Consider the following 55,655-nt stretch of genomic DNA (forward strand, 5'->3'; position numbering starts at 1 on the left):
GCGGTGCGCCAGGTAGGCCTCATCCAGCAGGCAGTCCAGGCCCACATGCCCTTGCATCACGCTGGGCGGCTGCAGGAAGTAGGCTTCGGCGATTTTCAGTACAGGTTTGATCTGCGATTCGATCCCGGCCTCGCGGGCGACCTCATGGGCGGCCTCCAGCAGTTCCGGAACCTGTTCGATGTAGGCGCTGACGAAGCGCGCCAAAGTACCCTGGGCGTCCTGCTCAGGCAGTTGGATCGAGGGGTGCAGGTGGGGCAGTTGCAGCTCGAGACGCTTTTTCAGTTGGCCGGTCTGGCCTTCGTGTTGATGGGCTTGGCTTACCTGCTCGCGTACAGCAGCGATGTTCATGACAACTCCAGGGACATTACGTTTCAAACGGAAGACACTAAATTAGCTCGGTATACAGAATACCTAAGACGTATTTGTTATAAGTCGCACAAACGTGTGCATGCTCAGGTATATCGAAATGCCATTATTGCGCCATACCCTATCAAGCGCGCGGTTTTCGGGGCGTTCGGCCCTTTCATGAAGTTCATTTCACGGCCTTCGTTGCGTGCCGTTGGTCGCTGTCTATACTCCCGGTGAACGTGATTCGTTGATGAGGCCCAACTGCTTTTAGCAGGGGCTCGGTCGTCGAAGCCAGGCAGTCTTGACCACCGTTCCCTCTTGCCGCAGGCCACGCCTCCGGGACTACAAGAACGAGAAGGGGAACCCGCAATGATGCGACATCCACATGTCTGGATGGGCCTCCTGTTGTGGTCGGTTTTTGGTCAGGCGAACGCCGCCTGGACCGTGAACATGCACCCAGGGGCGACGGAAGTCTCCAACGCCGTCTTCGACCTGCACATGACCATCTTCTGGATCTGCGTGATCATCGGCATCGTTGTCTTTGGCGCGATGTTCTGGTCCATGGTCATCCACCGCCGTTCCACCGGCCAGCAGGCTGCGCATTTCCATGAACACACCTGGGTAGAAATCCTCTGGACCGTGGTCCCCTTCCTGATCCTGGTGGCCATGGCCATCCCGGCCACCAAGACCCTGATCGACATCTACGATGCCAGCGAGTCGGACATCGATATCCAGGTTACCGGCTACCAATGGAAGTGGCACTACAAATACCTGGGCCAGGACGTGGAGTTCTTCAGCAACCTGGCCACCCCCACCGAGCAGATCCACAACAAGGCACCCAAGGACGAGCACTACCTGCTCGAAGTCGACCAGCCGCTGGTGCTGCCGGTGGGCGCCAAGGTGCGTTTCCTGGTGACTGCTGCCGACGTCATCCACTCCTGGTGGGTGCCGGCTTTCGCGGTCAAGCGTGATGCCATCCCCGGCTTCGTCAACGAAGCCTGGACCCGTATCGAGAAGCCCGGCATCTACCGCGGCCAGTGCACCGAGCTGTGCGGCAAGGACCACGGCTTCATGCCGGTGGTGGTCGAGGTCAAGTCCAAGGCCGACTACGACACCTGGCTGGGCGAGCGCAAGGCCGAAGCTGCCAAGCTCAAGGAGCTGACCAGCAAGGAATGGACCCTGGAGGAGCTGGTGGAACGTGGTGACAAGGTCTACCACACCACCTGCGTGGCCTGTCACCAGGCCGAAGGCCAGGGCCTGCCGCCGATGTTCCCGGCGCTCAAGGGCTCGAAGATCGCCACCGGGCCGAAGGAAGCCCACCTGGGCATCGTCTTCCACGGCAAGCCCGGCACTGCGATGGCCGCGTTCGGCAAGCAGCTCTCGGAAGTCGACATCGCCGCCGTGGTCACCTACGAGCGCAACGCCTGGGGCAACAACAAGGGTGACATGGTCACGCCGAAGGACGTGCTGGCGCTGAAGCAGGCAGAAGCGCAATGAACCGGGTTACTCGCGGCAATCAATGGATTGCAGGAGACAGGACATGAGTGCAGTGATCGACGACCACGCCCACGGCCATGACCATGCGCACGGCCCGGCCAAGGGCCTGATGCGCTGGGTGCTGACCACCAACCACAAGGACATCGGCACGATGTACCTGTGGTTCAGCTTCATCATGTTCCTGCTCGGCGGCTCGTTCGCCATGGTGATCCGCGCCGAGCTGTTCCAGCCCGGCCTGCAGATCGTCCAGCCGGAGTTCTTCAACCAGATGACCACCATGCATGGCCTGATCATGGTGTTCGGTGCGGTGATGCCGGCCTTCGTCGGCCTGGCCAACTGGATGATCCCGCTGATGATCGGCGCGCCCGACATGGCCCTGCCGCGGATGAACAACTTCAGCTTCTGGCTGCTGCCGGCGGCTTTCCTGCTGCTGGTCTCGACCCTGTTCAGCCCCGGCGGCGGGCCCAACTTCGGCTGGACCTTCTATGCCCCGCTGTCCACCACCTACGCGCCGGCCAGCGTCACCTTCTTCATCTTTGCCATCCACCTGATGGGCATCAGCTCGATCATGGGCGCGATCAACGTGATCGCCACCATCCTCAACCTGCGCGCCCCGGGCATGACCCTGATGAAGATGCCACTGTTCGTCTGGACCTGGCTGATTACCGCATTCCTGCTGATTGCGGTGATGCCGGTGCTGGCCGGCGTCGTGACCATGATGCTGATGGACATCCACTTCGGTACCAGCTTCTTCAGCGCCGCCGGCGGTGGTGACCCGGTGCTGTTCCAGCACGTGTTCTGGTTCTTCGGCCACCCCGAGGTGTACATCATGATCCTGCCGGCCTTCGGCGCGGTCAGCTCGATCATCCCGGCGTTCTCGCGCAAGCCGCTGTTCGGCTACACCTCGATGGTGTACGCCACCGGCGCCATCGCCTTCCTGTCGTTCATCGTCTGGGCCCACCACATGTTCGTGGTCGGTATCCCCGTGGTCGGCGAGCTGTTCTTCATGTACGCCACCATGCTGATCGCCGTGCCTACCGGGGTGAAGGTGTTCAACTGGGTCAGCACCATGTGGGAAGGCTCGCTGACCTTCGAAACGCCGATGCTGTTCGCCATCGCCTTTGTCATCCTGTTCACCATCGGCGGTTTCAGCGGGCTGATGCTTGCCATCGCCCCGGCGGACTTCCAGTACCACGACACCTACTTCGTGGTGGCGCACTTCCACTATGTGCTGGTGCCTGGGGCGATCTTCGGCATCTTCGCCTCGGCCTACTACTGGCTGCCGAAATGGACCGGCCACATGTACGACGAAACCCTTGGCAAGCTGCACTTCTGGCTATCGTTCGTCGGCATGAACATGGCCTTCTTCCCCATGCACTTCGTGGGGCTGGCCGGCATGCCACGGCGGATCCCCGACTACAACCTGCAGTTCGCCGACTTCAACATGGTGTCGTCGATCGGCGCGTTCATGTTCGGCGCCACGCAGATCTTCTTCCTGTTCATCGTCATCAAGTGCATCCGCGGCGGCGCGCCGGCACCGGCCAAGCCATGGGATGGCGCCGAGGGCCTGGAGTGGTCGATCCCTTCGCCTGCGCCCTACCACACCTTCCAGACGCCACCGGAAGTGAAATAGGAACCGTGCCATGAACGGCCTTTCGCTGAAACGCCTGGTATTGCGCCTGTTGATGCTGACGGTGGTGATGTTCGCCTTCGGCTTCGCCCTGGTGCCTATCTATGACGTGATGTGCAAGGCCTTCGGCATCAACGGCAAGACCGGAGGGCAGTACGAAGGCAGCCAGGTCAGCGACCCGACGCGTTCGGTGCGGGTGCAGTTCATGTCGACCAATGCCAGCGACATGGTCTGGGACTTCTATTCCACCGCCGACCAGTTGGAGGTCAACCCGGGTGCGGTGAACCAGATGATCTTCATCGCCCACAACCCGACCGATCGGCCGATGAGTGCGCAAGCCATCCCCAGCATCACCCCCGCCGAGGCTGCGGCGTACTTCCACAAGACCGAGTGCTTCTGCTTCACCCAGCAGGTGCTGCAGCCCGGCGAACGCATCGAGATGCCGGTGCGCTTCATCGTCGACCGCGACCTGCCGGCCAGCGTGAAGCACCTGACACTGGCCTACACCTTGTTCGACATCACCGCTCGCCACCCGCCGGTCGCGCATGTCGCGGCCCAGGACGTCCAGGGCGCCCGTTAAGGGAAGGAGAACAGCAATGGCAAGTCATGAGCACTACTACGTTCCGGCGCAGAGCAAGTGGCCGATCATCGCCACCATCGGCATGTTCATCACGGTGTTCGGCCTGGGTACCTGGTTCAACGACATGAAGGCCGGCCACCCCGAGTCGCACGGGCCGCTGATCTTCTTCATCGGCGCGTTGTTCCTGGCCTACATGCTGTTCGGCTGGTTCGGTTCGGTGGTGCGGGAGAGCCGCGCGGGGCTGTACAGCCCGCAACTGGACCGCTCGTTCCGCTGGGGCATGAGCTGGTTCATTTTCTCCGAGGTGATGTTCTTCCTGGCCTTCTTCGGTGCGCTGTTCTACGTGCGCGTGCTGGCCGGGCCGTGGCTGGGCGGTGAAGGGGCCAAGGGTGTTGCGCACATGTTGTGGCCGACCTTCGAATTCACCTGGCCGCTGCTGCACACGCCCGACCCGAAACTGTTCCCGCCGCCCAAGGAAGTGATCGACCCGTGGCACCTGCCGCTGATCAACACCATCTTGCTGGTCAGCTCCAGCGTGACCATCACCATCGCCCACCATGCCCTGCGTCGCGGCCACCGTGGCCCGCTGAAATTCTGGATGGCGCTGACCATCGTCCTGGGCGCCAGCTTCATCGCGTTGCAGGCCTACGAGTACCACGAGGCCTATACCAAGCTGGGGCTGACGCTGGGGTCGGGTATCTACGGCGCGACGTTCTTCATGCTCACCGGCTTCCACGGCGCGCACGTGACCTTGGGCACGATCATCCTGATCGTGATGTTCGTGCGCATCTTGCGCGGGCATTTCAACCCGGAGAAACACTTTGGTTTCGAGGCGGCCAGTTGGTACTGGCACTTCGTCGATGTGGTGTGGGTGGGATTGTTCATCTTTGTCTATGTGCTGTGAATAGAGAACCCTGTGGGAGCGGGCGCGCCCGCGAATGCGTCGGTACATTCAACATCGCATTCGCGGGCATGCCCGCTCCCACAGGGTCAGGTGAAAACTTCAGAAAGGGGCATGAGAAACGAGCTGACCGCTGATGAAGCCCCAGGCGACAAGGCCGATGGTGAGGGCCGCCAGGGTCACTCGCACGGTCAGCGCTTTCAGTAAACGGGTCGAGTTTTCATCGTCCTTGACCAGAAACACCAGGCCGCTGAACAGGCTGGCAATCGTGGCCAACAGCATCAGGACAATCGCGGCCTTGAGCATGGCGATACTCCGGGGGGATGCGGTGATGTGGATAAGTATAGCGATCGGCCCGACGAGGCTCCGATGAGGCCGTTTCGTCCGGGCTGGGTACCAACCCTGGTGGTGCTTGCGCTGCTGCCGGGGCTGATCGCGCTTGGCTGCTGGCAACTCGGCCGTGCCGAGGAAAAGCGCGTGCTGCTGGCCGCCTATGCCGAGCGGCGGGTCGAAGCGCCCGTGGCCACGGGCCAGCTGACAGCGAACCAGGACAATGCCTTCCGCCGCGTGCATCTCTATGGCCGCTTCGACGCCGAGCACAGCCTGCTGCTGGACAACCGCATGCGTGATGGCCAGGCCGGTGTCGAGCTGCTGCAACCCTTCCATGATCAGCCCAGCGGCGTGTGGCTGCTGGTCAACCGCGGCTGGCTGCCCTGGCCCGACCGCCGCGTGCCGGTGCATTTCGATACCCCTGCCCAGGCGTTGGCGCTGGACGCTTCGGTGTATGTCGCGCCTGGCAGCACGTTCCAGCTGCACCCCGACCCTGCAGGCGGCCAATGGCCGCACCTGCTGACTGCCGTGGATGCCGCGCAGCTATGGCAACAGCTCGATCGCGAAGGCTTCGCCCATGAGCTGCGCCTGGAACCCGGCCCGGCGACCTATCGCCTGGACTGGCCGGTCGTTGCCATGGGCCCGGAAAAACACCTGGGTTACGCCGTGCAATGGTTTGCCCTGGCAACCACTTTGGTACTGCTCTACCTCTACTTCGGCTGGCACCACAACAAGGAGAAACGCCATGGCCACCGCCACTCCACTGGAAGTGCCTGAACGTAGCAAACCCAGAGCCCGCGGGCGTTTGCAGCTGCTGCTGATTCTGCTGGTGGTGCTCGGGCCGATGGTTCTGGCCACCAGCATGTACAAGCTCAAGTTCTGGGTGCCGGACGGCCGCAGCTACCACGGCGTGATGATCGGCAACGGTGAGAGCCTTTCCGATCTCGGCGTGGCGGGCCAGGACGAGCGCTGGCAGCTGCTGGTGAGCGCACCCACAGCCTGTGCCGAGGATTGCCAGCGGCTGGTGTACCTGGCCCGGCAGATCCAGGTCGGCCTGGGCCGTGATGCCAGCCGTGCCAGCCATGCCCTGACGGCCGCCCAGCCGGCAAGTGCCGACTTCCAGGCGTTGCTCGGCCGCGAATACCCACAGTTGCAGCGTTACCCGCTGGATGCGCAACGCTACCTGCAAAAGGTCGGCGAGGCCGGCCCGCAGCTGTGGATCGTCGACCCACACGGCAACCTGGTGCTGCGCTACGACGCCAAGGTCAACGGCAAGCATGTGCTGGACGACCTGCGCCACCTGCTCAAGCTGTCCAACATCGGCTAGGAGCCTGCCATGGCCAGACCCGGATTCCGCCTTGCTGTGTTCGCCACCTTGCTGGCACTGCTGGTCGTCCTGCTCGGTGCCTATACCCGCCTGACCCACGCCGGCCTCGGCTGCCCGGACTGGCCGGGTTGCTACGGCTTCATCAGCGTGCCCAAGAGCGAAGCGCAGCTGGCTCATGCCGAGCTGCATTTCCCCGAACACCCGGTGGAAGCCGCCAAGGGCTGGGCCGAGATGGTCCACCGCTATTTCGCCGGCACCCTGGCGATGGTGATCGCCCTGCTCGCCTTGCAGGCGCTGCGCCGGCATGCCCGCGATGGCCAGCCTTACCGCCTGCCCTTGCTGCTGCTGGGCGTGGTGCTGGCCCAGGCAGCCTTCGGCATGTGGACGGTTACCCTCAAGTTGTGGCCGCAGGTGGTCACCGCGCATCTACTCGGCGGCTTCACTACCCTGAGTTTGTTGTTCCTGTTGTCCCTGCGTCTGTCCCGGGCCTTTGCGCCCTTGCCAAAGCTGCCATTGAGCCTGCGCCGGATCGCTGCGCTGGCCTTGCTGGTGGTGATCGGCCAGATCGCCCTGGGCGGCTGGGTCAGTGCCAACTACGCGGCCGTCGCCTGCATCGACCTGCCCACCTGCCACGGCCAGTGGTGGCCGGCCGCGGACTTCAGCAACGGGTTCCACCTGACCCAGCACGTCGGGCCCAATTACCTGGGCGGGCAACTGGACAGTGATGCGCGCACGGCCATCCACATCAGCCACCGCCTGGGCGCATTGCTGGTGACCTGCGTGCTGCTGATGCTCAGCTGGAAGCTGCACCGCTGCGGCCTCCCTGGCCTGGCGCGGCTGGTGCTGCTGGCGCTGGTGGTGCAAGTCGGCCTGGGCATCAGCAATGTGCTGCTGCACCTGCCGCTGGCCGTGGCCGTGGCGCACAACGCTGGTGGGGCACTGTTGCTGCTGAGCATGGTGCTGGTGAACTACCGCATCCGCGTGGTCGACAAGGTTCGCGTGGGTGTCGGCCATGGCTGGCGCCTGCGGCCAGTGGCTGGCGTGGGCATCTCACACCACATGAGGAATGATTCGTGGCGACGCTTCTGAGCACACAGAGGGCCAGTTGGCGTGATTACCTGGAGCTGACCAAGCCCAAGGTGGTGGTGCTGATGCTGATCACCTCGCTGGCGGGCATGTTCCTTGCCACCCGTGCGGGTGTCAGCTGGAGCGTGCTGCTGTTCGGCAACCTGGGCATTGGCTTTTGTGCAGGCGGCGCGGCGGTGGTCAACCATGTGGTGGACCGGCGCATCGACGCGCTGATGGCGCGTACCCACAAGCGGCCGCTGGCCCAGGGCCGGGTCGAGCCGCTGCCGGCGCTGCTGTTCGCCCTGGCGCTGGCGCTACTGGGCATGGCCCTGCTGCTGGTGTTCACCAACGCCCTCACTGCCTGGCTGACACTGGCTTCCCTGCTCGGCTATGCGGTGCTCTACACCGGTTTTCTCAAGCGCGCCACGCCGCAGAACATTGTCATCGGCGGCTTGGCTGGCGCCGCCCCGCCGTTGCTGGGCTGGGTGGCGGTCAGCGGCCATGTCAGCGCCGAGCCCCTGTTGCTGGTGCTGATCATCTTCGCCTGGACCCCACCACATTTCTGGGCCTTGGCCATCCACCGCAAGGAGGAATACGCCAAGGCCGATATCCCGATGCTGCCGGTGACCCACGGCGAGCGCTACACCAAGCTGCATATCCTGCTGTACACCCTGGTATTGCTGGCGGTAAGCCTGCTGCCGTACGCCATCCACATGAGCGGCCCGCTGTACCTGGCCTGCGCCCTGGTGCTGGGCCTGCGCTTCCTGCAATGGGCCTGGGTGTTGTACCGTGGCAGCCGGCCGCACGCAGCGATCGGCACCTTCAAGTACTCTATCGGCTACCTGTTCGCGCTGTTCATCGCGTTGCTCCTCGACCACTATCTGTTGCTGAACCTATGACCCGAACCCAGAAAACCGTCTTCATCCTCGTTGCCCTGGTCGCGTTGATCCTGGGCCTGACCGTCAACAAGGTGCTCAATGGCCGCGACCAGCCCAACCCCACCGAGCTGATCGATGCCGGCATCATCCTGCTGCCGCAGAGCCGTACCGTGGCCGATGTGACCATGACCAACCAGGACGGCCAGCCGGTGCAACTGGATGACCTGAAGGGCAAATGGTCGCTGCTGTTCTTCGGCTACACCTACTGCCCGGACATCTGCCCGACCACCCTGGCCCAGCTGCGCCAGGTGAAGAGCGAGCTGCCCAAGGAGGCCGTCGACCGGCTGCAGGTGGTGCTGGTGAGCGTTGACCCGAACCGCGACACGCCGAACCAGCTGAAGCAGTACCTGGGTTATTTCGACAAGGATTTCGTCGGGGTGGCAGGGTCGATCAAGGATACCCAGAAGCTGGCCAATGCCTTGAGCATTCCGTTCATTCCGGCCGATACCAGCAAGCCGGGGTATACCGTGGATCACAGCGGCAACCTGGCGGTTGTGGGGCCGGATGGGCGTCAGCGCGGGTTCATTCGGGCGCCGTTCAACAACCAGAAGCTGGTGGCGCAGTTGCCCGGGCTTGTGAAGCGGGATTGAGATTTTTGGGCCTGCTGCGCAGGCCTATCGCGACACAAGGCCGCTCCTACAGGGGAATGCGATCCCATGTAGGAGCGGCCTTGCGTCGCGAATGGGCCGCAAAGCGGCCCCGGGGGTTTCGGATCAGAACGCCGGAACCACAGCGCCTTTGTACTTCTCGTTGATGAACTGCTTCACCTCAGGCGAGTGCAGCGCAGCAGCCAGCTTTTTCATGGCGTCCGAGTCCTTGTTGTCCGGGCGGGCAACCAGGATGTTCACGTAAGGCGAGTCGCTGCCTTCGATGACCAGAGCGTCTTTCTCCGGGTTCAGCTTGGCTTCCAGCGCGTAGTTGGTGTTGATCAGGGCAGCATCGACCTGGGTCAGCACGCGCGGGATGGTGGCTGCTTCCAGCTCACGGAACTTCAGGCTTTTCGGGTTCTCGGCAACATCCTTCACGGTGGACAGGATGTTCTTGTTGTCCTTCAGCTTGATCACACCGGCCTTGTCCAGCAGCAGCAGCGCGCGGCCGCCGTTGGTGGCGTCGTTGGGGATGACCACGGTGGCGCCGGAGGACAGCTCGTCCAGCTTCTTGATCTTGGTCGAGTACACGCCCAGCGGCTCGATGTGCACGCCGGCAACGCTCACCAAGTTGGTGCCCTTGGCCTTGTTGAACTCATCCAGGTACGGCTGGTGCTGGAAGAAGTTGGCGTCCAGGCGCTTTTCGGCCACCTGCACGTTCGGCTGGATGTAGTCGGTGAATTCCTTGACCTTCAGTTCCACGCCCTCTTTCGCCAGTGCAGGTTTGACGAAGTTGAGGATCTCGGCGTGCGGTACCGGGGTAGCGGCAACGGTCAGGGACTCGGCGTGGGCCGAGAAGGCCGCGACAGCGGCGACAACAGCAAGCAGCTTCTTCATTGATCACTCCTTGTGAGGGCCGCGACGGCCCCCGAACGGGTCGGCCGGGCCGACCCCATTGGGGTTACTTACGGGAAAAATGCACGACCAGTTTGTCGCCCACGCTCTGCAGGACTTGAACCAGTACCAGCAACAGCACCACGGTGACGACCATCACGTCGGTCTGAAAACGCTGGTAGCCGAAGCGGATGGCCAGGTCGCCCAGGCCGCCGGCACCGACCACACCGGCCATGGCGGTGTACGACACCAGGGTGATGGCGGTCACGGTAATGGCGGCGAAGATGCCCGGGCGGGCCTCCGGCAGCAGTGCGCTGGTGATGATCTGGCGGGTGGTGGCGCCCATCGACTGGGTGGCTTCGATGATGCCGCGGTCCACTTCACGCAGGGCGGTTTCCACCAGGCGGGCGAAGAACGGCGTGGCACCTACCACCAGCGGCGGAATGGCGCCGGCGACGCCCAGCGAAGTGCCGGTGATCAGCACGGTGATCGGGATCATCACGATCAGCAGGATGATGAACGGCAGCGAGCGCAGGATGTTGACGATCAGCGACAGCAGCGCATACACACCCTTCTGCTCGAACATCTGTTTCGGCCCGCACAGGAACAGCAGCACGCCCAGTGGCAGGCCGAGCAGCACGGTGAAGAACAGCGAGCCGAACAGCATGATCATGGTGTCGACGCTGGCCAGCCAGATTTCGGCCCAGTCGACGTTGGCAAAGAAATTCAGGGCGTCCATCAACGCAGTACCTCCATATGTACATCAGCTGCCTTGAAGCGGGCGAACGCCGCTTCCATGTCACCGCCGATCAGGGCGAGGGTGAGCTGGCCATAGGGGACATCCTTGATGCGGTCGATACGCCCGGCGAGGATGCTGTAGTCCACGCCGGTTTCGCGGGCCACGGTGCCCAGCAGCGGCGCGTAGGTGGCATCGCCCTGGAAGGTCAGGCGCACGATACGGCCCGGCACATGGGCGAAGTCGTCCCGCTGCTCGCCTTCGTCGACCTGCTCGTCTTCCTGGACGAAGCGCTTGGTGGTGGGGTGCTGCGGGTGCAGGAACACCTCGGCCACCGAGCCCTGCTCGACGATCTGGCCGGCGTCCATCACTGCCACGCGGTCGCAGACCCGGCGGATCACGTCCATTTCGTGAGTGATCAGCACGATGGTCAGCTTCAGCTCACGGTTGATTTCGGCCAGCAATTGCAGGACCGAGGCGGTGGTTTGCGGGTCGAGGGCGCTGGTGGCCTCGTCGCACAGCAGGATCTTCGGGTTGGTGGACAGGGCGCGGGCGATGCCGACGCGCTGCTTCTGGCCACCGGACAGCTGCGCCGGGTACTTTCTGGCGTGGTCGGAAAGGCCGACGCGGGCCAGCAGCTCGGTCACGCGCTTGTCGATTTCGCTGCGCGACAGCTCGCCGGCCAGGGTCAGTGGCAGGGCGACGTTGTCGGCGACGGTCTTGGAGGCCAGCAGGTTGAAGTGCTGGAAAATCATCCCGACCTGCTGGCGGAAACCGCGCAGCTGGCTGGCGTTGAACGCGGTAACGTCTTCGCCGTCGACGATGATCTTGCCACCGGAAGGCTCTTCCAGGCGGTTGATCAGGCGCAGCATGGTGCTCTTGCCGGCGCCGGAATGGCCGATCAGGCCGAACACCTGGCCATCTTCGATGGTCAGGCTGGTCGGATTCAGTGCGGGGATTTCCCTACCGGCGACGCGGTAGGTCTTGTGTACCTGTTGGAACTCGATCACGTAGCGAACCTTGTGGGGCGCATGGAATTTGGGTCAGCGGTTGGCTGGGGTCGCGCATTTTAGCCTTTTCCCATAGCTGTTCTTAGCATTTATTTCGTAATGCACCAATCCTTCGGGCATATCGCGACAACCGGTAATCCTGATTGAACGCTCGGCAAAGCCTCCCGGTCACTACTTGCACAAGCCCGAAACGGGTACGCCTGAAGACTGACGAGGAGAGCCGACCATGCCCAGCAAGAACACGGACGCGCCGAAGCACAGCGAAGCCGCTGGCACCCAGACCCCGGACCGGGCCAACACCAACGCCAAGTTACAGAGCCTGGAGGCTGACCGTAGCGATGCCACGGGTCATGCGCTGCGCACCAACCAGGGGGTGCGCATCGCCGACAACCAGAACACGCTGAAGGCCGGAGATCGAGGCCCCTCGCTTCTCGAAGATTTCATCATGCGCGAGAAGATCACGCACTTTGACCACGAACGCATCCCTGAGCGCATCGTGCATGCGCGAGGGACGGGGGCGCATGGCTATTTCCAGAGCTATGGCAACCACGCCGAACTGACCAAGGCGGGCTTCCTGCAGGACCCGGAGAAAATCACGCCCGTGTTCGTGCGATTTTCCACGGTACAGGGCCCGCGTGGCTCAGCCGACACCGTGCGTGACGTGAGGGGCTTTGCGGTCAAGTTCTACACCGATGAAGGCAACTTCGACCTGGTGGGCAACAACATGCCGGTGTTTTTCATCCAGGATGCGATCAAATTCCCGGATTTCGTCCACGCCGTAAAGCCAGAGCCGCACAACGAGATCCCGACCGGCGCTTCGGCCCATGACACCTTTTGGGATTTCGTCTCGCTGGTACCGGAGTCGGCCCATATGGTCATGTGGGCGATGTCGGACCGTGCTATCCCGCGCAGCTTGCGGATGATGGAAGGTTTCGGGGTGCATACCTTCCGCCTGATCAACGCCCAGGGCGTAGCCAGTTTCGTCAAATTCCACTGGAAGCCGCGCCAGGGTGTGCACTCCTTGCTATGGGACGAAGCGCAGAAGCTGGCAGGCAAGGACGCTGATTTCCAGCGTCGCGACTTGTGGGAGGCTATCGAGACGGGCGATTACCCTGAATGGGAATTGGGTGTGCAGATTGTGCCGGAAGCTGACGAGCACAAATTTGATTTCGACCTGCTGGACCCGACCAAGATAATCCCGGAAGAACTGGTGCCGGTCACACCTTTGGGCAAGATGATCCTGAATCGCAACCCGGACAACTTCTTTGCTGAAGTGGAACAGGTGGCGTTCTGCCCGGGTCATATCGTGCCTGGTATCGACTTTACCAACGACCCCTTGCTGCAGGGGCGGCTGTTCTCCTACACCGACACGCAGCTTAGCCGCCTGGGCGGGCCCAACTTCCACCAGATACCGGTCAACCGCCCCGTCGCGCCCAACCATAACAACCAGCGCGACGCCTTGCATCAGCATGTGGTTCACAAAGGTCGCGCATCCTACGAGCCCAATTCCATCGACGGTGGCTGGCCGAAGGAAACGCCACCAGCCGCGCAGGATGGCGGCTTCGAGAGCTACCAGGAGCGTATCGATGCACACAAGATCCGCCAACGCAGCGATTCGTTCGGCGACCATTTTTCGCAGGCGCGGTTGTTCTTCCAGAGCATGAGCCCGACCGAGCAGCAGCACATCATCAAGGCTTACAGCTTTGAACTGGGCAAGGTGGAGCGGGAGACGATCCGTGCTCGGGAAGTGAATGAGATTCTCGCCAATATCGACCTGAAGCTGGCGGCTGCGGTTGCTGCCAACCTCGGTTTGCCTGCTCCGAGCGCGGGCACTGTTCAAGTGAAGGGAAGCCAGCTTGCGCAGTCGCCTGCCCTGAGCCAGATGAACCACCCGGGTTCGGTTGGCATCAAGGGGCGCAAGATTGCCGTGCTGGTAGCAGATGGCGTAGACGCTGCCAGCGTGGACAAGTTGGTCAAGGCCCTGGAAGCACAGAGTGCCCGGCCATTGCTCCTGGGGCCGACCTCAGCACCGGTGAAGGCTGCGGACGGCAAGCAACTGCCGGTGGATGCTTCCATGGAGGGGATGCCATCGATCATGTTCGACGGAATTGTCGTGCCGGGTGGCAAGGCTTCGACCGATGCGCTGGCGACCAGCGGGTTGGCCAAGCATTTCCTGCTGGAGGGCTACAAGCACCTGAAGGCGATTGTGTTGACCAAAGAGCTTTTGGGCAGCTTGGGGCTGAAAGAAGACAAGGGGTTGCTGCTGGGGGATGAGCAGAAGACCGTGGATGCCTTCGTCAAAGCGGTAGAAGGGCATCGGGTGTGGGAGCGGGAGGCGGCTGCGGAGGCTGTGCCTGCCTAAGGGGCTGCTTTGCAGCCCATCGCGACACAAGGCCGCTCCTACAGGAGATCGCATTCCCTTGTAGGAGCGGCCTTGTGTCGCGAAAGGGGCGCGCAGCGCCCCCAGATTCTTAACGCTGATGCGGAACCAGGACCACCTGCGCCGGCAGCGACCGCTGAATCTCGTGCTTCTGCTTCAGCTCGAACCCGCTGTCGATCTTGCGCACGCGCTTCTCCAGCAAGGTCTTCAGCCAAGGCGCATCCTCGGTGCGCGGCACCTGGAACACCACGTCGCACTGGTAGCTCACCACATCGGCGGCAATGTCATCCAGCTGGCGACGCATGGCGCGGCTGTCGGTAGTCTTCAAGGCCACGACGGTGCTCGGTGCAGCCGGGTCGATGATGCGCGCCTTGGGCTTGGCCTCGGCCGCTTTCAACGCCGCTTCAGCCTTCTCCAGCTCGGCTTTGCGCGCCTGGGTCACGGTATCGCCACCAGTCACTGCCGGGGCCTGCGGCATCAGCGCGCGGGCACGGGCCAAGGCGGTGGCGGCAGCGTTCACATCACCCTTCTGCAGGAAGATCTGGCTGCGTTGCAGGTAGGCTTCGGCAAGCTGGCGCTGGTATTGCTCCAGGCGCGCGTCGTCCGGCGCCTGGGCCTGCAGGGCTGCCAGCTGGTCTTCGGCGGTGGCCAGCTCGTTGCTGGCGATGTTCTGTTGCAACTGCTGCCAGGCATCGGCTTGGGCAGGTGCGGTGGCCTGTTCGACCGGCGCGCTGGAACACGCAGCCAGGAACAGGGAAAACGCGGCAACAAGCAGATAACGGGAGGCGAACGGCTTCATTCCTGCGACTCTCTATTTGCGCAAAAAGCGAGCAAGTCTACACCCAGGTGCGCACGCTCGAAAACAAGTCTTACAGACCCTTTACGTGCGAAAAGGTTGCAGGGCGCGCCTTCATGCGCCCTGTTTTTCAGCGTTTTGGCAGGGCCAGGCTCAGCAAGAATAGCACCGCCGCGCAGACCACGATCGACGGGCCGGCGGGGGTGTCCTTGAACCAGGACATGGCCAGGCCACCGCATACCGCGGTCACGCCGAGCAGGCTGGCGCCCAGGGCCATCTGCTCGGGAGAGCGGGCGTGACGTTGCGCCGCAGCGGCAGGAATGATCAGCAGCGAGGTGATCAGCAGCACGCCGACGATCTTCATGGCCACGGCAATCACCACCGCGATCAGCAGCATCAGCGCCATGCGCAGCCCGGCCACCGGCAGGCCTTCGACCATGGCCAGCTCTTCGTGCACGGTGACTGCCAGCAACGGCCGCCACAGCGCAGCGAGCAGCAGCAACACCAGCGCGCTGCCGCCGAGGATCCAGGCCAGGTCGGTGGTGCTGATGGCCAGCAGGTCGCCGAACAGGTAGGCCATCAGGTCGATGCGTACATCATGCATGAAGCTCAGCACCACCAGGCCCAGCGACAATGTGCTGGGGGCGAGTATGCCGAGCAGGGTATCGGAGGCCAGCGGTTGGCGTTGCTGCAAGGTCACCAGCAAGATCGCCAGCAACAGGCAGCCCACGGTTACCGCCAGCGCCGGGCTGACGTCCAGGGCAAAGCCCAGGGCCACGCCGAGCAGGGCGGCGTGGGACAGGGTGTCGCCAAAATAGGCCATGCGCCGCCACACCACGAAGGATCCCAGTGGGCCGGCCACCAGCGCCAGGGACAAACCGGCAAGCAGGGCGTAGAGAAGAAAATCAGCCATGCTTGCAGTGCGCTCCGTGAACATGGGTGCCAGGGGCGACCACCGAGCCGTGCAGGTCGTGGCTGTGGTCGTGATGGTGGTGGTAGATGGCCAGGCTGGGTGCGGCGGTCTGGCCGAACAGCTCGACGAACGCCGGGTCGCCGCTGACCTGCTCGGGGTGGCCCGAGCAGCACACGTGGCGGTTCAGGCACACCACCTGGTCGGTGGCGCTCATCACCAGGTGCAAGTCGTGGGAAACCATCAGCACGCCGCAGCCGTGGCGGTCACGCAGGCGGGTAATGAGGTTGTACAGCTCGGTCTGGCCGACCACGTCTACGCCCTGCACCGGCTCGTCGAGCACCAGTAGCTGGGGTTCGCGCAGCAGGGCACGGGCCAGCAGCACGCGCTGCATCTCGCCGCCGGAAATGGTCTGGATCGGGCTGTCGATGACCTGCTCGGCACCCACTTCCTGCAACGCCGACAAGGCTGCCGCGCGGTCTACACCGGGCACCAGGCGCAGGAAGCGCAACACCGACAGCGGCAGCGTGGCATCGACCTGGATCTTTTGCGGCATGTAGCCAATGCGCAGTTTCGGCTTGCGCCATACCTTGCCGCGGTGCGGCTTGAGCAGGCCGAGCACGGCGCGCACCAGGGTGGTCTTGCCCGCGCCGTTCGGGCCGATCAGGGTGACGATCTGGCCAGGTGCGACCGACAGGTCGATGCTGTCGAGCACCGCCTCGCCACCGAAGGTGACGCCGACCTGCTCCAGGCGGATCAGTGCATCGCTCATGCCGCGCTCCGGCAATTGCTGCACAGACCGACCACTTCCACCGTCTGGGTCTCGACCGTGAAGCCCACGCCCTTGGCGCTGCTGATGATGGCGTCGCTGATACTGTCCTGTTCCAGTTCGATGGCCACATGGCAGGCCCGGCAGATCAGGAACTGCCCCTGGTGCAGGTGTTCCGGGTGGCTGCAGCCGATGAAGGCGTTGAGCGAGGCGATGCGGTGCACCAGGCCGTTTTCCAGCAGGAAGTCCAGCGCACGGTACACCGTGGGGGGCGCGGCGCGGCGGCCGTCCTGCTCACTGAGCACGGCGAGGATATCGTAGGCGCCCAGCGGCTTGTGGCTTTGCCACACCAGTTCCAGCACTCGACGGCGCAGCGCGGTCAGGCGCAGGCCCTGGCGGGTGCACAAGGCGTCGGCTTCAGCCAGTGCGCTGTGTACGCAATGGGAATGATCGTGAGGACGGTTGGCCAGCGGCGTGATGGACATGGGCAGCGACGGTTCTGGATGGAGACGTTATTATGTTACCTGTTTCTGACGACTCGAGTATTCACCGTGTCCCGATTCCTAGTCCTTTTTGTCGCTTTCATCGCATTTTCCGCCCAGGCCGACGTGCGCGTGCTGACCAGTATCAAACCGCTGCAGCAGATTGCCGCCGCCGTGCAGGATGGTGTTGGCAACCCCGAGGTATTGCTGCCGCCGGGTGCGTCGCCGCACCACTACGCGTTGCGCCCGTCCGACGTACGGCGGGTGGGCGATGCCGACCTGCTGTACTGGATCGGCCCGGACATGGAGGGCTTCCTGCCGCGGGTACTGGGCAATCGCAGCAAGGCCACGGTGGCCGTGCAGGCGCTACCGGGCATGAAGCTGCGGCATTTTGGCGAGGACAGCCATTCCCACGAGGAAGAAGACCACGACGACCATGATCATGACCACCGCCCGGGCAGCCTGGACGCGCACTTGTGGCTATCGTCGGTCAACGCGCGGGTGATTGCAGCGAAAATGGCGGCTGACCTGGCGCAGATCGATCCGGCCAATGCGGCGCGCTACCAGAGCAACCTCAAGACCTTCGACGAACGCCTGGACGCACTGGATGGACGGATCAAGGCGCGGGTGGCCGGGATTGCCGGCAAGCCTTACTTCGTGTTCCACGAAGCGTTCGACTACTTCGAGGCCGAGTATGGCCTGAAGCACACCGGAGTGTTCAGCGTGGCGTCCGAGGTGCAGCCGGGTGCGCAGCACGTGGCAGCCATGCGCAAGCGCCTGCAGGAAGTGGGCAAGACCTGTGTGTTCAGCGAACCGCCGCTGCGGCCGCGGCTGGCCGAGACCTTGACCGCCGGGCTGCCGGTGCGCCTGGCCGAGCTGGATGCCCTGGGCGGTACCGACCCGGTGGATGGCAAGGGCTATGAGCGCTTGCTGGAGAAGCTGGGTGGCGACCTGGTTGGGTGCCTGGAGCAGTTGTAAGCCTGGACCGGCCTCTTCGCGGGTAAACCCGCTCCCACAGGGATAGCGCCAGCCTCACGCCTGTGTGGGAGCGGGTTTACCCGCGAAGAAGCAGACACGCTCTAGAGGGCGAACGGCAGGTGCAAAGCCACCTGCTGACGCTGCGCCAAACGCACTTCGAACTCGCTCGGGTCGTGGATCATCACATCCATCCCGGCAAACGATTCCGCTGCAATCAGGCGCGACAGCCAGAAGCGCACGCAGCCTACCCGCAACATCTCCGGCCACAGCTCGGCTTCGGCCGCGGTGAACGGCCGCAGCGCCGCATAGGCCGCCAGCAATGCCTGGGCGCGTGGCACATCGATCGCGCCGTGTTCATCCAGGCACCAGTCGTTCACGGTGATGGCGATGTCATACAGCATCGGCCCGGAACAGGCGTTGTAGAAGTCGATCACACCGGTCAGGTGGGTGCCTTCGAACATCACGTTGTCGCGGAACAGGTCGGCGTGCAGGTTGGCCCGTGGCAGGGCCAGGATCTGTGCCTTGTGCGCGCTGATTTCATCCAGCGCCGGCTGCAGCAGCGCGGCTTGCTCGGCGGTAAGGCGCGGCAGCAGCTCGGCACCCGAGGCCAGCATCCAGTCCAGGCCGCGGTCGGTGCGGCGCTCGATGATGTGCTCGCGGGTAGCCAGGTGAATGTGCGCCAGCAGCTCGCCGACCTGGGCGCAGTGCTGGGCGTTCGGTGCCTTGATGTGCTTGCCCGACAGCCGTGGCTGCAGCAGCGCCGGCTTGCCGCACAGCTCGCGCAGGCCATTGCCGTCGCGGTCGCGTATGGCATAGGGCACCGGCATGTCGGCTGCGTGCAAAGTGTCCAGCAGCTCGATGAAGAACGGCATGTCCTCGCTGGGCCCGCGCTCGATCAGCGTCAGGACGAACTCCCCCTGTTCGAGGCTGACGAAGAAATTGCTGTTCTCTGTGCCGGCGGCGATGCCCTGGAAGTCGAGCAGACGACCCAGCGCGTACGGCGCCAGAAAGGTTTCCAGCTCAGGCCGGGTCACGGGGGTGAAGACTGACATGATGAAAAATTGCCCATACGGGCACTTCCGCCGGGAAGTGCCGGGTTGATGTGAACGGTGCGCGTCAGATTACCACTCGAAGATCTTCCAGGACGGAATCAGCATGTCCGGCTGGTCGGATCGAATGAAATTGCCATCAGAGCCATCGGCGCGTACCAGGAAATAAGGCTTGCCGTTTTTCGGCGTGATCTTGATCGCATACAGGAACCCGTTCTGCCGGTACTCCTGGATGGTTTTGTCGCCTTCCGTGCGAATGGTCACCTCGGGATCGGCCGAGGGGGCGTCGTCCGCCGCCAGGGTGACGACAGGCATGGTGGCCAACAGACCGAGCAGTAACAGGCGATTGAGTGTACGCATGATAACCTTGTCCCTTTGTCGTCAATGATTCTGGCTATTCTAGCGCCGGACCCGTCGAAAAGGTTGATTCTGCTCATGAGCCAAGCGCCCCTCGTCCTGGTGGACGGTTCCTCCTACCTGTACCGCGCCTTCCACGCGCTGCCGCCGTTGACTACCTCCAAAGGCATGCCGACCGGCGCGGTGAAGGGGGTGCTGAACATGCTCAAGAGCCTGCGCAAGCAATACCCCGACAGCCTGTTCGCGGTGGTGTTCGACGCCAAGGGTGGCACCTTCCGCGATGCCATGTTCGCCGAATACAAGGCCAACCGCCCAAGCATGCCGGACGACCTGCGGGTGCAGATCGAGCCGCTGCACGCCAGCGTCAAGGCGCTGGGCTACCCACTGCTGTGCGTCGAGGGGGTCGAGGCCGACGACGTGATCGGCACCCTGGCGCGCAGCAGCGCCGCGCTGGGCCGCCCGGTGATCATCTCGACCGGTGACAAGGACATGGCGCAGCTGGTGGACGGGCACATTACCTTGGTCAACACCATGACCGGAAGCGTGCTCGACGTGGCTGGCGTGCACGAGAAATTTGGCGTCGGCCCGGAACATATCATCGACTTCCTGGCGCTGATGGGCGACAAGGTCGACAACATTCCCGGTGTGCCGGGCGTGGGCGAAAAAACCGCGGTGGGCCTGCTGACCGGTATCGGCGGCGGCCTCAGCGACCTGTACGCCAACCTGGACAAGGTCCCGACGCTGGCCATTCGCGGCGCCAAGACCCTGCCGGCCAAGCTGGAAGAGCACCGCGACGCGGCGTTCCTGTCTTATGAGCTGGCTACCATCAAGGTCGACGTGCCCCTGGATATCGAAGTAGATGCCCTGGTGTGCGGCGAACCTGATCGCGACGCGTTGCTGGCGCTGTACACCGAGATGGAATTCAAGAGCTGGGTCGCCGAGGTGCAGCGTGACGCTGCCAAGGCCGGTGACGACATCGCGCCGATCGCGGAGCCGGTGGCCAAGACCGAGCCCAGGTACGAAACCATTCTCGACCAGCAACGTTTCGACTTCTGGCTGGAGAAGCTGCGTCAGGCGCCACTGTTTGCCTTCGACACCGAGACCACTGGCCTGGACGCACAGCAGGCGCAGCTTGTCGGCCTGTCGTTCGCCGTCGAGCCGCATGAAGCGGCCTATGTGCCGCTGGCCCACGACTATGAAGGCGCGCCGGTCCAGCTGGACCGCGCCGCCGTGCTGCTGGCGCTGAAGCCGCTGCTGGAAGACCCGGCCAAGGCCAAGGTCGGGCAGAACGCCAAGTACGACATCAACATCCTCGCCAATGGCTCGCCCGCCATCGAAATGCGCGGCGTTGCCTACGACACCATGCTCGAGTCGTACGTGCTGAACTCCACCGCCACCCGTCACGACATGGACAGCCTGGCACTGAAGTACCTCGACCACACCACCATCGCCTTCGAGGACATCGCCGGCAAGGGCGCCAAGCAGCTGACCTTCAACCAGATCCACCTGGACAAGGCCGGCCCCTACGCTGCCGAAGACGCCGACATCACCCTGCGCCTGCACCAAGCGCTGCAGGCGCGCCTGGCGCAGACGCCGAGCGTGCAGCCGGTGCTGATGGACATCGAGATGCCGCTGGTGCCGGTGCTGGCCAAGATCGAGCGCCAGGGGGCGCTGGTCGATGCCGCGCTGCTGCAGGTGCAGAGCGGTGAGCTGGGGGTGAAGATGGCCGAGCTGGAGCAGCGCGCCTATGAGCTGGCCGGTGAGGAGTTCAACCTCGGCTCGCCCAAGCAGCTGGGCGCGATCCTCTACGACAAGCTGGGCATGCCGGTGCTGAGCAAGACCACCAAGGGCCAGCCATCCACGGCAGAGGCGGTGCTCGACGAACTGGCCGAGCAAGGCTACCCGCTGCCGGAGGTACTGATGCAGTACCGCAGCCTGAGCAAGCTCAAGAGCACCTACACCGACAAGCTGCCGGGGCAGATCAACCCGCGCACCGGGCGTATCCACACCTCCTACCAGCAGGCGGTAGCGGCCACCGGCCGGCTGTCGTCCAGCGACCCGAACCTGCAGAACATCCCGATCCGCACTGCCGAAGGCCGGCGCATCCGTCAGGCCTTCGTCGCCAGCCCGGGCTACAAGCTGCTGGCGGCGGACTACTCGCAGATCGAGTTGCGCATCATGGCCCACCTGGCCAAGGACGAAGGCTTGCTGCATGCCTTCCGCAACGACCTGGACGTGCACCGCGCCACGGCGGCGGAAGTATTCGGCGTAGCCCTGGAAGACGTCACCACCGACCAGCGCCGCAGTGCCAAGGCCATCAACTTCGGCCTGATCTACGGCATGAGCGCCTTTGGCCTGGCCAAGCAGATCGGCGTCGACCGCAAGCAATCGCAGGATTACATCGACCGCTACTTCGCCCGCTACCCGGGCGTGCTGGCCTACATGGAGCGCACCCGCGCCCAGGCGGCGGAGCAAGGCTTTGTCGAAACCCTGTTCGGTCGCCGCCTGTACCTGCCGGATATCAATGCCAAGAACCCGGCCCTGCGCAAAGGCGCCGAGCGCACGGCGATCAACGCCCCGATGCAGGGCACTGCGGCCGATATCATCAAGCGGGCCATGGTCAATGTGGATAACTGGCTGAGCGAGAGCGGGCTGGACGCCCGGGTGATCCTGCAGGTACACGACGAACTGGTGCTGGAAGTGCGCGAGGACCTGGTGGAGCAGGTGAAAGATGAAATTCGCCAGCACATGAGCAAGGCCGCGCAGCTGGATGTACCGCTGCTGGTCGAGGCAGGAATTGGTGCGAATTGGGACGAAGCTCACTGATCGGGCGGGGAAAGCTGTGTAGGATCCGTGATGTAGGGATGCGGATCCTGGCACTGCTCAGTGCCAGTGGTGCTGAGGTTTCATGAAACTATCGCAAATAGTTTTCAGGGCTTTGGAACTAAACCGGTGAAGCGGAACTCAGAGTAACTGAATGGCTGGTGAAGCCTTTCGATGCTCCTATGTTGTGTTAAGTGTTGGCAGATATCTGGACCCCGCCCTAGCGGTCCGGACTTGGACCCCGAACTTCCCCCTCCCCATACGAAGTCCGGGGTTTTTTTTGCCCGGAATTTGACTTATGGCTAATAGAGAGCCCTGTGGGAGCGGGTTTACCCGCGAATGCGATGTCGGATGCACCGCCGCATTCGCGGGTAAACCCGCTCCCACAGGTTACGAGCAAACCTTCAAATGACTGGCTTGTCTTCCAGCTCCATCCAGTCTGCCAGCACTCGGTAGGCCTCTTCCACGCCCAGGCGCTTGGGCGCCGAGAACAGCTGGATGGTCACGCCGTCGCCCCAACCCTTGCGGATTTCCGACTGCACCTTGAGCAGAGTGTTCTTGCCCGCGCCGTGGGTCAGCTTGTCGGCCTTGGTCAGCAGGATGTGCATCGGCATGCTGCTGGCCTTGGCCCAGTCGAGCATCATCTTGTCGAAGTCGGTCATCGGGTGGCGCACGTCCATCATCAGGATCACGCCACGCAGGCACTCCCGGCTGCCCAGGTAGGCTTCCAAGTGTTTCTGCCAGTGCTGCTTGAGCGGAATCGGGACTTTTGCATAACCGTAGCCTGGCAGGTCGACCAAACGCCGTTCATCGTCCAGACTGAAGAAATTCAACAGCTGGGTGCGCCCGGGGGTTTTCGAGGTGCGCGCCAGGCTGGCATGAGTCAGGGTGTTGAGGGCGCTGGATTTGCCGGCGTTGGAGCGGCCGGCGAAAGCCACCTCGTAACCCTGGTCGTCCGGGCATTGTTCGACCTTGGCAGCGCTGAGGGCGAATTTGGCTTTCTGGCAGAGGCCGAGGATGGGGTTCTTGACTTGCATGGGATATCCGATGTGGGTGTTGCCTGACTCTATAGGCCCGAGCCTGGCAAGCGGTGTCGTTTCCGTTTGGATGGCGGAAGTATATAATGCCCCAGTTTTTGTGTGCTCATTCTCCCGGCGAAGGAGAACGGGCATGGGGTGTCGAACAATAGCTCGCGCAACAGAACGCAGCGCGGCCCCCAACCCTGAAGGTCGTTCCGCATGGCGAAATGGCTGCTTGCTGTCGGTATGTTCCTGCCGTTTTTCAGCGCACAGGCTACACAGGATCCCGAGGTGTTGTACAACCGCACGTGTGCGGCCTGTCACACCGGGCAGTTGCCACAGGCACCCAGGCAGGGTGACCGGGCAGCATGGGAGCCAAGGCTGGCGCAAGGCATGGATGTACTGGTGAAGCACGTGACCCAGGGTTTCAAGGCTATGCCGCCGCGTGGATTGTGCATGGACTGCAGTGCCGAGGACTACCGTTTGGTCATCCTTTGGATGAGTGGCAGTCCCGATACATAACATTTCACCCTTAGCCGTGTTGGATTAGCTGATGAACAAACTAGTCGTGAGTCTGCTGTTGACCTTGGGTGTCGCAGGTGCGGCCACTGCTGCGCAACCCGTCAAAGGCGATGCCGCCGCCGGCCAGGCCAAGACGGCCGTCTGTGGCGCCTGCCACAACCCCGACGGCAACAGCCTGGCACCGAACTTCCCGAAACTGGCCGGCCAAGGCCAGCGCTATCTCGAAAAACAAATGCACGATATCAAGTCGGGCAAGCGTACCGTACTGGAGATGACCGGCATGCTGGCCGCATTCAGCGACCAGGACCTGGCCGATATCGCCGCCTACTTCTCCAGCCAGAAAGGCAGCGTGGGCGCGGCCGATCCCAAGCTGGTCGAACGTGGCCGGGCGCTGTTCAACGGCGGCGACCTGGAAAAAGGCATGCCTGCCTGCACCGGCTGCCACTCGCCGAACGGCGCGGGTATCGCCCTGGCCGGCTTCCCGCACCTGGGCGGGCAGCATGCACAGTACGTGACCAAGCAGCTCACCGACTTCCGCGAAGGCAACCGCACCAACGATGGCGATGCCATGACCATGCGCACCATCGCCGGCAAGCTGAGCAACCACGACATCGAGGCGCTGGCCAGCTACATCCAGGGCCTGCACTGAGGCCCTTCGGCCGCCTGTGATGGCCCTATCGCCGGCAAGCCAGCTCCCATAGATGCTGCATATGGCTTGAGGTCGATGCGCTCGAGGTGGGAGCCGGCTTGCCGGCGATAGGGCCATCACAGGCGGTGCATTAACCTTCAGTTAATGTTGTAGGCCAATGATGAAAGGGCGGCCGGACCGCCCTTTTTTCCGTCCGCAGCCGTTACACTACAGAACTCGGCCCCTTCCCGGCCTGTCTCAGTGCAGGTCGCGTCGTGGCGACCAATGACTGCCCAGGAGTAAAGCATGCGTAAACTGATTCTCAGCGCCGCGCTGGTCGCTGCCAGCGTATTCGGTATGACTGCCGTCCAGGCCGCCGAGCCTGTCGCCGGCAAGGAATACCTCGAGCTGAGCAACCCTGTTCCGGTTTCCGTGCCTGGCAAGATCGAAGTGGTCGAGCTGTTCTGGTACGGCTGCCCACACTGCTACCACTTCGAGCCGACCATCAACCCGTGGGTCGAAAAACTGCCCAAGGACGTCAACTTCAAGCGCGTACCAGCCATGTTCGGTGGCCCATGGGACGCCCACGGCCAGATGTTCCTGACCCTCGAAGCCATGGGCGTCGAGCAGAAGGTACACGCCGCGGTGTTCGATGCCATCCAGAACCAGAAAAAGCGCCTGACCGACCCGCAGGACATGGCCGACTTCCTCGCCACTCAGGGCGTGGACAAGGACAAGTTCCTCGCCACCTTCAATTCGTTCGCCATCAAGGGCCAGGTCAACCAGGCCAAGGAACTGGCGAAAAAGTACGAGATCACCGGCGTACCGAGCATGGTGGTCAACGGCAAGTACCGCTTCGACCTGGGTACCGCCGGCGGGCCGGAAGGCGTACTGAACGTTGCCGACCAGCTGATCGCCAAGGAGCGCGCCGCTAAGTAAGCGGCGTAACCCATGCGCCGCTTCAGAACCGCGCGTGGCATTGGCCTGCACCAGCCGCAGGTCAACGAGCATCACCTGCACGCCCCTGGCCTGCCCGAGGATGGTCGTCTGCGGCTGCTCAGTTTCAACATCCAGGTGGGCATCAGCACCGAGCGCTACCGGCATTACGTGACCCGCAGCTGGCAGCACCTGCTGCCGCACAACGGGCGTGCAGGCAACCTGCAGAAGATTGGCCAACTGCTGGGCGACTTCGACCTGGTGGCCTTGCAGGAGGCCGATGGCGGCAGCCTGCGCTCGGGCTATGTCAACCAGGTCGAGCACCTTGCCCACCTGGGTGCCTTCCCCTACTGGTACCAGCAACTCAACCGCAACCTTGGGCGTTTTGCCCAGCACAGCAATGGCGTGCTCAGCCGCCTGAAGCCACAACTGCTCGAGGATCACCCATTGCCCGGCCCGGCTGGGCGTGGTGCGATTCTGGTGCGCTTTGGCGAGGGCGAAGATGCGCTGATCGTGGTGATGATGCACCTGGCCCTCGGCGCCAAGACCCGCGCCCTGCAACTGGGTTACATCCGCGAGCTGATTGGCGGTTACCGCCACCAGGTGCTGATGGGCGACATGAATACCCATGCCACCGACCTGCTGGAGCACTCGCCGTTGCGCGACCTGGGCCTGATTGCCCCACAAGTCGAGGCCACCTTCCCCAGCTGGCGTCCACAGCGTTGCCTGGACCACATCCTGCTCAGCCCAAGCCTCACGCTGGAGCGTGTCGAGGTGCTGGCGCAGCCAATTTCCGACCACCTTCCCGTTGCTGTCGAGATTCGATTGCCTGATGCATTGACTGTGGATACGCTGCCGGTCCTGAGCTAATTGCCATCACCGTTTGCGGACCCGGGCATGACTGAAGACGCTGAGCGCTGGAAAGAAAAATACCTGAAAAGCATCGAGCAGCAGGAAAAGCTCGAGCGCCGTTGGGACGCCCGTCTCGACCTGCTGCGTCGCGGCCTGGTACGCAGCACCCTGGCTGCCGAAGGCAGTGACAAGGTGGTGGACCAGTGCATGAAGGAAATGCGCGAGGTTATCCGCAGCGACAACATGGACGCTGGCCTTGCCGGGCTGATTCCGCGTCTTGAGAAGGCGGTGCTGGACTCCGAACAGCGCCGGGAAGCTCGCATGAATCAGGTCAGCGATGCGCTGACCGCGCTGGTCGACCAACTGCAAGGCCTGCCATTGCCGAACGATGTGTCGCGGCCGTTGAAAAAGCTGGCGAAGAAGCTCGACGGTGGCGTGGCCCAGTCACGCGACCTGCCACCGTTGCTGGGCGAGTTGAGCGGCTTGCAGGGCCGTGCGCTGTCAGCCCTGGGCAAGTCGGGGGAGGACGCCCGACCCGGCTTCTTGCAGCGCTTGTTCGGTAGCCGCGAGGATGACGCGCAAGGCGAGCCAGCGCTTGTGCCGCTGACGCTGCCGGTTGCCGAGGCGCAGCCCTTGGCAGCACCGGCCAACGTCGGTGCTCCGCAGCCCGACGACGTGGACGCGCTGCAGCCGCTGCCAGTCTCTTCAGCATCTGTTGTCGAGGCGCCCGTAGTGCCAGAGCCCGCGCTGGAGACACCTGGCCCGGCGCTGATCGAAACAGCCGAACTGTCACCAGCCCCGCTGCCGCAGCCGCTACCGGACGATGTGCCGGCACCGGAAGCTGTCGCCAGCGAGCCTCCGGCTGAAGCAGGACCGGCGCAAACACTCGAAGAAACCTTCGGCGAAGACGGCCCCTATGCCCTGCCCTACGCGGTGGAGCCGCCCTACAGCCAGGTTGCCGAGCACATCGAGCACACCCTGATCGGCCTGCTCGATGACCTCAGCCTGCCGGAGCGACACAAGGCCCAGGCGCTCGAGATGCGTGAGCGGGTCGCCCGCGGCTTGAATTGGTATGAGCTGATCCCGGTGCTGGATGACCTGGCTGTGCTCATGCTGGCGATCACCGACAGCGGCCAGCACGAATTCGAAACCTACCTGCAGCAGCTCAACGAACGCCTGGAAGGTTTCCAGAGCCACCTGCACGAGGCCAGCGCCGGTCACGCCGACAACAGCTCGGCCGCCCGCGAGCTGGATACCCAGCTGCGTGAGCACGTCGACGGGCTGCAGAGCAGTGTGCAAGGTGCCGCCGACGTCGACAGCCTCAAGCACATCCTGGAAAACCGCCTGGAAGGCCTGTTGGTGACTATGGACGAGCACAAGCATGAGCGTGATCGCCGCGAGCAGGAGCTGGCTGGGCGCCTGCAAGGGCTGTCGGAGCGGGTGGCGAACATGGAGCAGGAGGCGCTCGGCTACCGCGAGCACCTTGAAGAGCAGCGCCAGAAGGCCTTGCTCGACCCCCTCACCGGTTTGCCCAACCGTGCGGCCTGGAGCGAGCGGGTCGAGCGCGAAATGCTCGAATGGCAGGCACATGGCGGCCATCTGGCGATGGCGATCCTCGACCTGGACCATTTCAAGCGTATCAACGACAGCTATGGGCACCTGGCCGGGGACAAGGTACTGAAGATCGTCGCCGACCAGTTGCGCAAGCGCCTGCGCAGCGGTGACTTCATCGCCCGCTTCGGCGGCGAGGAGTTTGTCCTGTTGCTGCCGCAGACCTCGCCGGCCGCCGCTGCCCAGATAGCCGAGGTGCTACGGGCCACGGTCGAGGCGTGCCCGTTCCACTTCAAGGGCGAACGGGTGGTGATCACCACATCCATCGGCCTGGGTGCATTCCGTTCCGGCGAGCGCGGCGACCAGGTACTCAAGCGCGCCGATGCGGCGCTGTACCGGGCCAAGGAGTCGGGGCGCAACCGCGTCGAGCAGGCGTAGCCGGCAGCCGCTGACTCGCGGCAAGCACGGCCCTTGGGGAGCACGTTATACTGTAGCGCTCATACGCTGAGGCTACTGACGTGCTTTCCACGCTTAAAAAAACCCTGATTTCCTTCCTGCTGTTGTCTGTCGCCGGTTGCTCGACAGGCCTGCGCATCGACCGTAGCCACCCTTCGGTCAACCAGGACAACCGCATCCAGTTCGTGGTCTTGCATTACACCAATGCTTCGCTGGAGCGTTCCCTGGCGTTGCTGACCCATGGCGAAGTCAGCAGCCACTACCTGATTGGCGATGGCCCGGCGACGGTGTATCAGCTGGTGGATGAAAACCGCCGCGCCTGGCATGCCGGTGATAGCCAGTGGCAGGGTCGGACCTGGCTGAACTCCTCGTCCATCGGTATCGAAATCGTCAACCCGGGCTTCACCGATACGCCGAATGGCCGGGTCTGGCACCCTTACAGCGAAGCGCAGGTCCAGTCGCTGATCGCGCTGCTCAAGGACATCGTCAAACGCAACAACATCGAGCCACGGCACATCATTGGCCACAGCGATATCGCGCCGCTGCGCAAGCTTGACCCGGGGCCGCTGTTCCCGTGGAAGCGCCTGGCCGACGCCGGATTGGGTGTCTGGCCGGATGCAAATGCCGTGGCACGGCAGCAAGCCTATTTCAGCGTCAACCCGCCGAGCGTTGGCTGGTATCAGCAGGAGCTGGCGCGGTTTGGCTATGCGATCGAGCAGACCGGGGTACTGGATGTTGCCACCCGCCATGTGATCGCCGCGTTCCAGATGCGTTTCCGCCCGCAGCGCTTCGATGGCATGCCGGATGCGCAGACGGCGGCGATGCTGCAGGTGCTCAACCGGATGCGTTGAGCTGCCAAGGTGGGACGGGCTCTTGTGTAGGAGCGGCCTTGTGTCGCGACGGGCTGCACAGCAGCCCCAGGATCTTGGTTCCAGCACAGACTGCCGGGGCCGCTTTGCGGCCCTATCGCGACACAAGGCCGCTCCTACAACAGGCCCCGGCGATTGTAGCGAAACGCCAAACGGCGAGGTGATTCCTGATTCAGTTGCTATACCTTAGTTATCAACTGGATGCCCTCGATGTCAGCCTTCATCGCCTTGATGCGCCAAATTTTTTACCGTCCCTGGATGCTGGCCACATTGGCAGCACTGGCCAGCGCGGCACTGTTGCTCTCTGCCAGCATCGGCATTGCCCTGCAACAGATGAAGCAAAGCGAGAGCGCACAGATGAATGCCCAGGGCGAGCGCTTTCTCGAGCGCCTCGAGCAGGTGTTCGGCCAGTTGCGCGAAGGGGTCGACCTGCTGCAGGCGCAGCCCTTGCGCGGCTGCAGCCCGGCGATGCTGACGGCATTGCAGCAGGTAGGCCTGAGTTCACGCTTCATTTATGAAGCGGCATACGTGGATGGGGATATCGCCTGTTCGAACCGCGGTGATGAGCGGGCGTTCGAACCCTTGCGGGTCCCCGACATCCAGGGGCCGACCTACAGCTACTGGCTGAACACAACGACCGAGCCGAACGAAAACCTGGCCGCGTTGATGCTGGGGCGGGGCAAGTTCGTGGTATCCACCTCTCGTGGCCACCTGACCGATGTGGTCGACCTGCCCCCTGGCGGCAGCCTTGTGGTGGTGCTGGACAACGGTACCCGGGCCATCCCTGTGCTGGGCCCACCACAGGTATGGCCGCCACCCTCGGCCTGGTCGACCAGCCACAAGTCGCTGCTCGAGCTCAGCGACCGCCTGATCTACCGCATGCCGACCAAGTCACCGGACTACCAGCTTGTGCTGATTGCCCCGCGGGCGAGCCTGCCGTTGAGGATGAATGGCATGCTCTGGCTCCTGTTCCCCGGCAGTGTGCTGGCGGCCTGCTGCATCGGCTGGCTGGTGCTGCAACTCATCCTGCAGCGGCGGTCGATGAGCTCGGAATTGCAGAATGCCTTGCGCCGCGGCGAACTGCAGGTGCTCTACCAGCCGATCTTCGAGCTCGACAGCCGGCGCTGTGTCGGAGCCGAGGCCCTGGTGCGCTGGCGTCGCCCGGACGGCACCCTGACCAGCCCGGACCTGTTCATCCCGCTGGCGGAAAACACCGGGCAGATTCGCCAGATCACCGACTTTGTCCTGCAGCGTGTGCTGGAACAGTTAGGGCAACTGCTGCGCTCGCACCCCAACTTGTACATTTCGGTGAACCTGGCAGCTTGCGATGTGATGGTGCCGCGTATTGGCCGGGTAGCTGCGCGCTTGCTGGCAATGCACCGGGTGGCGGCCAGCCAGATTGCCTTCGAAGTGACCGAGCGCGGCCTGATCGACGTGGTGGTGGCGCGCGACAATCTGCAGGCGTTGCGCGCAGTAGGGCATCAGGTGCTGATCGACGACTTTGGTACGGGTTATTGCAGCCTGGCCTACCTGCAGACCCTGCCGGTGGACTGCCTGAAGATCGACAAGGCCTTTATCGATGCCCTTGGGCATGACGCCGCCAGCAGCGGTGTTGCCCCGCATATCATCCGCATGGCCCACGACCTGCACCTGCGGGTGATTGCCGAAGGCATCGAGTGTGAAGACCAGGCGGTGCTGCTGAACAGCGAAGGGGTCAATTATGGCCAGGGCTGGCTGTTTGCCCGGCCACTGAATGCCCGGCAGTTTGCCGAGCTGGTGACCCGCGGACGGCTGCCGCGGCGGGTTGAGCATTGAGTGATTACTGCTGGACTGCGAGATCTCTGTAGGAGCGGCCTTGTGTCGCGATAGGGCTGCGGAGCAGCCCCAGCAATTTGTGCACTGGTGCTGAAATCCTGGGGCCGCTTTGCGGCCCTATCGCGACACAAGGCCGCTCCTACAGGGGGCGCGTCACAGGCCGTCAGACCGGCAGTGCCATGTAGAACTGGGTCCCCTGCCCCGGTCGGGAAAACACGCCCATGCGCCCGCCATGCAACTGCACGATTTCTTTGCACAATGCCAGCCCCAGCCCCGCGCCGCCTTTCTTGCGCCCTACCTGCACGAAGGGCTCGAAGATGCGCCCCTGTTGCCCATAGGCAATGCCCTCTCCGTTGTCCTCGACACTGATGATCACCCGCTCCGCATGCCGTCGTGCATGCAAGCGGATACGCCCGCCGCTGGCGGTATGGCGGATGGCGTTGTGCAACAGGTTGTCCAGCACCCGGTCGAGTTGGGAGACGTCGGCCTGGATACGCGGTAGCGGCGGCTCCAGCTCCGTGATCAGCTCGATCTGCTTGTTCACCGCCGGCTCGGCAAAGCGCTGTTGTGCACGCTCCAGCAATTCGTCGATGGCGCAGGGAGCCAGCTCGAGCTTCTGCATCCCGCTCTGGTAGCGGCTGAAGTTGAGCAGATCGTTGATCAACTGGGTCAGGCGCTGCATTTCCTCGCCGATGGTTTCCAGCAGGTCATGTTCGCGCGCCTCGGGCGGAAACTTGAGCCGCTCGCGCAACAGGCCGAAGGCCATGTGCATGCCGGTCACCGGGGTGCGCAGCTCGTGGGAAGCGCGCAGCACGAATTCGCTGCGCACGCGTTCGAAGGCTCGCTGCTCGGTTACATCGTGCAGCACCATCACCGCGCCAAGGATCGGCCCTTGCGGGTGGCTGACCGGAGTCAGGCTGTAGGCGAGCAGGCGCGTTTCGTCATCGACCTCCATGTTCAGGTCGTCCGGCTGGCGGTCGAGGTTGCCGCCGCGCAGTACCTGGCGTAGCTGCTGCTCCAGCTCCGGGCGCTGCAGGGCTTCGGCCAGGCTGCTGCCCACGCGGCTATCGGTCCAGCCCAGCTGGCGTTGCGCCACCGGGTTGAGGTGCTCCAGCCGGCCTTGGCGGTCGATGATCAGCAGGCCATCGTCAATGCTGTCCAGTACCGCCTGCAAGCGTTGCTGGCCGGCCAGCAGTTCATCAACGTTGGTGGCCTGGTGCTTGCGCAAGGCATCGGCCATCAGGCCGAAGCGGCGGGTCAACTGGTTAAGTTCGGTGGCCTGGGTGACCGGCAGGGTTACGTCGAAATTACCCTTGCCGAGTTGGTCGGCCGCTATGGCCAAGGCTTCGATTGGCTGGCCGAAGCGCCGGGCAATGTTGTGCGCGGTGATGAAGCCCAGCACCAGCACCACCAAGCCCATCAGGCCAAGTACGCCGCTGACCAGCAAGGCGTGGTCGCGGGTGTGCTCCTCGCTGCGGGTGATGTGCTCCAAGGCCTGCTTGTGGGAATCGATCAGGTCGGTGCGGACCTGGTTGAACGCGGCCCCCAGTGGTTGTTCAACCCCCATGCTGCGCGAAGGCGCCGGGCTGTCGCGGTAGGCCTGGAGAAAAGCCTGGTAATTGCTGCTGGCCTTGCTGAAGCCGGTGCGCTCGCCACCTTGGTCCAGCCCTTGGTTGAGCAGGGTCTGGAAGTTGTCCTGCAGTAGCCGCAGGTTTTCCGGGGCGGTCTCGTCATCGAGGATCAGGGTCAACTGTTCGCCAAGGTTCTGGCGCAACTTCAGCCCAATTTCCAGGGCGTGGGTGGTATCGCGCACCAGTCGCTGTTGCACCGTGGCCATCTGCAGCACGCTGACCAGGCCCAGCAGCAGCCCGAGCAGGGCCACGGTGACCAGCGCCGAAATGCTGAGGAAAAGCCGCGTGCGCAGCTTCATGGGCGGCCACCTCATAGGTTGTACTGCTTGCGCTTGCGGTACAGGGTGGAGGCATCGATCCCCAGGGTCTTGGCGGCTTGGTCCAGGGTGTCGCTTGCGGCCAGCACCGCACCGATGTGGGCGCGTTCCAGCTCATCCAGGCTCAGCGCGGCGCCAACCCGCGGGGCATTGCCTGCGGGCTGCTCGCCCATGCCCAGGTGGCTGATTTCCACACGTTCCTGCGGGCAGATGATGCTGGCCCGCTCCACCACGTTGCGTAATTCGCGAATGTTGCCGGGCCAGCGGTAGTTGAGCAGGGCCGTACGGGCTTCGTCACTGAAGCCGCGGGCAGGCCGGGAGTATTCCTTGACGAAGCGGGCGAGAAAGCGGTCGGCCAAGGTCAGGATGTCTTCACTGCGCTCGCGCAGGGGCGGCAGGTGCAGGGTGATGACGTTCAGGCGATACAGCAGGTCTTCGCGGAAGCGGCTTTCACGCACCATCTCTTCGAGGTTGAGGTTGGTGGCGGCGAGAATCCGCACATCGGCGCGACGGGTGACCGGGTCGCCGACGCGCTCGTATTCCTTGTCCTGGATGAAGCGCAGCAGTTTGGGCTGCAAGGTCAGTGGGAAATCGCCGATCTCGTCGAGGAACAGCGTGCCCCCATCAGCCTGGTTGACTCGCCCCAGGGTGCTTTCGCTGGCGCCGGTGAAGGCGCCGCGGGTGTGGCCGAACAACTCGCTTTCCATCAGCTCGGCGTTCAGTGACGGGCAGTTGATGGTCACGCAGGATTTGCGCGCGCGCTTGCTCCAGCCGTGGATGGCCCGGGCCAGCTCACCTTTACCTGTGCCCGACTCGCCAAGGATGAGGATGTTGGCGTCGGTGGTAGCGACCTGGCGGGCGGTTTCCAGTACCGCCATCATGGCCGGGCTGTGTGAGTCGAGGCCGTCCTTGGGTTTGCGTACTTCACCTTCCAGGGCCTCCAGGCGCGCGGAAAGCTGGCGCACTTCCAACTGCTTGGAGGTAGCCAGGCGCAGCTGGTCGGGGCTGCACGGTTTGACCAGGTAATCGGCGGCGCCTGCCTGGATCGCGTCTACCGCCGTATCGATCGCCGAGTGTGCGGTGACGATCACCACCCGCATCCATGGGGCCTGGATACGCATCTGCGCCAGCACATCGAGGCCGTTGTCCTCGCCCAGGCGCAAATCGAGGAAGCACAGGTCGAATACCTGGCGCTGCAGCAGGGCTTCGGCCTGAGCAGCGCTGTTGGCCGTCGCCACGCTATAGCCCTCGTCCTCCAGGCAGTAGCGGAAGGTGCGCAGGATCGCGGACTCGTCATCCACCAGCAGAATGCGGCCTTGGTTGTCCTGGGCTGACTCCATGTGCTGCGCTCCTTTAGGAAAGATCTTCATTTAGTGTGGGAAAAATCGGGCAAGTTGCATGGTCCATTGTGAAGGAACCTGTCCTTTGCATGCTAGCCAATGGCCAATCAACGCCTGGAAGGCCGCGATATCCCGATGATTTCCTTAGAGGTCCACGGTGGCACATTGGTTGCGAGGATTTTTAGCTTTTGCTCTACAAAAGGAGGCACTGCCATGTCCTTTTCCATTCGCACCGCCGTGTTGGCAACCACCCTGCTGCCGATGTTCACCCCGGCATTCGCCGGCCCGGTGCAGGACGCCCGCCTGGAGGGGGCCCTGCAAACTGCCCTGTCGCTGAACCGCATGCTCGACCCGTTCCGTATCCAGGTCGAGGTGGACGGCAAGCAGGCGCGGCTTTCCGGTGAGGTGGAGAACGACGTCGAACGCCAGCTGGCCGAGCATGTGGCGCTGGCTACCCGTGGCATCGAGCAAGTCGACAACCAGCTGCGGGTCAATGCCCAGCTGGTGGAGCGCCCGCTGGCGCTGCGTGCCTATGCCCAGCGCCTGGAGGATGCCACTCTGGCCGCGGTGATCCGTGCGCGGCTGTTATGGAGCCGCACCACCGAGAAGGCGCCTATAGATGTACAGAGCAGCGAAGGTGTGGTGACCCTGCGTGGCAAGGTCGACAGTGCCGAGGCCAAGGAGCTGGCCGGCGTGGTGGCGCGTACCACCGAGGGTGTGCACCTGGTCAACAACCTGGTCAGCCTCGATAGCGCCGCCATGGCCAAGGCCCGGGAAACCCCGGTGGGGACGCCGACTGGGCCGCAACCGAGCGACAGCTGGATCATCGACAAGATCCAGAACAGCTACCGCTTCAGCCGTAACCTCGATGGCCTGAACCTGAAAGTGGCCAGCGAGGAGGGTTTGGTGCGGCTTTCGGGCGAGGTGGTCAGCAGCGAGCAGAAAACCATTGCCGTGGAAATCGCCCGGCAGATCATCGGCGTGCGCGGGGTGGATGCCGACCTGCTCAAGGTGGCGACCAAGGTCGAGGGCTGATCGTGCAATTCGCACGACGGCCCGGGCGGCATCGTGCAGGATACGTCCTTGCCGGTTTTGCAGAATTCACATAACTATATGATTTAAATGAAGTTTATTTGATTCGTAAGGCTGGCATGCAGGCTGCAATTACCTGTTCAGGTTTGAACAAGAATTACAGCAGGAGGAGCCGGCATGACCCGCCAATCCGTCAACCGCTTGCAGAGCGCTGCACTGCCCCTGAGCCAGGTGCTTTCACTCGGCCTGGCGCTGTTGCTGACCTTGGCCGCTGGCCTCTTCTATTACAGCTGGCAGACCGCGCGCCTGACCGAGCAAGTGGCGGCGCAGACCGCCCTGTTGACGCAGATTCAGGCAACCCGTGCCAATACCTTGGTCAAGGCCGCCGACCCGCTTCCAACTGGCCAGGCCACCGCGTCACCGGCCACCCTGGAAAGGGTCGTACCCCAGGACCGCTGGGTGTTCTGACCGCTGGCCTTAACGATTTCAAAAAAGAAAGGAGAACCACCATGCTGAGTTGGGCTATCACTTTCCTCATCATCGCCATTGTCGCCGCCGTACTGGGCTTCGGTGGTATCGCGGGCGCTGCCACCGGTATCGCGAAGATTCTGTTCATTGTCTTCCTGGTGCTGTTCGTAGCCTCCTTCTTCTTTGGACGTGGACGAGGTTGAAGATGGGCAGGAAGCGTTGGACATCCCTGGCTGCCGCCCTGTTACTGGGCGGCAGTGCGGCGGCGATGGCGGCCAATGACGGCCAGGTCCGGGTCGACCAGCTGCTCGGCTCGGACCCGGAGTACCGGGAAACCTGGCAGGACACGATTGAAGGCGAGGAACGTCTGCCTGATTGGGTGGTCAATCTGACCGGCAGTGCCCAGCAGCAGATGTCTGCCGTTACCGAAGACGGCGACAAGTACCTGGTCGGCCCATTGTGCGAACGCCAGGACAACTGCACCTACAAGCGCCTGATCGTGGCGTTCAGCTGGGACAAGGACGATGCCTACGGGATGCTCGTGGAGGTACCCGAAGGTTTGCCGAGCGACAAGTCGCCCACCCGTCACGCGCAGTACCGCTGGCTGGGTAAGCCGGACGACGGCATGAAGGCGATGCTGCAGGAGCAGCTCAAGCGTGACCCGAACTGGTACTGAGCATTTGCACCCGGTACGGAGTAAAGGTCATGCACTGTCACGAAATAGAAGCTGAACCTTTCTATATTTCAGCCTTCTATGATGCGCCGCCCCGAGGAGGGGCTGCACATGACCAAGGGGCCGGGCTGTTCTGATTGTTGCAGGATCGGAGTGGCCTAGGGGTACAGGGAGTGCCTCCAGCAATGGGCCGGGTCAGGAAAGGCGGAATCGGAAGTTTCAGGTCGGCGGTGCCATAGGGGCACCTGACCAGACCTGACTTCCGAGGAGCCATGTAGGAAACGTCTCTTCCCTGCGCGATTTCCTCTTCGAGACACATTTTGTCTCGACCGTACATCAATTTTTTTTCGATCAGCCTGGCGCTTGTTCAAGAGGCATTTCGGCCATTCGGATTGTCGAACAAGCCATCGCCCCTGTCCTTTTTACCCTGCCAAATCTGCCTAAATATGGCGGTTTGGTCTTGTTCGGGATTCCGAACGTTGTAAATCAAGCACTTGCGAACCTCCCGTTTTGGTCAGAAATGTTATGCACAAACGGCATGGGGTATGCGCTTCCGGCATTAGATTTCCCCCTTTGCCATCGCAATAGTTGCCGCCTTTTTCGCCGGCCCGAGCGCCCTGTCGCTCGCCTGCGGTGTCCTTACATGAAGTCGCCGGACGGAAGCATCTGCTGCTCGTGACCTTGCCAACGGCTCTGTTACGCGCGTTTCCGTTGGGTGCCCATGACCACTAGAACAAAGGGTAAAGACATGAAGAAGGCAAAACTGAGCCTCGCCTGGCAGATCGTCATCGGTCTGGTCCTGGGTGTTGCAATCGGCGCGCTACTGAATCATTTCAGTGCAGAAAAGGCATGGTGGATCAGCAACGTCCTCCAGCCCGCTGGTGACATCTTCATTCGCCTGATCAAGATGATCGTCGTCCCGATCGTGATTTCGTCGCTGATCGTGGGTATCGCCGGGGTTGGCGACGCGAAGAAACTGGGCAGCATCGGCCTGAAGACCATCATCTACTTCGAAGTGGTGACCACCATCGCCATCGTCGTAGGCCTGGTGTTGGCCAACCTGTTCCACCCGGGCGCCGGCATCGACATGAGCACCCTGGGTACCGTGGACATCTCCAAGTACCAGGCTACCGCGGCCGAAGTGCAGCATGAGCACGCGTTCATCGAAACCCTGCTGAACCTGATCCCGTCGAACATCTTCGCAGCGCTGATGCGTGGCGAAATGCTGCCGATCATCTTCTTCTCGGTGATGTTCGGCCTGGGCCTGTCGAGCCTGCAGGCAGAGCTGCGCGACCCGCTGGTGCGTACCTTCCAGGCGGTTTCCGAGACCATGTTCAAGGTCACCCACATGATCATGAACTACGCCCCTATCGGCGTGTTCGCCCTGATCGCCGTGACCGTCGCCAACTTCGGTTTCAGCTCGCTGCTGCCGCTGGCCAAGCTGGTGCTGCTGGTGTACTTCGCCATCGCCTTCTTCGCCTTCATGGTGCTGGGCCTGGTTGCCCGCCTGTTCGGTTTCTCGGTGATCAAGATCATGCGCATCATGAAAGATGAGCTGATCCTCGCCTACTCCACCTCCAGCTCGGAAACCGTGCTGCCGCGCGTGATCGAGAAGATGGAGAAGTACGGTGCACCGAAGTCGATCTGCTCGTTCGTGGTACCGACCGGCTACTCGTTCAACCTCGACGGCTCGACCCTGTATCAGAGCATCGCGGCCATCTTCATTGCGCAGCTGTACGGTATCGACCTGTCCTGGAGCCAGCAGCTGCTGCTGGTGCTGACCCTGATGGTCACTTCCAAGGGTATCGCTGGCGTACCGGGTGTTTCCTTCGTGGTGCTGCTGGCCACCCTGGGCAGCGTGGGCATCCCGCTGGAAGGCCTGGCCTTCATCGCCGGTGTCGACCGCATCATGGACATGGCCCGTACCGCCTTGAACGTTGTGGGTAACGCCCTGGCAGCCCTGGTCATCGCTCGCTGGGAGGGTATGTACGACGCCGCCAAGGGCGAGAAGTACTACGCCTCGCTGATGGCCGGCAAGCAGGAAGCGGCCATGGTTGGCGAAGCTGCCAAGCGCTGAGCCTGATGAGCTGAACAAAAAGCCCCGACCTGTCGGGGCTTTTTGTTGCCTGTGAGATCTTGGGGCCGCTTTGCGGCCCTTTCGCGACGCAAGGCCGCTCCCACAACGGCCGGCGTACACCGACCTCTGTGGGAGCGGCCTTGTGTCGCGATACGAGGGCGCAGCCCTCGCCTGCGGTCTCCAGCCTTACGCCCCGATACGCTATCATTCGGGCATTTTTCAGGGGGAACACACGGATGCTCAACGGCCTTTGGCTTGGCTTTTTCCTGGTGGCGGCAGTGTCCGCCCTGGCCCAATGGCTGGTAGGCGGCAACGCCGGCATCTTCGCGGCGATGGTCGAGAGCATCTTTGCCATGGCCAAGCTGTCGGTCGAGGTGATGGTGCTGCTGTTCGGCACGCTGACCCTGTGGCTGGGCTTTCTCAAGATCGCCGAGAAGGCTGGCATCGTCGAGTGGCTGGCCAAGGTGCTCGGCCCGCTGTTTGCCCGGCTGATGCCGGAAGTTCCGCCCGGCCACCCAGCCCTGGGCCTGATCACCATGAACTTCGCCGCCAACGGCCTGGGCCTGGACAACGCCGCCACGCCGATCGGCCTGAAGGCCATGCGCGCACTGCAGGAGCTGAACCCCAGTAGCACCACGGCGAGCAACGCGCAGATCCTGTTCCTGGTGCTCAACGCCTCGTCGCTGACGCTGCTGCCGGTGACGATCTTCATGTACCGGGCCCAGCAAGGCGCGGCGGACCCGACCATGGTGTTCCTGCCCATCCTGCTGGCCACCAGCGTCTCGACCCTGGTCGGCCTGCTGTCGGTGGCGGTGATGCAGCGCCTGCGCCTGTGGGACCCGGTAGTGCTCGCCTACCTGATCCCCGGTGCATTGCTGCTGGGCGGCTTCATGGCCTTTCTCGGCACCCTCTCGGCGGCCGCGCTGGCGAGCCTGTCGTCGATCCTGGGCAACCTCACTTTGTTTGGCGTGATCATCCTGTTCCTGGTGATCGGCGCCTTGAAGCGGGTGAAGGTGTATGAAGCCTTTGTCGAAGGCGCCAAGGAAGGCTTCGATGTGGCCAAGGGCCTGTTGCCTTATCTGGTGGCGATGCTGGTGGCGGTGGGTGTATTGCGGGCCTCAGGCGCCCTGGAGCTGGCCTTGGACGGTATTCGCCATGCGGTGACCTGGCTGGGCCTGGACACCCGCTTCGTCGAAGGCCTGCCCACGGCGCTGGTCAAGCCGTTCTCCGGCAGCGCGGCGCGGGCGATGCTGATCGAGACCATGCAGACTCACGGTGTGGACAGCTTCCCGGCGCTGGTGGCGGCGACGATTCAGGGGAGTACCGAAACCACCTTCTACGTGCTGGCGGTTTACTTTGGTGCGGTGGGTATCCAGCGCGTGCGCCATGCCGTCGGTTGCGCATTGCTGGCGGAGTTGTCCGGTGTGATCGCAGCGATCTTCGTCTGCTACTGGTTCTTCGCCTGACTTATCTGCTTGGCATGCGCGGGCATTTGTAGGAGCGGCCTTGTGTCGCGACGGGGCGCGAAGCGGCCCCCGAATGTTAGCGTCAATGCAGAAATCGTCGGGGCCGCTTTGCGGCCCATCGCGACGCAAGGCCGCTCCTACAAAAGCAGGCAGGGCTTCAGTGAGCAGGAACGCTGGCTGCTTGCGCAATGGTCCAACTGACCACCTGCCCGGTCAGCTGGTCGCAGGCCTTCCCGAAGCCGGCAACCACCGCTGATACCTGCTTGTCGGCCAGCGGCTGGCGGATTTCGAAGCGTTTGCTGGCCAGAATGCGTTGGCTGCGGCCCTGGACCAGACGTGCGTCATAGCGGATCACTACCTCTACCGCCCCGCCCTCGCGGTATTCGGCCTGGAACGCCTGCAGCTCGCCAGCCAGCTCGTAGTCGGCCTGCAGGTTGCTGTCGTCGGCGCTAAGGCGCTGTACCTGGCCGTCACGCTGGAAACCGTCGAGCAGGCGGTTGCGCAGCAGCACCGGTACTGCGTCGCTCCAGCGCGCGCCTTTGTAGCTGCTGACCACATCGCCCTGGGGAATCACGGCAATCCGTGGCCCGGCCAGCACTTCGCTGGCCAGCGGCTTGTTAAGGCGCAATGACCAGTCCAGCGCCGACGCCGTCCGGCCGGGCTGGTCCACCGGCAGACGGTACAGGTCGACGGGCTCGCTCTGCGGCAGGATCGAGCAGGCACTGGCCAGGCTCAGTGCGGCCGCCAGGGCCAGCAGGCGCAGTGACGGTTTCATGGTTGGAACTCCTTGTTGTTGTCGCGGCCGAGCAGGTAGCCGCTAGGGTCGGCCTCCAGTTGCCGGGAAATGCCTTTGAGTGCGTTGAGGGTTTCGCGCAGCTCGCGAATCGCCGGGGTCAGCTGGTTCAGGCCCTGGGCACCGTCGCCGATGGCCTCGCGGTTGTCCTCGAGCAGGCGGTTGATGGTGGCGGTGCTCTCGGCCAGTGACTGCATGGCCTGCTCGGCGCTGCCGATTGCCTGCTTGCCTTCGCTGCCCAGCAGGCCGTTGGCATTGCGCATCAGTGCCTGGGTTTCGGCCAGGGTGGCGCTGGCCTGCTTGCCCACCTGCACCAGTTGCTCGATGGCCTGGGTGATGCTGCCGTGCTGGCCAGCGAAGGCGCCGGTGGTCTTGTCGAGGTTGGACAGGGTGTTGCTGAGGTGGCCGATGTTGTCCTCGGAAAACATCTGGTTGGCGTTGTGCAGCAGCAGGTTGATGTTGGTCACCAGATCGCTGCTGTCATTGAGCAGGCGCGAGATTGGCGAGGGCGATGCGATGATCACCGGCAGCTTGCCGTCCTTGCCTTTCAACTCGGGGCTTTGCGGGGTGCCCCCGCTGAGCTGGATGAACGAGTTGCCGGTCACGCCGGCCAGGGTCAGCTTGGCCTGGGTGTCTTCCTTCACCGGGGTGTCAGCGCTCAGGCGCACCCGTGCCAGTACCCGGCGCGGGTCTTTCGGGTCCAGGCGCAGGGTGGACACGTCGCCTACCTTGATGCCGTTGTACTGCACCGGGCTGCCACGGGACAGGCCGGAGACGGCTTCGTTGAATACCACTTCGTAGTCCTTGAAGGCGTCGTCGACACTCGACTTGGCCAGCCACAGGCCGAACAGCATGGCGCCGGCCACCACCAGGACGGTGACCAGGCCGATAAGAACGTGATGGGCTCGGGTTTCCATTGTTCAGCGCTCCTGCCCGGCACGGGTGGCGGCCTGCTCGGCTGCGCGCCCGCGTGGGCCATGAAAGTATTCTTGAATCCAGGCGTCGTTGGTCTGCTCGACCTCGGCCAGTGGGCCGGCCACCAGGACCTTCTTCTGCGACAGCACGGCGATGCGGTCGGTAATGGTGTACAGGGTGTCGAGGTCGTGGGTGATGAGGAACACCGACAGGCCCAGGGCATCGCGCAGGGTCAGGATCAACTGGTCGAAGGCGGCGGCGCCGATCGGGTCCAGGCCGGCGGTGGGTTCGTCGAGGAACAGGATGTCCGGGTCCAGTGCCAGGGCCCGGGCCAGCGCGGCGCGCTTGATCATGCCCCCCGACAGCGAGGCCGGGTACTTGTCAGCGGCCGAGATCGGCAGCCCGGCCAGGGCCAGCTTCACTCCGGCCAGGTGCTCGGCATCGGCGCGGGACAGCCCGGCGTGCTCGATCAGCGGCAACGCCACGTTTTCGGTGACGGTCAGCGAAGAGAACAGCGCGCCCTTCTGGAACAGCACGCCGAAGCGCCGCTCGACCAGTGAGCGCTGCTCTTCGCGCAGGCCGGCCAGGTCCTGGCCGAACACCTTGATCTGCCCTTCGTCGGGCCGCCGCAGGCCGACGATGCTGCGCAGCAGCACCGACTTGCCGCTGCCCGAGCCGCCGACCACGGCGAGGATCTCGCCGCGATACAGGTCGAGGTCGAGGTTTTCGTGCACGCTCTGGCGGCCGAAGCGGTTGCAGATGCCGCGGGCCTCGATCACGCGTTCCTGGCCACTCACCAGCCCATCTCCATGAAGAACAGTGCGGCCACCGCATCCAGCACGATGACCACGAATATCGACTGCACCACCGCCGAGGTGGTGTGTGCGCCCACCGATTCGGCGCTACCACTGACCTTGAAGCCTTCCAGGCAGCCGATGGCGGCGATCAGGAAGGCGAAGAACGGTGCCTTGGCCAGGCCGACCAGGAAGTGCTGCACGCCGATGTCGCTTTGCAGCAGCGACAGGAACATGGCTGGCGAGATGTCCAGTGACAGCGCGCACACCACCGCACCGCCGACGATGCCGCAGATCATCGCGATGAAGGTCAGCAAGGGCAGCGAAATCAACAGCGCCAGTACGCGCGGTACCACCAGCATCTCCATGGGGTTCAGGCCGAGGGTGCGGATGGCATCGATTTCCTCGTTGGCCTTCATCGAGCCGATCTGCGCGGTGAACGCGCTGGCGGTGCGGCCGGCCATGAGGATAGCGGTGAGCAGCACGGCGAACTCGCGCAGGAACGAGAATGCCACCAGGTCGACGGTGAAGATGGTCGCACCGAAATCGGCCAGCACCGTGGCGCCGAGGAAGGCCACCACCGCGCCCACCAGGAAGGTCAGCAGGGCGACGATGGGCGCGGCGTCCAGGCCGGTCTGTTCGATGTGTGCCACGACCGGGGTGAAGCGCCAGCGATGAGGTTGCAGGGCGCGGCGCAGCAGGGTTTCGAGGATCAGGCCAACGAAGCCGAGCACCTGCATGGTGTCTTGCCACAGGGTACCGACGGCGCAGCCGATGCGTTCCAGCAGCAACAGCAGCACGTTACGCTCGGGTTCCTTGACCGGGATGCAGTAGTCCTGCACCGAGCAGTAGACGTTCTTGAGCAGAGCGCGGCTGGCTTCGGGCAGGCCGTGGGTGCAGCGCGACAGGCGCTCGGAGCCGAGCAGTTCGGCCAGCAGCGAGGCACCGGCGGTATCCAGGCGGCCCAGTTGGCTGAGGTCGGCGACGGTATCGGCAGCGTATTGCGCGCGCAGGCGCTCGCTCTCACGCTTGAGGCTGGCGTAGTGCGCCAGGGTCCAGTCACCGGTAATGCGCAGGCAGGCCGGTTGGCTACTGGTGTCCAGGGTGGCGCTGGGGGTGGTCATCGGCTCCATGCTACTGACTCGGCGCTAAGGCTTAGGGCCTGATCATAGCGCAGCGGGCATGGGCTGTTTGGTGATTATGTGCTGTCTTCACGGACCTTGGGGGCCGCAAAGCGGCCCCTTTCACTCACCCCGCGGGCGCTTCGTCGACCACCTTGAAGCGCAGCACGCCGATGACCTGCCCATCTTCGGTCAGTACCCTCACCTGCCACTTGCCCACCGGGTTCGGCGGGAAGTTCTGCTTGTGGGTCCAGGCCCGGTAGCCTTCCTTGCGCCCGCCGTGGATGTCCAAGGCAATACGGTCGACTTCCTGGCCGTCCTTTTGCCACACATGGTAGATCCGCTCGTTCAGGCCGCGTGGCGCGTTGATCGCGGTGTAGGCGTACAGGCCGCTGCTACGGATGCGGCTGGCAGCAACTTCGTCCAGCGAATCGCCCGGCTGGCGGTTCAGCACTTCGGTGCTGACCGCCACTTCGGTCATCCACAGGGTCGCTGGCGGCACCCAGGAACGCAGCAGCCAGCCCCCGCCGCCGACCGACAGGGTGACCAGCACCAGGGCCACGGCGCGGCGCCAGTTGTTGATCGGGAAGCTGCTGGCCAGGCTGGGGAACGACAGGGCCATGGCTGCAATCAGGGCCAGCTTGAAGCTTTGCGCTGTGGTCAGGTGCAGGATGATCGGCAGCGCGGTCAGCAGGGCGGCGAACAGGGTCAGGGTATGCAGCGCCAGGAACAGCCAGCGCCGCGGTGCCAGCCACTTGTAGTACAGCGGGTCGATGATCGAAATCAGCCCGGCGGCGCCGAGCAGGCCGGTGAACACCAGTTGGCCGCTGTTCCAGGTGGTGGTGATGAAGAAGAACGGCAGTACGAAGAACAGTGATTCCTGGTGGATCATCTGCGTCGCGTAGCGCAGCAATGGCTGCGGTATTTCGCGGTTGAAGGTGCGCGCGAACAGGCCGGTGAGGGTGTTTTCCAGCATCAGCCAGAGCCAGCTGACCAGCATGAGCACAGCTACCCAGCTGGCCAGGCCAGCCTGACGGTCGACCAGGATGAAACTGCCGATGCCGGAGAGGAAACCACCGAGCGCGATGATGCCGGGGTAGCGTTTGAGCAGTTCGATGATGCGCTGGACGATGTGGGGGATTTGGGGCATTGGGGGCTACAACAGAATGGGTGAGGTGACTGTGCTGGGCTCTTCGCGGGCGGGCCCGCTCCCACAGGGTCCGGGTTGTCACTGACCTTTGTGGGAGCGGGCGTGCCCGCGAAGAGGCCGGTACTGGCAAAAGGATACCGTCGTTTCACTGCTCGCGTGTAGCACCGCTCGGTTTTTCCGGACCATGCCGACGCCAGCGCAGCAGCCCCGCTGCCAGGATCAGCCCCAACAGCAAGGCAACCAGCCCGTAGAGCTCATCATAGCCAAGCAATGGTTTCTCGATACGCACATAGCCATCTTCCTTGAGCAGTTCCTTCAGCGCCTCGTTGGCCTGCACCAGACTGACCTGGCGCAGCTTGCGCACCGGGTTGACGAAGCGCCCGTCGCTATAGTCGTTCAGCGCGCCCCAGTAGTAGTCGGCCAAGGCACTGTTGCCCTGAGTGCTCCAGCTTTCCTTGGCGACGCTGGCGTACTTGATGCGCTCGAAGGTATCCGGGTCGAGGCCTTCCTTGCGCAGGTGGTCGAACAATTTCTGCATCACCTCGACCGCCTGGTCGATATCCTCGCGCTCCAGGTCGGCATTGAGGCTTAGCAGGCCGGTGTCGCCAAAGCTTTCGCGTTTTGCCGAAGGGCCGTAGGACAAACCGTTGCGCAGGCGCATCTGGTCGTACAGCGCCCAGTCCAGGTAGTGCGACAGCAGGTCGAGGGTGGCCTGGTGGTCGTTGTCCAGCACCGGCTCGACGAACAGCCAGTGCAGCTTGACGCTGTCACCCAGCCAGCCGCGGGTCAGGTCGCGGCGCTGTGCAGCTTGCTGGCCGATGCTTTCCAGGGTGCGGCGCTCCTCCGGCTCGGTGGCGGGCAGTTCGCCAAAGGTGCGCTCCAGGTAGGCCGGCAGCAGGCGGTCGAGGCCGCCGACCACGATCAGGGTCATGTTGTTGGCCGCGTACCAGCGGTCACGCAAGGTGTTCACCTGCTCCAGGGTCATGTCGTCGAGGTTGGAGCGCTCCGGGCATTTCAGGCCCAGCTCGGTGGCCAGTTGGTCACTGGCGGGGTGGCCGATGTCCTGGCGGTCGAGCCAGCGCTGCAGGTGGCCATAGTGGCCGCCATCCTCGCGCTCGATGATGCGCTTGGCGGTGGCCAGGGCCTTGGCATCGATGCGGGTGTCGTGGATCACCGCCAGCAGCAGGTCGAGGATTTTGCGCTGGTTGCGCGCCGGGGCTTCGATGACGAAGGTGGTGTCGGCGCTGCTGGTGTAGGCGTTCCACTCGCCGCCCAGCGATTGCAGGCGCTCTTCCAGGCCGCCCTCGCCAGTTTCGTCGATGCCACTGAACAGCAGGTGCTCGAGCAGGTGCGGCAGCTCTTTCTGCTCGCAATTGAAGTCATCCAGGCCGACGCCGACCACCAGGCGAATCGCCACATGGTCACGTTCATAACCGTTTTTCAGGATGACCTGCAGGCCGTTGGGCAACAGGTAACCTTCAACCCGCGAGCGGTCGAGGGCGAATGAGGGCAGGCTGCAGATCAGCAGGCAAACGAACATCAGGCAACGCATGGGCGAGCTTGGGTCCTCAGGTAGGCGAAATCACGGCAGACGGGCTTCGTCCGGCACGCTGTCGAGCATCAGCCCGCCCGTGTCCGAGCCGCCCAGTACCACATAGGCACTGCTACAGAACAAAGAGTTCAACCGTTTCATGTCGGCGATCAGCTCCAAGTGTAGCGAACTGGTCTCGATACTTTGCAATACCTTGCGCTGCAAGCGGCTGACATGGGCGTGGGCAAGGCGCCGTTCCTGGGCGCGAAAACGGCGTTTTTCCCGCAGCAGCAAGCGGGCGCTTTCCGGGTCGGCACTGAGGAACACCGACAAGCCCAGGCGCAGGTTGGCCAGCAGCTGTTCCTGCAAGCCGGTCAGCTCTTCCAGGCCCACCTGGGAGAACTCCCGGCGCTGGCTGGTTTTCTGCTGTTGGACCTTGCGCAGCATGCGCTCGATCAGGTCGCAGGCCAGCTTGAGGTTGATCGCCAGTTCGATGATTTCCGCCCAGCGGCGGTTGTCCTGTTCGCTGAGGTCTTCACGCGACATCTGCGCCAGGTACAGCTTGATCGCGCTGTACAAGGCTTCGGCGTCCTCGCCGAGGGCGCGGACCTGCTGCGGCAAGGCGGCCTGGGTACCGCGCAGGGCACCGAGCATGGCTTCGAGCAGGCTGTCGACGATATCGCCCAGGCGCAGGGTTTCGCGGGAGGCGTTGGCCAGGGCCAGGCTGGGTGTTTCCAGCGCCGAGGTGTCGAGATGGCGCGGGCGAATCTGGCCGTTGCCGTTTTCCCGTTCGGGGAGCAGGGTGTTGCACAGCCGGCCCATGGGTTTGACCGTGGGCAGCATGATCAGGCAACGCAGTGTGTTGTAGAGCAGGTGGAAGCCGATGACCAGCTCCTGTGGGCTGAAGCTCAGTGAGTCCATCCAGCTCACCAGCGGGTGCAGCACAGGAATGATCAGCAGCAGGCCGATCAGCTTGTACAGCAGGCTGCCCAGAGCCACTCGGCGCCCGGCGGCGTTTTGCATGCTGGTGCTGAGGAAGGCCAGCAGCCCGCTACCGATATTGGCGCCCACCACCAGGCCGATGGCCACCGGCAGGCTGATCACTTCGGCACCGGCCAGCGTTGCGGTGAGCAGCACGGCCGCCAGGCTGGAATAGGAAATCATGGCGAACAGAGCGCCGACCAAGGCGTCGAGCATGATGTCACCGGTCAGCGAGGCGAACAGCACCTTCACGCCTTGGGCGTGGGTAATCGGCGTAGCTGCCTGCACGATCAGCTCCAATGCCAGGATGATCAGGCCAAGCCCGATGCCTACCCTGCCCAGCTGGCCGGCCCTCGTCTGTTTGCGTGAGAGGAAGAAGATAACACCCAGGAAGATCAGCAGCGGCGACAGCCAGGACAGGTCCAGGGTCAGCACCCGGGCCATCAGCGCGGTACCCACGTCGGCGCCGAGCATGATTGCCAAGGCCGGGGTCATGGCCATCAGGCCCTGGCCGACGAACGAGGTGACGAGCATGGCGGTGGCGTTGCTGCTTTGCACCATGGCCGTGACCAGAATGCCGGCGACGAACGCCAGCGGGCGTTTGCTCATGTTCTGGCTGATGATGCGCCGCAGGCTCGAGCCGAATACCCGAAGGATGCCGGTACGCACGATGTGGGTGCCCCAGACCAGAAGCGTAACGGCCGAGAGCAGGTTGAGCAGGGTCAGCATGGCGACGGCCCCCTGTTGCATTGGCCCAGAGGGCCAAGAGACGAAGCGTGAGCGTTTGAAGAATTTTCAGTGCTCACTCAAAGCTTTAGTTGTTTTGCGTAGCTGTCGCCAGCTTCGCATGGCTGCCATTTATTTGAAACACACTGGAAATGAATGATTGCTTGTGCCGGCCTCTTCGCGGGTGAACCCGCTCCCACAGGATCACCATAATCTCAAGGCCTGTGTGGCCCCTGTGGGAGCGGGTTTACCCGCGAAGAGGCCGGCACAGGACAGCTCCATTTCTGATACCCAGAAATGAAAAAAGGGCCCCGAACAGAACGAAGGGCCCTTTATGTCCTGCACTTCCTGATCTTATTGACCCGGAATGTCCTTGCGCAGTTTCACCGGCTCATGCTCTTTGCCGTTCTTGCGGGCCAAGGCAGTGCGCATGCGGATGTTGATGGCTTCCACCGCCAGCGAGAACGCCATGGCGAAGTAGACGTAGCCCTTTGGTACATGCACGTCGAAAGCTTCGGCGATCAGCACGGTACCGACCACGATCAGGAACGATAGTGCGAGCATCTTCAGCGACGGGTGCTTGTCGATGAAGTCGCTGATGGTGCCGGCGCACAGCATCATCACCAGCACGGCGACGATGATCGCGGCGATCATCACCGGTACGTGGGACACCATGCCCACCGCAGTGATCACCGAGTCCAGCGAGAACACGATATCGATGATGGCGATCTGGATGATGGTGTAGAAGAACTTGCCACCCGCGCCTTTCGGCTCTTCCGGGTTCTCGTCCTCGCCTTCCAGGCCGTGGTAGATCTCTTGCGAGCTTTTCCACAGCAGGAACAGGCCACCAAAGAACAGGATCAGGTCACGCCCGGAGATGCCCTGGCCCAGGACCACGAACAGGTCGGCGGTAAGGCGCATGACCCAGGTGATCGACAGCAGCAGCATGATACGGGTGACCATGGCCAGGGCCAGGCCGAAGATCCGGGTGCGCGGCTGCATGTGCTTGGGCATGCGGCTGACCAGAATCGAGATCATGATGATGTTGTCGATACCGAGGACGATCTCAAGCGCGGTAAGGGTGAAAAAGGCAACCCAGATTTCCGGGCTGGTCAGCCATTCCATGTGTTTTCCTTCGAACGGTAAAGGCGACGCGCCCGGATCAGGGCGCGTCGCGTTAGGGAAATACGCGTTTATTAAAGACTACTGAACAGCGGGAAAATGCCCATCAGCAGCGCGGCGAGCATTATGCACAGGCACACCAGCACTGCCCACTTCAAGGTGAAGCGCTGATGATCGCCGAACTCGATGCCTGCCAGGGCCACCAGCAGGTAGGTGGAGGGTACCAAGGGGCTGAGCAGGTGTACCGGTTGCCCGACGATCGACGCACGGGCCATTTCCACCGGGCTGATGCCGTAGTGGCTGGCAGCTTCGGCCAGCACCGGCAGCACGCCATAGTAGAACGCGTCGTTGGACATGAAGAAGGTGAACGGCATGCTCACGATCGCGGTGATCACCGCCAGGTATGGGCCCAGCGCCTCGGGGATGACCGACAGCAGGCTCTTGGACATGGCGTCGACCATGCCGGTGCCCGACAGGATGCCGGTGAAGATGCCGGCGGCAAAGATCAGCCCGGTTACCGCCAGCACGCTGCCGGCGTGGGCGGCGATGCGGTCTTTCTGCTGCTGCAGGCACGGGTAGTTGACGATCATGGCGATGCTGAAGGCGATCATGAACAGCACTGGCAGCGGCAGCACGCCGGCAATCAGCGCGACCATCAGGGCAGCGGTCAGGGCGCCGTTGAAGTACAGCAGTTTTGGCCGGCGCGCGTCCGGGTACTGCGAAACAGTGATTTCGCTGTGGTCGATGTCGTCGGTGGGCAGGTGCAACTCGCCCAGACGGGCACGTTCGCGCTTGCCGTACATGTAGGCGATGGCCAGGATTGCCAGCACGCCGAACAGCATGGCCGGGATCATCGGCACGAAGATGTCCGACGGGTCCACGTGCAGGGCGCTGGCGGCACGGGCGGTCGGGCCACCCCAGGGGGTCATGTTCATCACCCCGCCGGCGAGAATGATCAGGCCGGCCATGATCCGCGGGCTCATGCCCAGGCGGCTGTACATCGGCAGCATGGCGGCGCAGCAGATCATGTAGGTGGTGGCGCCGTCACCGTCGAGCGAGACCACCAGGGCCAGTACTGCGGTGCCGACGGAGACTTTCAGCGGGTCACCCTTGACCAGCTTGAGGATCTTGCGCACGGCCGGGTCGAACAGGCCGGAGTCGATCATCAGGGCGAAATAGAGGATGGCGAACATCAGCATCACGCCGGTAGGTGCGAGCTTGCTGATGCCCTCGAGCATCATCGGGCCGATCTTGGCGGAAAAACCGCCGAACAGGGCGAACAGGATCGGTACCAGGATCAGCGCGATCAAGGCCGAAAGGCGCTTGGTCATGATCAGGTACATGAAGGTGATGACCATGGCAAAGCCGAGGAAGGTCAGCATGGCAATACTCCAGGCGTGGCGCGGCGAAAGGAACGTCGATTCGGGCGGATCAGCGCGTTTGGCGCTGTGCGGGGAGCATGCGGAGGGGGGCTACGGAAAGTCGGGCACAGGAATACATCAGAATCACCATTGTTGTTGTTGATTGGGCCGGGCGCGGTGGATACCGGGTGCCCTGGCTGACCGGTCTTGTGCCGGTAGTGGGGGCTATCCTATGAGGGCAAGCTTTCAGCCAGCTTTCGCCGAAGCAAAGGCGACGAGAGGTAGGTGATGCAGGATGTGACCGAGGGTGGCTGCCATTGTGGCGCCTTGCGTTATCGGTTGGAGGGCGACCTGACGGACATTGCCCATTGCCATTGCTCGATCTGCCGGCGGGTCAGTGGCGGGCTGGTGGTGACCTGGCTCACCGTGCCCCGCTCGGGGTTCCAGTGGCTGGCGGGCGAGCCGAACTGCTATGTGGCACCGGCCAGTTGCAGCCGGTACTTCTGTGGGCATTGCGGGGCGCATGTGGCGTTGGTTACTACACATAGCCCGGAGACGGTGGATGTGACGGTGGCGACCTTGGACCACCCGGAACGGGTCAGGGCCAACCGGCATATCTGGGTGGATAGCCGGTTGCCTTGGTTGCATCTGGACGAGGATTTGCCTTCGGAGGCGGAGGAGAACCTGTAAGAGATTGTGTTGGTGCTGCTGGCTCTATCGCCGGCAAGCCAGCTCCCACAGGTACCCCAACACCCTTCAGACCTGTGGGGATCTTGTGGGAGCTGGCTTGCCGGTGATAGGGCCGGTACAGCCATACTTACAACTGCAGGCCTCCTGCAGCCTTGTGCAATGCCCGCAGATGCTCGCCCACCTGCTTCACGTTGGCTTCCACCGCCGCAATCTCCCTGGCCCGCGACGGCTCCAGCAGCGCCCTCACCTCTTTGTCCAGGCTCGTGCTCAAGCGCAGCAACTGCGCTTGCCGCTCGCTGCTGACCTGTTCCAGGTGCTTGCGCTCCTGCGGCTGCGGCAGCCCGTAGCCCTTGCTATCGAGCAATTCTGCCGGGCGGCTGAGGAAGCCACTGTTGGCAAGCATCTGCCTGAGGGTCGCATCGGCCTTGCTGACGCTGCCATCGTTCAGCGCGGCGGCGTTAAGGTACCGCTGCTTGACCTCGTCCTGGGCCAGCAGCAGTTGCCGGCGCAAGCTGGCCTGTTCAAGCAGCAGCAAGGCGGCGCTGGTGCGCAGGTCGGCCTGGGCGAACCAGCCCCGCCGTTGCTCGGCGTCAAGGGCCAGCCAGTCCTCGACCTTGTCCTGTTTGATTGGCAACTGTTTCTTCAACACCTCGAACATGGCCTGGTAACGGTCGCGGTAGGAGTCGAAGCGATAACCCAGGCGCAGCGCCTCGCGGGGGTCGTCGAGCACACTGGTGTCGGCGAGCCCCCTGCCCTTGAGCACAGCCAGCAAGCCATTGGGCATGATGCTATCGAGGTCGTTCAGGCGTGGGTTGGCGGTGCCGCTGCGCAGCAGCTTCAACGACTCTACTGCGCAGTTGTTGGACAGGAACCAGTAGTTGCCATCGTAGCTCCAGTGCATTTCGGCGGCCTGACGCACCAGGTTCTCGATCTCGTCGCGGTCGAGCCGCAAGGGCACCGAGGCCAGGCTGCGCAGTTCGGTCTTGGTGTACTCGTCGATCACCTGGCCCAGCGGCAGCACGAACAGGCGCGAGGGGTAGGCACCGACCAGGCCGTCCCAGCTGGAAAGCTGCACATCGTTGACGAAGGCGCGGTACGACAGCACCAGGCTCTGGTCGAGGTCCAGGCGGCAGTCCGGCCCGCGTGGGCGGCCCGGCTTGCAGATCACCAGGCGCAGCATGCTGTGGCCCCAGCGGCTGACCAGGTTCTGGTTGGCTTCGGCCAGCAGGTAGTCCACCTCATAGACCCGCTCGGGGTCGATTTCGCCCAGCGGTTGGCGGGCGAAGTCGCTGCCGGCATTGATGAACGGCAGGCCCTTGGCGCAGCTGTCCTGCTGCGGTGCCCAGCCGAAGTGTTCGCGCAGGTACTGGTTCAGCGCCGGACGGCGGCAGCCGTAGCTCGGGTCGAGGAGGAAGTACTCCATGTTGACCGCGATGTACTCCTTGGGGCTGCTCAGTTCATAGCTGTCGGGGCTGCGCACGAACTGGCCGTTGTGCTGCTCGCGCTCGCCGCGTCGGCCCACGTACTGCTGCCAGCCGGCCAGGTCGAGCAGGCGCGGGTCGTCGCTGAGGGTGAAGCGGCGCTCGGCCTGGCCACGGCATGCTTCGGGCAGGCCGACCTTGCCCAACGTCCCTTGCTGGCGCTTGCAACGGGCGATCAGCGCGTTCTCGGCGCTGGGCCACAGCCGGGCGCGGTCGTAGATATGGGTGAGTTCGTGCAGCACGGTGGCCAGCAGTTCTTCTCGCACCGTGCCATGCGGGCGGTTGGTGCGCTCGGTGGCAGCACTGCCATTGGTGAGGCTGGGCAGCAGGCGGCGATTGAGTTCGAGGGTAGATACCAGCGATGCCTGGCCATAGGCGTCGGCCTGCATGTTGTCGCTCCAGCTGACCCGCACCCGGCGGTTCAGCTGTTGCTTGAAGCGAGGGGGCAGCTTGCCCATGGCTTCGTCGAGCAGAGCCTGAGTGGCTTGGGCCTGCTGCGAGTCAAGGCCGGACGCCTGCAGCTCGAGCTGCAGGTCGGCCAGGGCGGGCGTGCCGAGCAGCGTCAGGGCGCAGCCGAGCAGCCAGGCGCGCACGCGGTTCACAGCGCGAGGATGGCTTCAGCCAGTACCTGGTCGCTGGCGTCGCGCGCTTGCGGCACGCGCTCACGCAGGGTGTTGAAGGCGGCCTCGAGCTGGGCGCCGCGGATGTCACCGTTGCTGGCGACAAAGCTGGCGGCGTCGTCATGGGCTTCGCGCACCACTTTGGAATCGCGGATCGAGGTGGTGGTGTCAGAGGTGAAATCGATCGAACGGCCAAAGGCCCGCACGATGATATTGCTGGTGGCCACCAGGGTCTGTGCCTGGGCCAGGTCGGCCAGCAGCAGCATGCCGAGGGTAGCGGCAATCAGCGGTTTACGCATGGAGCATCTCCGAAAAATACAGGGAGTCAGATGTAATTATTGGACGAGAATTGCCTGCGCCAGTTCCAGATCGCCGACGGTATGCCGTGCGCAATTGTGGCGTAGTGATTCCAGCGCTGCCTCCAGCCGCGCACCGCGGATCTGGCCGTCGCTGGCGACGAAGGCCGCAGCATCGTCCTGGGCCTGGCGGACCAGTTTGCGGTCGAACGGTGCGGTGGTGACCTGGCTGGTGACATAGCCGGTGATGACCAGGCTTTGCGTAGTGGTATCCATGGCATGGGCGCTGGCCATGCCAACAACGGAGAACAGCAACGGCAACAGATAACGCATGGGCTCTACAACAGCTGGAAACGTGGGCGGCAATGGTGAGTACGGCTGTGCTGGTGGTGACCAGCACAGCTGAACGGCTCAGCCGGGGTCAGAGCGCCAGGATGGCCTGGGCCAGTTGCGCGTCGCTGGCCTGCAGGGCTGGCATCTGCGAGCGGATGTGCAGGAAAGCGCTTTCCAGCTTGGCACCGCGGATGTCGCCCTGGCTGCCAACGAAGCTGGCGGCGTCGTCACGGGCGGCCTGGACGATCTTGTCGTCACGGAACGAGGAGGAAATATCGGAAGTGGCATCGGTGGACGCGGCCACTGCGCCAACGACGGCGTCGGTGGTGACAACGAAGCTGGTGGCGTTTGCGGTGCCGGCCAGGCTCAGCATCAGGGCGGCGCCAATCAGGTATTTACGGGACATGATCGTGGACTCCTGGACTAGGGTCGGGTGGTTCTGCTTTATCGGACGCTCGCACAGCTCGTCGCGGTACTTTTTCAACAGTGCGTTCTACCAGACTGTCACGCCAAGCGTATCACGCGCCGGTGTTTCTGGATGTTAATGAACAGCGCACCAATAAACTGTTATGGTTTGTTTTAGGATTTTCCAAACTGTACATGCTCGTCTGCAAAAGGCTCTGGCATGCCGCCTGCAAACAAAAAACCCGTCGCAGTCACCTGCAACGGGTTTCGGGAATTCGCGGTGCCGGCCGAAGCCGGCAAGCCGGAGCTTAGCGCCAGAAAGGCTTGCTCAGCTCTTCGTAACGCTGCGACTCGCTGATGCCGGCGTCGGCCAGCAGGCGGGCGTCCAGGCGAGCCAGTTGACGGCGGCTGGCCATGCGGCGCTGCCACAGCAGCAAGGTGGACAGAGCGCGCAGCGGCAGCGAAGCGTTGGATTGTTGGGCGTTGCTTTCAAAAACCAGACCGGAACTGAGGGTACGTTCCATGATGTTTCATCCTTCCGCTTATGGCGGGATTAGGTAGTGATTTAACTGATGCCAATGATCCTCCTCTGTCGTCCATAACAGTAGATACAGTTCGGTTGAAAGACGATGGTCCAGTTAACTGTGTAACCCTACTGTTGCACTCGAAACTGGCGTAACTGTACTGGTCTGCCCTTGTTTGGTGCGTTCTGACTTAGGGTGAGGGATTTTTCAGGCGGAAGAGCTAAAAATTACCAGTACAGTAGTACAGTTTTGTTTAAAAATAAGTGATGGCTGTAATGCTTGCCCCTGTAGGAGCGGCCTTGTGTCGCGAAAGGGCCGCAAAGCGGCCCCAGGATTACAAGAATAAAGACAGGAACAGCGGAAGCAGGGCCGCCGTTCCATTCCTCATCTGTATCAGCTAGCCAGCATGCGCCCGGTTTCTTCCAGGTTCTCGTGCCAGCTCAGGGCTTCGCGCAGGATGTGCGGGGTGTGGCCGCCACGCAGGCAGGCGCGATCGAAGTAGTCGTTCAGCGCTGCGCGGTAGTCCGGGTGCACACAGTTGTCGATGATCGCCCGGGCGCGCTCGCGTGGCGCCAGGCCACGCAGGTCGGCCAGGCCTTGCTCGGTGACCAGGATGTCAACGTCGTGCTCGGTATGGTCGACATGGCTGACCATCGGCACCACGCTGGAAATCGCGCCACCCTTGGCAATCGACTTGGTGACGAACACGGCCAGGTGGGCGTTACGGGCGAAGTCACCCGAGCCGCCGATGCCGTTCATCATCTTGGTGC

General features: G+C 63.3%; 54 protein-coding genes and 1 pseudogene (2 of these 55 cut by a window edge). 26 read left to right on the forward strand and 29 right to left on the reverse strand.

What is annotated here, in order from left to right; translation table 11 throughout:
- A protein-coding gene (locus ABNP31_RS00280; RefSeq protein WP_039612407.1) for a hypothetical protein crosses the window boundary here: on the reverse strand, positions 1–348 show its 5' portion. 294 nt of this gene lie to the left of the window's left edge; the window shows 348 of its 642 coding nt (coding positions 1–348); its start codon is at positions 346–348; its stop codon lies off the left edge, out of view.
- 369 nt (positions 349–717) lie between these two features.
- Here ABNP31_RS00280 and coxB point away from each other — a divergent pair, with 369 nt between their 5' ends.
- Genes coxB through ABNP31_RS00300 form a run of 4 tightly spaced genes read left to right on the forward strand, consistent with a single transcriptional unit; the run spans position 718 to position 4,959 of the window.
- On the forward strand, positions 718–1,845 hold the full coding sequence (coxB, locus tag ABNP31_RS00285; protein ID WP_015268462.1) for a cytochrome c oxidase subunit II: 1,128 nt from the start codon (positions 718–720) through the stop codon (positions 1,843–1,845).
- 43 nt (positions 1,846–1,888) lie between these two features.
- Complete coding sequence (ctaD, locus tag ABNP31_RS00290) at positions 1,889–3,478, forward strand: cytochrome c oxidase subunit I (RefSeq protein ID WP_015268463.1); 1,590 nt, start codon at positions 1,889–1,891, stop codon at positions 3,476–3,478.
- Positions 3,479–3,488: 10 nt separating this feature from the next.
- Positions 3,489–4,055 carry a cytochrome c oxidase assembly protein gene (locus ABNP31_RS00295; protein ID WP_015268464.1) on the forward strand — a complete coding sequence of 189 codons (567 nt, stop codon included), beginning with the start codon at positions 3,489–3,491 and terminating at the stop codon, positions 4,053–4,055.
- Between the two features lie 16 nt (positions 4,056–4,071).
- Positions 4,072–4,959: a cytochrome c oxidase subunit 3 gene (locus tag ABNP31_RS00300; protein WP_003258926.1), complete on the forward strand. Its 888-nt coding sequence runs from the start codon at positions 4,072–4,074 to the stop codon at positions 4,957–4,959.
- Between the two features lie 99 nt (positions 4,960–5,058).
- Here the strand turns inward: ABNP31_RS00300 and ABNP31_RS00305 are convergent, their stop codons facing one another.
- A complete protein-coding gene (locus tag ABNP31_RS00305; protein ID WP_003258925.1) occupies positions 5,059–5,262 on the reverse strand; it encodes a twin transmembrane helix small protein in 204 nt (67 codons plus the stop codon).
- A gap of 63 nt (positions 5,263–5,325) precedes the next feature.
- Between ABNP31_RS00305 and ABNP31_RS00310 the strand changes: the two genes are divergently transcribed.
- Genes ABNP31_RS00310 through ABNP31_RS00330 form a run of 5 tightly spaced genes read left to right on the forward strand, consistent with a single transcriptional unit; the run spans position 5,326 to position 9,209 of the window.
- Positions 5,326–6,063 (forward strand): SURF1 family protein, encoded by a 738-nt coding sequence (locus ABNP31_RS00310; RefSeq protein WP_238067109.1) that lies wholly within the window; start codon positions 5,326–5,328, stop codon positions 6,061–6,063.
- The gene (locus tag ABNP31_RS00315) at positions 6,032–6,613 is read left to right on the forward strand and encodes a hypothetical protein (protein WP_350012895.1); all 582 of its coding nucleotides are present in this window, start codon (positions 6,032–6,034) and stop codon (positions 6,611–6,613) included. Before ABNP31_RS00310 ends, ABNP31_RS00315 begins: the two co-directional genes overlap by 32 nt.
- 9 nt (positions 6,614–6,622) lie before the next feature.
- Positions 6,623–7,702: a COX15/CtaA family protein gene (locus ABNP31_RS00320; protein WP_015268468.1), complete on the forward strand. Its 1,080-nt coding sequence runs from the start codon at positions 6,623–6,625 to the stop codon at positions 7,700–7,702.
- Positions 7,687–8,580 (forward strand): heme o synthase, encoded by an 894-nt coding sequence (gene cyoE, locus ABNP31_RS00325; protein WP_025337214.1) that lies wholly within the window; start codon positions 7,687–7,689, stop codon positions 8,578–8,580. Before ABNP31_RS00320 ends, cyoE begins: the two co-directional genes overlap by 16 nt.
- Positions 8,577–9,209, forward strand: coding sequence for an SCO family protein (locus ABNP31_RS00330; protein WP_350012896.1), 633 nt, complete (start codon positions 8,577–8,579; stop codon positions 9,207–9,209). The genes cyoE and ABNP31_RS00330 overlap by 4 nt, the downstream gene beginning before the upstream one ends.
- A gap of 123 nt (positions 9,210–9,332) precedes the next feature.
- On the opposite strand, the gene ABNP31_RS00335 is transcribed toward ABNP31_RS00330, so the two are convergent.
- The 3 genes from ABNP31_RS00335 to ABNP31_RS00345 all read right to left on the reverse strand — a co-directional run bounded on the left by ABNP31_RS00335 (position 9,333) and on the right by ABNP31_RS00345 (position 11,846).
- Positions 9,333–10,103 (reverse strand): MetQ/NlpA family ABC transporter substrate-binding protein, encoded by a 771-nt coding sequence (locus tag ABNP31_RS00335; protein ID WP_025337216.1) that lies wholly within the window; start codon positions 10,101–10,103, stop codon positions 9,333–9,335.
- Between the two features lie 64 nt (positions 10,104–10,167).
- Entirely contained in the window at positions 10,168–10,839 is a 672-nt protein-coding gene (locus tag ABNP31_RS00340) for a methionine ABC transporter permease (protein WP_013970307.1), read from the reverse strand.
- A complete protein-coding gene (locus ABNP31_RS00345; RefSeq protein WP_003256960.1) occupies positions 10,839–11,846 on the reverse strand; it encodes a methionine ABC transporter ATP-binding protein in 1,008 nt (335 codons plus the stop codon). The genes ABNP31_RS00340 and ABNP31_RS00345 overlap by 1 nt, the downstream gene beginning before the upstream one ends.
- A 226-nt stretch (positions 11,847–12,072) precedes the next feature.
- On the opposite strand from ABNP31_RS00345, the gene katE reads away from it, so the two are divergent.
- Complete coding sequence (katE, locus tag ABNP31_RS00350) at positions 12,073–14,208, forward strand: catalase HPII (protein WP_350012897.1); 2,136 nt, start codon at positions 12,073–12,075, stop codon at positions 14,206–14,208.
- A 109-nt stretch (positions 14,209–14,317) separates the two neighbouring features.
- Here katE and ABNP31_RS00355 read toward each other — a convergent pair whose 3' ends face one another.
- The 4 genes from ABNP31_RS00355 to zur form a co-directional block, all read right to left on the reverse strand.
- Positions 14,318–15,025, reverse strand: a complete 708-nt coding sequence (locus ABNP31_RS00355; protein WP_025337218.1) for a PA5502 family lipoprotein — start codon at positions 15,023–15,025, stop codon at positions 14,318–14,320.
- Between the two features lie 127 nt (positions 15,026–15,152).
- Entirely contained in the window at positions 15,153–15,935 is a 783-nt protein-coding gene (gene znuB / locus ABNP31_RS00360) for a zinc ABC transporter permease subunit ZnuB (RefSeq protein ID WP_003253007.1), read from the reverse strand.
- Positions 15,928–16,704 carry a zinc ABC transporter ATP-binding protein ZnuC gene (gene znuC, locus ABNP31_RS00365; RefSeq protein WP_025337219.1) on the reverse strand — a complete coding sequence of 259 codons (777 nt, stop codon included), beginning with the start codon at positions 16,702–16,704 and terminating at the stop codon, positions 15,928–15,930. The genes znuB and znuC overlap by 8 nt, the downstream gene beginning before the upstream one ends.
- A complete protein-coding gene (gene zur / locus ABNP31_RS00370) occupies positions 16,701–17,186 on the reverse strand; it encodes a zinc uptake transcriptional repressor Zur (protein WP_025337220.1) in 486 nt (161 codons plus the stop codon). The genes znuC and zur overlap by 4 nt, the downstream gene beginning before the upstream one ends.
- Before the next feature lie 18 nt (positions 17,187–17,204).
- On the opposite strand from zur, the gene ABNP31_RS00375 reads away from it, so the two are divergent.
- Positions 17,205–18,161: a zinc ABC transporter substrate-binding protein gene (locus ABNP31_RS00375; protein WP_085665600.1), complete on the forward strand. Its 957-nt coding sequence runs from the start codon at positions 17,205–17,207 to the stop codon at positions 18,159–18,161.
- A gap of 101 nt (positions 18,162–18,262) precedes the next feature.
- Here ABNP31_RS00375 and ABNP31_RS00380 read toward each other — a convergent pair whose 3' ends face one another.
- Both ABNP31_RS00380 and ABNP31_RS00385 read right to left on the reverse strand, forming a co-directional pair.
- On the reverse strand, positions 18,263–19,213 hold the full coding sequence (locus ABNP31_RS00380) for a homoserine kinase (protein WP_024087954.1): 951 nt from the start codon (positions 19,211–19,213) through the stop codon (positions 18,263–18,265).
- A gap of 69 nt (positions 19,214–19,282) precedes the next feature.
- Entirely contained in the window at positions 19,283–19,570 is a 288-nt protein-coding gene (locus ABNP31_RS00385; protein WP_013970316.1) for a DUF2782 domain-containing protein, read from the reverse strand.
- Positions 19,571–19,645: 75 nt separating this feature from the next.
- Between ABNP31_RS00385 and polA the strand changes: the two genes are divergently transcribed.
- A complete protein-coding gene (polA, locus tag ABNP31_RS00390) occupies positions 19,646–22,393 on the forward strand; it encodes a DNA polymerase I (protein ID WP_238067112.1) in 2,748 nt (915 codons plus the stop codon).
- Positions 22,394–22,794: 401 nt separating this feature from the next.
- On the opposite strand, the gene yihA is transcribed toward polA, so the two are convergent.
- Positions 22,795–23,427, reverse strand: a complete 633-nt coding sequence (yihA, locus tag ABNP31_RS00395; RefSeq protein WP_085665602.1) for a ribosome biogenesis GTP-binding protein YihA/YsxC — start codon at positions 23,425–23,427, stop codon at positions 22,795–22,797.
- 201 nt (positions 23,428–23,628) lie between these two features.
- On the opposite strand from yihA, the gene ABNP31_RS00400 reads away from it, so the two are divergent.
- From ABNP31_RS00400 to ABNP31_RS00430, 7 genes and pseudogenes are all read left to right on the forward strand, one after another.
- Positions 23,629–23,931 (forward strand): c-type cytochrome, encoded by a 303-nt coding sequence (locus ABNP31_RS00400; RefSeq protein WP_015268479.1) that lies wholly within the window; start codon positions 23,629–23,631, stop codon positions 23,929–23,931.
- Between the two features lie 31 nt (positions 23,932–23,962).
- A complete protein-coding gene (locus ABNP31_RS00405; protein WP_238067113.1) occupies positions 23,963–24,580 on the forward strand; it encodes a c-type cytochrome in 618 nt (205 codons plus the stop codon).
- A 285-nt stretch (positions 24,581–24,865) separates the two neighbouring features.
- Positions 24,866–25,498: a thiol:disulfide interchange protein DsbA gene (dsbA, locus tag ABNP31_RS00410; RefSeq protein WP_025337225.1), complete on the forward strand. Its 633-nt coding sequence runs from the start codon at positions 24,866–24,868 to the stop codon at positions 25,496–25,498.
- A gap of 34 nt (positions 25,499–25,532) precedes the next feature.
- Positions 25,533–26,365 (forward strand): annotated as a pseudogene (locus tag ABNP31_RS00415) (endonuclease/exonuclease/phosphatase family protein).
- Between the two features lie 27 nt (positions 26,366–26,392).
- On the forward strand, positions 26,393–28,336 hold the full coding sequence (locus ABNP31_RS00420) for a diguanylate cyclase (RefSeq protein ID WP_350012898.1): 1,944 nt from the start codon (positions 26,393–26,395) through the stop codon (positions 28,334–28,336).
- Between the two features lie 80 nt (positions 28,337–28,416).
- Positions 28,417–29,205: an N-acetylmuramoyl-L-alanine amidase gene (locus ABNP31_RS00425; protein WP_025337228.1), complete on the forward strand. Its 789-nt coding sequence runs from the start codon at positions 28,417–28,419 to the stop codon at positions 29,203–29,205.
- A gap of 228 nt (positions 29,206–29,433) precedes the next feature.
- On the forward strand, positions 29,434–31,038 hold the full coding sequence (locus ABNP31_RS00430; RefSeq protein WP_025337229.1) for an EAL domain-containing protein: 1,605 nt from the start codon (positions 29,434–29,436) through the stop codon (positions 31,036–31,038).
- A 163-nt stretch (positions 31,039–31,201) separates the two neighbouring features.
- On the opposite strand, the gene ABNP31_RS00435 is transcribed toward ABNP31_RS00430, so the two are convergent.
- Positions 31,202–32,983 carry a KinB sensor domain-containing domain gene (locus tag ABNP31_RS00435; protein ID WP_238067115.1) on the reverse strand — a complete coding sequence of 594 codons (1,782 nt, stop codon included), beginning with the start codon at positions 32,981–32,983 and terminating at the stop codon, positions 31,202–31,204.
- Positions 32,980–34,326 carry a sigma-54-dependent response regulator transcription factor AlgB gene (gene algB, locus ABNP31_RS00440; RefSeq protein WP_025337231.1) on the reverse strand — a complete coding sequence of 449 codons (1,347 nt, stop codon included), beginning with the start codon at positions 34,324–34,326 and terminating at the stop codon, positions 32,980–32,982. Before algB ends, ABNP31_RS00435 begins: the two co-directional genes overlap by 4 nt.
- A 213-nt stretch (positions 34,327–34,539) precedes the next feature.
- Between algB and ABNP31_RS00445 the strand changes: the two genes are divergently transcribed.
- The 6 genes from ABNP31_RS00445 to ABNP31_RS00470 all read left to right on the forward strand — a co-directional run bounded on the left by ABNP31_RS00445 (position 34,540) and on the right by ABNP31_RS00470 (position 40,042).
- Positions 34,540–35,361 carry a BON domain-containing protein gene (locus ABNP31_RS00445; RefSeq protein WP_025337232.1) on the forward strand — a complete coding sequence of 274 codons (822 nt, stop codon included), beginning with the start codon at positions 34,540–34,542 and terminating at the stop codon, positions 35,359–35,361.
- A gap of 174 nt (positions 35,362–35,535) precedes the next feature.
- Positions 35,536–35,826 carry a hypothetical protein gene (locus ABNP31_RS00450; protein WP_025337233.1) on the forward strand — a complete coding sequence of 97 codons (291 nt, stop codon included), beginning with the start codon at positions 35,536–35,538 and terminating at the stop codon, positions 35,824–35,826.
- 41 nt (positions 35,827–35,867) lie between these two features.
- Positions 35,868–36,029 carry a DUF1328 domain-containing protein gene (locus tag ABNP31_RS00455; RefSeq protein ID WP_003252966.1) on the forward strand — a complete coding sequence of 54 codons (162 nt, stop codon included), beginning with the start codon at positions 35,868–35,870 and terminating at the stop codon, positions 36,027–36,029.
- Between the two features lie 2 nt (positions 36,030–36,031).
- The gene (locus tag ABNP31_RS00460; RefSeq protein WP_025337234.1) at positions 36,032–36,502 is read left to right on the forward strand and encodes an inhibitor of vertebrate lysozyme family protein; all 471 of its coding nucleotides are present in this window, start codon (positions 36,032–36,034) and stop codon (positions 36,500–36,502) included.
- Between the two features lie 745 nt (positions 36,503–37,247).
- The gene (gene gltP / locus ABNP31_RS00465; protein WP_025337235.1) at positions 37,248–38,576 is read left to right on the forward strand and encodes a glutamate/aspartate:proton symporter GltP; all 1,329 of its coding nucleotides are present in this window, start codon (positions 37,248–37,250) and stop codon (positions 38,574–38,576) included.
- Positions 38,577–38,812: 236 nt separating this feature from the next.
- Positions 38,813–40,042, forward strand: a complete 1,230-nt coding sequence (locus tag ABNP31_RS00470) for a nucleoside recognition domain-containing protein (protein WP_085619011.1) — start codon at positions 38,813–38,815, stop codon at positions 40,040–40,042.
- 157 nt (positions 40,043–40,199) lie between these two features.
- Here the strand turns inward: ABNP31_RS00470 and ABNP31_RS00475 are convergent, their stop codons facing one another.
- From ABNP31_RS00475 to ABNP31_RS00515, 9 genes are all read right to left on the reverse strand, one after another.
- The gene (locus ABNP31_RS00475) at positions 40,200–40,817 is read right to left on the reverse strand and encodes an ABC-type transport auxiliary lipoprotein family protein (protein WP_238067116.1); all 618 of its coding nucleotides are present in this window, start codon (positions 40,815–40,817) and stop codon (positions 40,200–40,202) included.
- On the reverse strand, positions 40,814–41,752 hold the full coding sequence (locus tag ABNP31_RS00480) for an MlaD family protein (protein WP_046616914.1): 939 nt from the start codon (positions 41,750–41,752) through the stop codon (positions 40,814–40,816). The genes ABNP31_RS00475 and ABNP31_RS00480 overlap by 4 nt, the downstream gene beginning before the upstream one ends.
- Positions 41,753–41,755: 3 nt before the next feature.
- Positions 41,756–42,547, reverse strand: coding sequence for an ABC transporter ATP-binding protein (locus tag ABNP31_RS00485; RefSeq protein ID WP_015268492.1), 792 nt, complete (start codon positions 42,545–42,547; stop codon positions 41,756–41,758).
- Positions 42,544–43,677 carry an ABC transporter permease gene (locus ABNP31_RS00490; RefSeq protein ID WP_025337239.1) on the reverse strand — a complete coding sequence of 378 codons (1,134 nt, stop codon included), beginning with the start codon at positions 43,675–43,677 and terminating at the stop codon, positions 42,544–42,546. Before ABNP31_RS00490 ends, ABNP31_RS00485 begins: the two co-directional genes overlap by 4 nt.
- A gap of 115 nt (positions 43,678–43,792) precedes the next feature.
- Positions 43,793–44,815, reverse strand: coding sequence for a DUF5924 family protein (locus tag ABNP31_RS00495; RefSeq protein WP_238067117.1), 1,023 nt, complete (start codon positions 44,813–44,815; stop codon positions 43,793–43,795).
- A 145-nt stretch (positions 44,816–44,960) separates the two neighbouring features.
- Positions 44,961–46,367 (reverse strand): M16 family metallopeptidase, encoded by a 1,407-nt coding sequence (locus tag ABNP31_RS00500; RefSeq protein WP_350012899.1) that lies wholly within the window; start codon positions 46,365–46,367, stop codon positions 44,961–44,963.
- Between the two features lie 30 nt (positions 46,368–46,397).
- Positions 46,398–48,056: a Na/Pi cotransporter family protein gene (locus tag ABNP31_RS00505; protein ID WP_085691570.1), complete on the reverse strand. Its 1,659-nt coding sequence runs from the start codon at positions 48,054–48,056 to the stop codon at positions 46,398–46,400.
- Positions 48,057–48,407: 351 nt separating this feature from the next.
- Positions 48,408–49,178, reverse strand: a complete 771-nt coding sequence (locus ABNP31_RS00510) for a TerC family protein (protein WP_025337243.1) — start codon at positions 49,176–49,178, stop codon at positions 48,408–48,410.
- A 71-nt stretch (positions 49,179–49,249) separates the two neighbouring features.
- Positions 49,250–50,557, reverse strand: coding sequence for a CitMHS family transporter (locus tag ABNP31_RS00515; RefSeq protein WP_015268498.1), 1,308 nt, complete (start codon positions 50,555–50,557; stop codon positions 49,250–49,252).
- 267 nt (positions 50,558–50,824) lie between these two features.
- Here ABNP31_RS00515 and ABNP31_RS00520 point away from each other — a divergent pair, with 267 nt between their 5' ends.
- On the forward strand, positions 50,825–51,226 hold the full coding sequence (locus ABNP31_RS00520; protein WP_085665610.1) for a GFA family protein: 402 nt from the start codon (positions 50,825–50,827) through the stop codon (positions 51,224–51,226).
- Positions 51,227–51,353: 127 nt separating this feature from the next.
- Here the strand turns inward: ABNP31_RS00520 and ABNP31_RS00525 are convergent, their stop codons facing one another.
- The 6 genes from ABNP31_RS00525 to ABNP31_RS00550 all read right to left on the reverse strand — a co-directional run.
- On the reverse strand, positions 51,354–53,309 hold the full coding sequence (locus ABNP31_RS00525; protein ID WP_238067119.1) for a DUF4105 domain-containing protein: 1,956 nt from the start codon (positions 53,307–53,309) through the stop codon (positions 51,354–51,356).
- Positions 53,306–53,626, reverse strand: a complete 321-nt coding sequence (locus tag ABNP31_RS00530) for a DUF2388 domain-containing protein (RefSeq protein ID WP_003256970.1) — start codon at positions 53,624–53,626, stop codon at positions 53,306–53,308. The genes ABNP31_RS00525 and ABNP31_RS00530 overlap by 4 nt, the downstream gene beginning before the upstream one ends.
- Before the next feature lie 36 nt (positions 53,627–53,662).
- Positions 53,663–53,956: a DUF2388 domain-containing protein gene (locus ABNP31_RS00535; RefSeq protein WP_025337246.1), complete on the reverse strand. Its 294-nt coding sequence runs from the start codon at positions 53,954–53,956 to the stop codon at positions 53,663–53,665.
- An 88-nt stretch (positions 53,957–54,044) separates the two neighbouring features.
- Positions 54,045–54,362 (reverse strand): DUF2388 domain-containing protein, encoded by a 318-nt coding sequence (locus tag ABNP31_RS00540; RefSeq protein WP_025337247.1) that lies wholly within the window; start codon positions 54,360–54,362, stop codon positions 54,045–54,047.
- Positions 54,363–54,669: 307 nt separating this feature from the next.
- Positions 54,670–54,885: a DUF1127 domain-containing protein gene (locus ABNP31_RS00545; RefSeq protein ID WP_003256968.1), complete on the reverse strand. Its 216-nt coding sequence runs from the start codon at positions 54,883–54,885 to the stop codon at positions 54,670–54,672.
- A 393-nt stretch (positions 54,886–55,278) separates the two neighbouring features.
- A protein-coding gene (locus tag ABNP31_RS00550) for an acetyl-CoA hydrolase/transferase family protein (protein WP_350012900.1) crosses the window boundary here: on the reverse strand, positions 55,279–55,655 show its 3' end. Its footprint extends 1,117 nt past the window's final position; the window shows 377 of its 1,494 coding nt (coding positions 1,118–1,494); its start codon lies off the right edge, out of view — the gene reads right to left on this strand; it ends in the stop codon at positions 55,279–55,281.

Origin of the sequence: Pseudomonas asiatica (assembly GCF_040214835.1) — a bacterium.
In the GTDB taxonomy this organism is placed as follows: domain Bacteria; phylum Pseudomonadota; class Gammaproteobacteria; order Pseudomonadales; family Pseudomonadaceae; genus Aquipseudomonas; species Aquipseudomonas putida_Z.

Coding starts and splice junctions, on each gene's coding strand:
- coxB (WP_015268462.1), top strand. CDS start 718: ATGATGCGACATCCACATGTCTGGATGGGCCTCCTGTTGTGGTCGGTT.
- ctaD (WP_015268463.1), top strand. CDS start 1,889: ATGAGTGCAGTGATCGACGACCACGCCCACGGCCATGACCATGCGCAC.
- ABNP31_RS00295 (WP_015268464.1), top strand. CDS start 3,489: ATGAACGGCCTTTCGCTGAAACGCCTGGTATTGCGCCTGTTGATGCTG.
- ABNP31_RS00300 (WP_003258926.1), top strand. CDS start 4,072: ATGGCAAGTCATGAGCACTACTACGTTCCGGCGCAGAGCAAGTGGCCG.
- ABNP31_RS00305 (WP_003258925.1), bottom strand. CDS start 5,262: ATGCTCAAGGCCGCGATTGTCCTGATGCTGTTGGCCACGATTGCCAGC.
- ABNP31_RS00310 (WP_238067109.1), top strand. CDS start 5,326: ATGAGGCCGTTTCGTCCGGGCTGGGTACCAACCCTGGTGGTGCTTGCG.
- ABNP31_RS00315 (WP_350012895.1), top strand. CDS start 6,032: ATGGCCACCGCCACTCCACTGGAAGTGCCTGAACGTAGCAAACCCAGA.
- ABNP31_RS00320 (WP_015268468.1), top strand. CDS start 6,623: ATGGCCAGACCCGGATTCCGCCTTGCTGTGTTCGCCACCTTGCTGGCA.
- ABNP31_RS00330 (WP_350012896.1), top strand. CDS start 8,577: ATGACCCGAACCCAGAAAACCGTCTTCATCCTCGTTGCCCTGGTCGCG.
- ABNP31_RS00335 (WP_025337216.1), bottom strand. CDS start 10,103: ATGAAGAAGCTGCTTGCTGTTGTCGCCGCTGTCGCGGCCTTCTCGGCC.
- ABNP31_RS00340 (WP_013970307.1), bottom strand. CDS start 10,839: ATGGACGCCCTGAATTTCTTTGCCAACGTCGACTGGGCCGAAATCTGG.
- katE (WP_350012897.1), top strand. CDS start 12,073: ATGCCCAGCAAGAACACGGACGCGCCGAAGCACAGCGAAGCCGCTGGC.
- ABNP31_RS00355 (WP_025337218.1), bottom strand. CDS start 15,025: ATGAAGCCGTTCGCCTCCCGTTATCTGCTTGTTGCCGCGTTTTCCCTG.
- znuB (WP_003253007.1), bottom strand. CDS start 15,935: ATGGCTGATTTTCTTCTCTACGCCCTGCTTGCCGGTTTGTCCCTGGCG.
- znuC (WP_025337219.1), bottom strand. CDS start 16,704: ATGAGCGATGCACTGATCCGCCTGGAGCAGGTCGGCGTCACCTTCGGT.
- zur (WP_025337220.1), bottom strand. CDS start 17,186: ATGTCCATCACGCCGCTGGCCAACCGTCCTCACGATCATTCCCATTGC.
- ABNP31_RS00375 (WP_085665600.1), top strand. CDS start 17,205: ATGGAGACGTTATTATGTTACCTGTTTCTGACGACTCGAGTATTCACC.
- ABNP31_RS00380 (WP_024087954.1), bottom strand. CDS start 19,213: ATGTCAGTCTTCACCCCCGTGACCCGGCCTGAGCTGGAAACCTTTCTG.
- ABNP31_RS00385 (WP_013970316.1), bottom strand. CDS start 19,570: ATGCGTACACTCAATCGCCTGTTACTGCTCGGTCTGTTGGCCACCATG.
- polA (WP_238067112.1), top strand. CDS start 19,646: ATGAGCCAAGCGCCCCTCGTCCTGGTGGACGGTTCCTCCTACCTGTAC.
- yihA (WP_085665602.1), bottom strand. CDS start 23,427: ATGCAAGTCAAGAACCCCATCCTCGGCCTCTGCCAGAAAGCCAAATTC.
- ABNP31_RS00400 (WP_015268479.1), top strand. CDS start 23,629: ATGGCGAAATGGCTGCTTGCTGTCGGTATGTTCCTGCCGTTTTTCAGC.
- ABNP31_RS00405 (WP_238067113.1), top strand. CDS start 23,963: ATGAACAAACTAGTCGTGAGTCTGCTGTTGACCTTGGGTGTCGCAGGT.
- dsbA (WP_025337225.1), top strand. CDS start 24,866: ATGCGTAAACTGATTCTCAGCGCCGCGCTGGTCGCTGCCAGCGTATTC.
- ABNP31_RS00420 (WP_350012898.1), top strand. CDS start 26,393: ATGACTGAAGACGCTGAGCGCTGGAAAGAAAAATACCTGAAAAGCATC.
- ABNP31_RS00430 (WP_025337229.1), top strand. CDS start 29,434: ATGTCAGCCTTCATCGCCTTGATGCGCCAAATTTTTTACCGTCCCTGG.
- ABNP31_RS00435 (WP_238067115.1), bottom strand. CDS start 32,983: ATGAGGTGGCCGCCCATGAAGCTGCGCACGCGGCTTTTCCTCAGCATT.
- algB (WP_025337231.1), bottom strand. CDS start 34,326: ATGGAGTCAGCCCAGGACAACCAAGGCCGCATTCTGCTGGTGGATGAC.
- ABNP31_RS00445 (WP_025337232.1), top strand. CDS start 34,540: ATGTCCTTTTCCATTCGCACCGCCGTGTTGGCAACCACCCTGCTGCCG.
- ABNP31_RS00450 (WP_025337233.1), top strand. CDS start 35,536: ATGACCCGCCAATCCGTCAACCGCTTGCAGAGCGCTGCACTGCCCCTG.
- ABNP31_RS00455 (WP_003252966.1), top strand. CDS start 35,868: ATGCTGAGTTGGGCTATCACTTTCCTCATCATCGCCATTGTCGCCGCC.
- ABNP31_RS00460 (WP_025337234.1), top strand. CDS start 36,032: ATGGGCAGGAAGCGTTGGACATCCCTGGCTGCCGCCCTGTTACTGGGC.
- gltP (WP_025337235.1), top strand. CDS start 37,248: ATGAAGAAGGCAAAACTGAGCCTCGCCTGGCAGATCGTCATCGGTCTG.
- ABNP31_RS00470 (WP_085619011.1), top strand. CDS start 38,813: ATGCTCAACGGCCTTTGGCTTGGCTTTTTCCTGGTGGCGGCAGTGTCC.
- ABNP31_RS00475 (WP_238067116.1), bottom strand. CDS start 40,817: ATGAAACCGTCACTGCGCCTGCTGGCCCTGGCGGCCGCACTGAGCCTG.
- ABNP31_RS00480 (WP_046616914.1), bottom strand. CDS start 41,752: ATGGAAACCCGAGCCCATCACGTTCTTATCGGCCTGGTCACCGTCCTG.
- ABNP31_RS00490 (WP_025337239.1), bottom strand. CDS start 43,677: ATGGAGCCGATGACCACCCCCAGCGCCACCCTGGACACCAGTAGCCAA.
- ABNP31_RS00495 (WP_238067117.1), bottom strand. CDS start 44,815: ATGCCCCAAATCCCCCACATCGTCCAGCGCATCATCGAACTGCTCAAA.
- ABNP31_RS00500 (WP_350012899.1), bottom strand. CDS start 46,367: ATGCGTTGCCTGATGTTCGTTTGCCTGCTGATCTGCAGCCTGCCCTCA.
- ABNP31_RS00505 (WP_085691570.1), bottom strand. CDS start 48,056: ATGCTGACCCTGCTCAACCTGCTCTCGGCCGTTACGCTTCTGGTCTGG.
- ABNP31_RS00510 (WP_025337243.1), bottom strand. CDS start 49,178: ATGGAATGGCTGACCAGCCCGGAAATCTGGGTTGCCTTTTTCACCCTT.
- ABNP31_RS00515 (WP_015268498.1), bottom strand. CDS start 50,557: ATGCTGACCTTCCTCGGCTTTGCCATGGTCATCACCTTCATGTACCTG.
- ABNP31_RS00520 (WP_085665610.1), top strand. CDS start 50,825: ATGCAGGATGTGACCGAGGGTGGCTGCCATTGTGGCGCCTTGCGTTAT.
- ABNP31_RS00530 (WP_003256970.1), bottom strand. CDS start 53,626: ATGCGTAAACCGCTGATTGCCGCTACCCTCGGCATGCTGCTGCTGGCC.
- ABNP31_RS00535 (WP_025337246.1), bottom strand. CDS start 53,956: ATGCGTTATCTGTTGCCGTTGCTGTTCTCCGTTGTTGGCATGGCCAGC.
- ABNP31_RS00540 (WP_025337247.1), bottom strand. CDS start 54,362: ATGTCCCGTAAATACCTGATTGGCGCCGCCCTGATGCTGAGCCTGGCC.
- ABNP31_RS00545 (WP_003256968.1), bottom strand. CDS start 54,885: ATGGAACGTACCCTCAGTTCCGGTCTGGTTTTTGAAAGCAACGCCCAA.